Origin of the sequence: Kribbella koreensis (genome assembly GCF_039525325.1) — a bacterium.
In the GTDB taxonomy this organism is placed as follows: Bacteria; Actinomycetota; Actinomycetes; order Propionibacteriales; family Kribbellaceae; genus Kribbella; species Kribbella koreensis.
In genome coordinates, this window is the sequence record NZ_BAAAHK010000007.1 from 199044 (window position 1) to 254758 (window position 55715).

The 55715-nt window shown below is 68.1% G+C and carries 55 protein-coding genes and 1 riboswitch (1 of these 56 only partly in view); of the genes, 34 read left to right on the top strand and 21 right to left on the bottom strand.

Annotated elements, in window-relative coordinates; genetic code table 11:
* Positions 1–26 precede the first annotated feature (26 nt).
* The 4 genes from ABD116_RS14790 to icmB form a co-directional block, all read right to left on the bottom strand.
* The gene (locus ABD116_RS14790; protein WP_343970957.1) at positions 27–773 is read right to left on the bottom strand and encodes a carbohydrate ABC transporter permease; all 747 of its coding nucleotides are present in this window, start codon (positions 771–773) and stop codon (positions 27–29) included.
* A gap of 128 nt (positions 774–901) precedes the next feature.
* On the bottom strand, positions 902–1957 hold the full coding sequence (locus ABD116_RS14795; protein WP_343969141.1) for a carbohydrate ABC transporter permease: 1056 nt from the start codon (positions 1955–1957) through the stop codon (positions 902–904).
* Positions 1958–2051: 94 nt separating this feature from the next.
* On the bottom strand, positions 2052–3371 hold the full coding sequence (locus ABD116_RS14800) for an ABC transporter substrate-binding protein (RefSeq protein ID WP_343969143.1): 1320 nt from the start codon (positions 3369–3371) through the stop codon (positions 2052–2054).
* 266 nt (positions 3372–3637) lie between these two features.
* Complete coding sequence (gene icmB / locus ABD116_RS14805) at positions 3638–4054, bottom strand: coenzyme B12-dependent isobutyryl CoA mutase small subunit (RefSeq protein ID WP_343969145.1); 417 nt, start codon at positions 4052–4054, stop codon at positions 3638–3640.
* Positions 4055–4182: 128 nt separating this feature from the next.
* On the opposite strand from icmB, the gene ABD116_RS14810 reads away from it, so the two are divergent.
* From ABD116_RS14810 to ABD116_RS14825, 4 genes are all read left to right on the top strand, one after another.
* Positions 4183–5031 carry an esterase/lipase family protein gene (locus tag ABD116_RS14810; RefSeq protein WP_343969147.1) on the top strand — a complete coding sequence of 283 codons (849 nt, stop codon included), beginning with the start codon at positions 4183–4185 and terminating at the stop codon, positions 5029–5031.
* A 214-nt stretch (positions 5032–5245) separates the two neighbouring features.
* Positions 5246–6145: a M23 family metallopeptidase gene (locus ABD116_RS14815; RefSeq protein ID WP_343969149.1), complete on the top strand. Its 900-nt coding sequence runs from the start codon at positions 5246–5248 to the stop codon at positions 6143–6145.
* Positions 6146–6192: 47 nt separating this feature from the next.
* Complete coding sequence (locus ABD116_RS14820) at positions 6193–6714, top strand: DUF6886 family protein (protein WP_343969151.1); 522 nt, start codon at positions 6193–6195, stop codon at positions 6712–6714.
* Positions 6714–8093 (top strand): lanthionine synthetase LanC family protein, encoded by a 1380-nt coding sequence (locus ABD116_RS14825; RefSeq protein ID WP_343969153.1) that lies wholly within the window; start codon positions 6714–6716, stop codon positions 8091–8093. The genes ABD116_RS14820 and ABD116_RS14825 overlap by 1 nt, the downstream gene beginning before the upstream one ends.
* Here ABD116_RS14825 and ABD116_RS14830 read toward each other — a convergent pair.
* Both ABD116_RS14830 and pcrA read right to left on the bottom strand, forming a co-directional pair.
* Positions 8034–8597 (bottom strand): hypothetical protein, encoded by a 564-nt coding sequence (locus tag ABD116_RS14830; RefSeq protein ID WP_328334211.1) that lies wholly within the window; start codon positions 8595–8597, stop codon positions 8034–8036. The genes ABD116_RS14825 and ABD116_RS14830 overlap by 60 nt on opposite strands.
* 77 nt (positions 8598–8674) lie before the next feature.
* Positions 8675–11002 carry a DNA helicase PcrA gene (gene pcrA / locus ABD116_RS14835; protein WP_343969155.1) on the bottom strand — a complete coding sequence of 776 codons (2328 nt, stop codon included), beginning with the start codon at positions 11000–11002 and terminating at the stop codon, positions 8675–8677.
* A 119-nt stretch (positions 11003–11121) separates the two neighbouring features.
* Between pcrA and ABD116_RS14840 the strand changes: the two genes are divergently transcribed.
* The 5 genes from ABD116_RS14840 to ABD116_RS14860 all read left to right on the top strand — a co-directional run bounded on the left by ABD116_RS14840 (position 11122) and on the right by ABD116_RS14860 (position 14911).
* Entirely contained in the window at positions 11122–12096 is a 975-nt protein-coding gene (locus ABD116_RS14840) for a phage baseplate protein (protein WP_343969157.1), read from the top strand.
* A gap of 71 nt (positions 12097–12167) precedes the next feature.
* On the top strand, positions 12168–12767 hold the full coding sequence (locus ABD116_RS14845; RefSeq protein WP_343969159.1) for a ClpP family protease: 600 nt from the start codon (positions 12168–12170) through the stop codon (positions 12765–12767).
* Positions 12764–13399, top strand: coding sequence for a ClpP family protease (locus ABD116_RS14850; RefSeq protein ID WP_343969161.1), 636 nt, complete (start codon positions 12764–12766; stop codon positions 13397–13399). Before ABD116_RS14845 ends, ABD116_RS14850 begins: the two co-directional genes overlap by 4 nt.
* Positions 13396–14124 carry a PIG-L deacetylase family protein gene (locus ABD116_RS14855; RefSeq protein WP_343969163.1) on the top strand — a complete coding sequence of 243 codons (729 nt, stop codon included), beginning with the start codon at positions 13396–13398 and terminating at the stop codon, positions 14122–14124. Before ABD116_RS14850 ends, ABD116_RS14855 begins: the two co-directional genes overlap by 4 nt.
* Before the next feature lie 55 nt (positions 14125–14179).
* Positions 14180–14911: an alpha/beta fold hydrolase gene (locus ABD116_RS14860; RefSeq protein ID WP_343969165.1), complete on the top strand. Its 732-nt coding sequence runs from the start codon at positions 14180–14182 to the stop codon at positions 14909–14911.
* 58 nt (positions 14912–14969) lie between these two features.
* On the opposite strand, the gene ABD116_RS14865 is transcribed toward ABD116_RS14860, so the two are convergent.
* Positions 14970–16292, bottom strand: a complete 1323-nt coding sequence (locus ABD116_RS14865) for a C1 family peptidase (protein WP_343969167.1) — start codon at positions 16290–16292, stop codon at positions 14970–14972.
* A 123-nt stretch (positions 16293–16415) separates the two neighbouring features.
* On the opposite strand from ABD116_RS14865, the gene rpsR reads away from it, so the two are divergent.
* Positions 16416–16655 (top strand): 30S ribosomal protein S18, encoded by a 240-nt coding sequence (rpsR, locus tag ABD116_RS14870; RefSeq protein WP_343969169.1) that lies wholly within the window; start codon positions 16416–16418, stop codon positions 16653–16655.
* An 11-nt stretch (positions 16656–16666) separates the two neighbouring features.
* Here the strand turns inward: rpsR and ABD116_RS14875 are convergent, their stop codons facing one another.
* Together ABD116_RS14875 and ABD116_RS14880 are read right to left on the bottom strand one after the other, a co-directional pair.
* On the bottom strand, positions 16667–17308 hold the full coding sequence (locus ABD116_RS14875; RefSeq protein ID WP_343969171.1) for a response regulator: 642 nt from the start codon (positions 17306–17308) through the stop codon (positions 16667–16669).
* Entirely contained in the window at positions 17305–18693 is a 1389-nt protein-coding gene (locus ABD116_RS14880; RefSeq protein ID WP_343969173.1) for a PspC domain-containing protein, read from the bottom strand. Before ABD116_RS14880 ends, ABD116_RS14875 begins: the two co-directional genes overlap by 4 nt.
* A gap of 193 nt (positions 18694–18886) precedes the next feature.
* On the opposite strand from ABD116_RS14880, the gene ABD116_RS14885 reads away from it, so the two are divergent.
* The 9 genes from ABD116_RS14885 to ABD116_RS14925 all read left to right on the top strand — a co-directional run bounded on the left by ABD116_RS14885 (position 18887) and on the right by ABD116_RS14925 (position 27913).
* The gene (locus ABD116_RS14885; protein ID WP_343969175.1) at positions 18887–20296 is read left to right on the top strand and encodes a PspC domain-containing protein; all 1410 of its coding nucleotides are present in this window, start codon (positions 18887–18889) and stop codon (positions 20294–20296) included.
* Positions 20296–20475, top strand: coding sequence for a hypothetical protein (locus ABD116_RS14890; RefSeq protein WP_343969177.1), 180 nt, complete (start codon positions 20296–20298; stop codon positions 20473–20475). Before ABD116_RS14885 ends, ABD116_RS14890 begins: the two co-directional genes overlap by 1 nt.
* A 142-nt stretch (positions 20476–20617) precedes the next feature.
* A complete protein-coding gene (locus tag ABD116_RS14895; protein ID WP_343969179.1) occupies positions 20618–20818 on the top strand; it encodes a cold-shock protein in 201 nt (66 codons plus the stop codon).
* Positions 20819–20920: 102 nt separating this feature from the next.
* Positions 20921–22072 carry an L-histidine N(alpha)-methyltransferase gene (locus tag ABD116_RS14900; protein WP_343969181.1) on the top strand — a complete coding sequence of 384 codons (1152 nt, stop codon included), beginning with the start codon at positions 20921–20923 and terminating at the stop codon, positions 22070–22072.
* Positions 22069–22833, top strand: coding sequence for a hypothetical protein (locus tag ABD116_RS14905; RefSeq protein WP_343969183.1), 765 nt, complete (start codon positions 22069–22071; stop codon positions 22831–22833). Before ABD116_RS14900 ends, ABD116_RS14905 begins: the two co-directional genes overlap by 4 nt.
* 56 nt (positions 22834–22889) lie before the next feature.
* On the top strand, positions 22890–24893 hold the full coding sequence (locus ABD116_RS14910; protein WP_343969185.1) for an outer membrane protein assembly factor BamB family protein: 2004 nt from the start codon (positions 22890–22892) through the stop codon (positions 24891–24893).
* 55 nt (positions 24894–24948) lie between these two features.
* Positions 24949–26208, top strand: coding sequence for an ABC transporter substrate-binding protein (locus tag ABD116_RS14915; protein WP_343969187.1), 1260 nt, complete (start codon positions 24949–24951; stop codon positions 26206–26208).
* Positions 26209–26288: 80 nt separating this feature from the next.
* Positions 26289–27104: a carbohydrate ABC transporter permease gene (locus ABD116_RS14920; RefSeq protein ID WP_343970959.1), complete on the top strand. Its 816-nt coding sequence runs from the start codon at positions 26289–26291 to the stop codon at positions 27102–27104.
* Positions 27104–27913: a carbohydrate ABC transporter permease gene (locus ABD116_RS14925; protein WP_343969189.1), complete on the top strand. Its 810-nt coding sequence runs from the start codon at positions 27104–27106 to the stop codon at positions 27911–27913. The genes ABD116_RS14920 and ABD116_RS14925 overlap by 1 nt, the downstream gene beginning before the upstream one ends.
* Here the strand turns inward: ABD116_RS14925 and ABD116_RS14930 are convergent.
* The gene (locus ABD116_RS14930) at positions 27910–28872 is read right to left on the bottom strand and encodes an LLM class flavin-dependent oxidoreductase (RefSeq protein WP_343969191.1); all 963 of its coding nucleotides are present in this window, start codon (positions 28870–28872) and stop codon (positions 27910–27912) included. The two genes, ABD116_RS14925 and ABD116_RS14930, sit on opposite strands and share 4 nt — an antisense overlap.
* Positions 28873–28970: 98 nt before the next feature.
* Between ABD116_RS14930 and ABD116_RS14935 the strand changes: the two genes are divergently transcribed.
* Both ABD116_RS14935 and ABD116_RS14940 read left to right on the top strand, forming a co-directional pair.
* Entirely contained in the window at positions 28971–30089 is a 1119-nt protein-coding gene (locus ABD116_RS14935; RefSeq protein ID WP_343969193.1) for a mandelate racemase/muconate lactonizing enzyme family protein, read from the top strand.
* Complete coding sequence (locus tag ABD116_RS14940) at positions 30089–31033, top strand: dihydrodipicolinate synthase family protein (protein WP_343969195.1); 945 nt, start codon at positions 30089–30091, stop codon at positions 31031–31033. The genes ABD116_RS14935 and ABD116_RS14940 overlap by 1 nt, the downstream gene beginning before the upstream one ends.
* On the opposite strand, the gene ABD116_RS14945 is transcribed toward ABD116_RS14940, so the two are convergent.
* From ABD116_RS14945 to ABD116_RS14955, 3 genes are read right to left on the bottom strand one after another with little or no spacing between them, the layout of a single operon-like run.
* Positions 31008–31751, bottom strand: coding sequence for an amidohydrolase family protein (locus tag ABD116_RS14945; RefSeq protein WP_343969198.1), 744 nt, complete (start codon positions 31749–31751; stop codon positions 31008–31010). The two genes, ABD116_RS14940 and ABD116_RS14945, sit on opposite strands and share 26 nt — an antisense overlap.
* Positions 31751–32599: an amidohydrolase family protein gene (locus ABD116_RS14950; protein WP_343969201.1), complete on the bottom strand. Its 849-nt coding sequence runs from the start codon at positions 32597–32599 to the stop codon at positions 31751–31753. Before ABD116_RS14950 ends, ABD116_RS14945 begins: the two co-directional genes overlap by 1 nt.
* On the bottom strand, positions 32592–33818 hold the full coding sequence (locus ABD116_RS14955; RefSeq protein WP_343969205.1) for a DegT/DnrJ/EryC1/StrS family aminotransferase: 1227 nt from the start codon (positions 33816–33818) through the stop codon (positions 32592–32594). Before ABD116_RS14955 ends, ABD116_RS14950 begins: the two co-directional genes overlap by 8 nt.
* Positions 33819–33978: 160 nt before the next feature.
* Between ABD116_RS14955 and ABD116_RS14960 the strand changes: the two genes are divergently transcribed.
* A complete protein-coding gene (locus ABD116_RS14960) occupies positions 33979–35208 on the top strand; it encodes a helix-turn-helix domain-containing protein (RefSeq protein WP_343969208.1) in 1230 nt (409 codons plus the stop codon).
* Positions 35209–35569: 361 nt separating this feature from the next.
* On the opposite strand, the gene ABD116_RS14965 is transcribed toward ABD116_RS14960, so the two are convergent.
* Complete coding sequence (locus ABD116_RS14965) at positions 35570–36592, bottom strand: zinc-dependent alcohol dehydrogenase family protein (RefSeq protein ID WP_343969211.1); 1023 nt, start codon at positions 36590–36592, stop codon at positions 35570–35572.
* A gap of 59 nt (positions 36593–36651) precedes the next feature.
* Between ABD116_RS14965 and argG the strand changes: the two genes are divergently transcribed.
* Positions 36652–38106 (top strand): argininosuccinate synthase, encoded by a 1455-nt coding sequence (gene argG / locus ABD116_RS14970; protein WP_343969214.1) that lies wholly within the window; start codon positions 36652–36654, stop codon positions 38104–38106.
* Between the two features lie 154 nt (positions 38107–38260).
* Here argG and ABD116_RS14975 read toward each other — a convergent pair whose 3' ends face one another.
* Together ABD116_RS14975 and thrC are read right to left on the bottom strand one after the other, a co-directional pair.
* Positions 38261–38536 (bottom strand): ubiquitin-like small modifier protein 1, encoded by a 276-nt coding sequence (locus tag ABD116_RS14975; RefSeq protein WP_343969217.1) that lies wholly within the window; start codon positions 38534–38536, stop codon positions 38261–38263.
* Positions 38533–39801, bottom strand: coding sequence for a threonine synthase (gene thrC / locus ABD116_RS14980; protein ID WP_343969220.1), 1269 nt, complete (start codon positions 39799–39801; stop codon positions 38533–38535). Before thrC ends, ABD116_RS14975 begins: the two co-directional genes overlap by 4 nt.
* 14 nt (positions 39802–39815) lie before the next feature.
* Positions 39816–39956, bottom strand: a riboswitch (SAM riboswitch).
* Between the two features lie 137 nt (positions 39957–40093).
* Between thrC and ABD116_RS14985 the strand changes: the two genes are divergently transcribed.
* On the top strand, positions 40094–40951 hold the full coding sequence (locus ABD116_RS14985) for a glycoside hydrolase family 16 protein (RefSeq protein WP_343969223.1): 858 nt from the start codon (positions 40094–40096) through the stop codon (positions 40949–40951).
* A gap of 13 nt (positions 40952–40964) precedes the next feature.
* The gene (locus tag ABD116_RS14990; RefSeq protein ID WP_343969226.1) at positions 40965–41762 is read left to right on the top strand and encodes a GntR family transcriptional regulator; all 798 of its coding nucleotides are present in this window, start codon (positions 40965–40967) and stop codon (positions 41760–41762) included.
* Here ABD116_RS14990 and ABD116_RS14995 read toward each other — a convergent pair.
* On the bottom strand, positions 41685–42932 hold the full coding sequence (locus ABD116_RS14995) for a cation:proton antiporter (RefSeq protein WP_343969228.1): 1248 nt from the start codon (positions 42930–42932) through the stop codon (positions 41685–41687). The genes ABD116_RS14990 and ABD116_RS14995 overlap by 78 nt on opposite strands.
* Before the next feature lie 201 nt (positions 42933–43133).
* Positions 43134–44087 (bottom strand): DNA-3-methyladenine glycosylase family protein, encoded by a 954-nt coding sequence (locus ABD116_RS15000; protein ID WP_343969231.1) that lies wholly within the window; start codon positions 44085–44087, stop codon positions 43134–43136.
* A gap of 45 nt (positions 44088–44132) precedes the next feature.
* Between ABD116_RS15000 and ABD116_RS15005 the strand changes: the two genes are divergently transcribed.
* The gene (locus tag ABD116_RS15005; RefSeq protein WP_343969234.1) at positions 44133–44588 is read left to right on the top strand and encodes a hypothetical protein; all 456 of its coding nucleotides are present in this window, start codon (positions 44133–44135) and stop codon (positions 44586–44588) included.
* A gap of 127 nt (positions 44589–44715) precedes the next feature.
* Positions 44716–45213: an FxLYD domain-containing protein gene (locus ABD116_RS15010; RefSeq protein WP_343969237.1), complete on the top strand. Its 498-nt coding sequence runs from the start codon at positions 44716–44718 to the stop codon at positions 45211–45213.
* A gap of 46 nt (positions 45214–45259) precedes the next feature.
* Here ABD116_RS15010 and otsB read toward each other — a convergent pair whose 3' ends face one another.
* The 3 genes from otsB to ABD116_RS15025 are packed head-to-tail and all read right to left on the bottom strand — an operon-like array spanning position 45260 to position 47012.
* Positions 45260–46093, bottom strand: a complete 834-nt coding sequence (gene otsB, locus ABD116_RS15015; protein WP_343969239.1) for a trehalose-phosphatase — start codon at positions 46091–46093, stop codon at positions 45260–45262.
* Positions 46090–46701, bottom strand: coding sequence for a LytR C-terminal domain-containing protein (locus ABD116_RS15020; RefSeq protein ID WP_343969241.1), 612 nt, complete (start codon positions 46699–46701; stop codon positions 46090–46092). The genes otsB and ABD116_RS15020 overlap by 4 nt, the downstream gene beginning before the upstream one ends.
* Before the next feature lie 2 nt (positions 46702–46703).
* Entirely contained in the window at positions 46704–47012 is a 309-nt protein-coding gene (locus ABD116_RS15025) for a DUF3263 domain-containing protein (RefSeq protein WP_343969244.1), read from the bottom strand.
* A 193-nt stretch (positions 47013–47205) separates the two neighbouring features.
* Between ABD116_RS15025 and ABD116_RS15030 the strand changes: the two genes are divergently transcribed.
* The 7 genes from ABD116_RS15030 to ABD116_RS15060 form a co-directional block, all read left to right on the top strand.
* Positions 47206–48642 carry an amidase gene (locus tag ABD116_RS15030; protein ID WP_343969247.1) on the top strand — a complete coding sequence of 479 codons (1437 nt, stop codon included), beginning with the start codon at positions 47206–47208 and terminating at the stop codon, positions 48640–48642.
* Positions 48633–49634: a Gfo/Idh/MocA family protein gene (locus ABD116_RS15035; protein ID WP_343969250.1), complete on the top strand. Its 1002-nt coding sequence runs from the start codon at positions 48633–48635 to the stop codon at positions 49632–49634. Before ABD116_RS15030 ends, ABD116_RS15035 begins: the two co-directional genes overlap by 10 nt.
* Before the next feature lie 6 nt (positions 49635–49640).
* The gene (locus ABD116_RS15040) at positions 49641–51038 is read left to right on the top strand and encodes an alpha,alpha-trehalose-phosphate synthase (UDP-forming) (RefSeq protein WP_343969253.1); all 1398 of its coding nucleotides are present in this window, start codon (positions 49641–49643) and stop codon (positions 51036–51038) included.
* Entirely contained in the window at positions 51025–52479 is a 1455-nt protein-coding gene (locus tag ABD116_RS15045; protein WP_343969256.1) for an FGGY family carbohydrate kinase, read from the top strand. Before ABD116_RS15040 ends, ABD116_RS15045 begins: the two co-directional genes overlap by 14 nt.
* Positions 52476–52838 carry a hypothetical protein gene (locus tag ABD116_RS15050; protein ID WP_343969258.1) on the top strand — a complete coding sequence of 121 codons (363 nt, stop codon included), beginning with the start codon at positions 52476–52478 and terminating at the stop codon, positions 52836–52838. The genes ABD116_RS15045 and ABD116_RS15050 overlap by 4 nt, the downstream gene beginning before the upstream one ends.
* 101 nt (positions 52839–52939) lie before the next feature.
* Positions 52940–54529 carry an alpha/beta hydrolase gene (locus tag ABD116_RS15055; protein WP_343969260.1) on the top strand — a complete coding sequence of 530 codons (1590 nt, stop codon included), beginning with the start codon at positions 52940–52942 and terminating at the stop codon, positions 54527–54529.
* 84 nt (positions 54530–54613) lie between these two features.
* Positions 54614–55715 carry the 5' portion of a sensor histidine kinase gene (locus tag ABD116_RS15060; protein WP_343969263.1) on the top strand. The gene runs 188 nt beyond the window's last position, so only the first 1102 of its 1290 coding nucleotides appear in the window; it begins with the start codon at positions 54614–54616; its stop codon lies beyond the right edge, outside the window.

Here is a 55715-nt window from a genome sequence, read left to right on the forward strand (position 1 = left end):
ACTCCGGCCGCTGTCGGCTGCCGAATTTACTTCACGCCGCCGGCGGTGAGGCCTGCGACGATGCGGCGCTGGAAGATCAGGACGGCGATCACCAGCGGGATGGTGACGACCACGCCGGCCGCCATCTGGCTGCCGAACGGCTGGTCCCGGCCGGACGCGCCGGTGAACTGCGAGATCACCACGTTGGCGGTCTTCCGTTCCTGTGCGGTCACCATGCTCAGGGCGATCAGGAACTCGTTCCAGGCCGCGATGAAGGTGATGATCGCGGTGGTGAACACACCCGGCGCTGCCAGCGGGATGATCACCTTGCGGAACGCCTGGGCCGGCGTACAGCCGTCGACCATCGCCGCCTGTTCCAGTTCCCTGGGCATCTGCCGGAAGAACGTGGTCAGGTTCCACACCGCCAGTGGCAGCGCGAACGAGAGGCTGGGCACGATCATCGCCTGGTAGGTGCTGATCCAGTGGATGTCGACGAACAGCTTCTTCAGCGGGATCACCAGCGAGATGCCGGGGAACATCGAGGTGGTGATGATGATCGCCAGCACGAAGTTCTTGAACCTGAAGTCCAGCCGCGCCAGCGTATAGGCCGCGACCATCCCGATGAGCAGGGTCAGGATCGTCACCGTGCCGGCCACGATCAGGCTGTTCAGCAGACCCCGGCCGAAGCCGGTGCCCGGCTTGAAGACGTCCTTGATGTTCTGCACCGACCAGGTGGTCGGGATGATCGAGTTGCTGAACTGGTCGGACGGCCGGCGCAGCGCCGACACCACCATCCAGTAGAACGGCGCCAGGCAGTAGATCACGATCAGCGCGACGCCCAGCAGCGGCGCCCACCGGCGCAACGGGCTCGCCTCGGCCGCCCTGACGTCGATCTTGGCGGGAGCTTTCTCAGCGACAGCCATCACGCACCTCCTCCTGCGAGGCCACCCAGGCCCGCCGCACCGACGCCGGGCGGCGCATCGAGCCGGTCCTTGCTCTTGCCGTTCTTCTTTTTCTTCTTCTGCACCGCGTCACCGAGGACGTCGGCGCCGAGCAGCTTGACGAACACGAACGCCGTCACCGCGACGTAGATGAACAGCAGCGTCGCGTACGCCGCGGCCGGTCCGTACCGGTTCTGGTTCGACTCCAGGTAGGCCAGGATCGACAACGTCTCCACCGAGGACTTGTTCGCCCCGACCAGCACGAACGGCAGGTCGAAGATCCGCAGCGTGTCGAGGATCCGGAACAGGACGGCGACCAGCAGCGCGGGCTTGACCAGCGGCAGCGTGATCCGGATGAAGGTGTTGAACGGGCTCGCACCGTCCACCTTGGCGGCTTCGTAGACCTCGTCCGGAATCGTCTGCAGGCCCGCCAGCACCAGCAGCCCGATGAACGGAGCCGTCTTCCAGGTGTCGGCCACGATCACCGACAGGACCGACTGCCAGCCTTCGGTCGACCAGAGGATCTGCTGGCCGATCAGCGCGTTCGCCGCGCCGTCGGCCTGGAAGATCCACTTCCACAACAGGGCCGAGACGACGGTCGGGATCGCCCACGGCACCAGGATCGCGGCCCGGACGACACTGCGTCCTTTGAACGCCTTGTGCATCACCAGGGCCATCGCGACCCCCAGTACGGTCTCCAGGACCACACAGGTGACGGTGAAGAACGTGGTGTTGTAGAAGGCGTTCCAGAACCGGTCGCCGACCTCGCCGCTGAAGATCGCGGAGTAGTTGTCCAGGCCGACGAACTGCGATCCCTGGATGATGAAGCCGTCGGCGTCGACGCGGTCGCCGCTGGTGTAGAGCGATTCGCGCAGCGCCGAGATGATCGGATAGACGACGACCAGGACCAAGACGATCAGGGTCGGTGACAGCAGCGTGGCTGCGAGCCGGCCGGTGCCCTCGTTGAACGAGGTGCGACGGCCACCCTTGGTGGTTTCCTCGCTCGGTCGCTGGGCGACCGGGGCGGATGCACTCACCTTTGCCTCCTTCTCTCCACCCGGCAGCGCCGGGCAGGGACAGGCCGGGGCCGGTACGTCGACAGTTCGTCGCGCACCGGCCCCGCCGTTTCGATCATTGGGTGATGAGTGTGCTCAGCTTGGCCTGAAGACCGGAGAGCGCATCCTTGGGCGGTGTCGTGCCGGTCAGGGCGCCGTACGCGGCTTCCTGGATGGCAGTGGTGACATCGCCGTACTTGACCACCTTGGGCCGCGACTTGGCGGACCCGATCGAGGCCTTCAGCGGTGCGAGGTACGGGAACGTCTTGTTCAGCGCGGGGTCGTCGTACAGCGAGGCCCAGGTCGGCGCCTGGGACGTCTTCTCGATGTTGGCGCGCTGCCGCTCCTCGCTGGCCATGAAGTTGATGAAGGCGACCGCGGTGCCCTTGTTCTTGGCGTACTCGTTGATCGCGTAGTTGTGACCGCCCAGGGTCGAGACGCCGGCGGCGTCCTTGCCCGGCAGCGGCGCGACCGCGAACTTGCCCGCGACCTTCGACGAACCGTCGGTCTTGTTGGCGAGCGCGTACATGTACGGCCAGTTGCGCAGGAAGACCAGGTTGCCCTCCTGGAACGCACGGCGTCCCGGCTCCTCCTGGTAGGTGATGGCCGCCTTCGGGATCTCGCCCGACTTGAAGCCGTCGACCAGGAACTGCAGACCGGCCAGCGCCTCCGGGGTGTCCACGTTCGGTTTGCCGTCGTCACCGACGACCACACCGCCCGCACCGTTGACGGCCTCGGAGAAGTTCACCGTCAGGCCCTCGTACTTCTCGAACTGACCCGCGTAGCAACCGATCGTCTTGCCCTCGGGCAACGTCTTGATCTTGTCGCAGGCGGCCTTCATCTCAGCCCAGGTCGTCGGCGGCTTCACGCCCGCCTTGTCGAGCAGGTCCTTGCGGTAGTAGAGAAGTCCGCCGTCGGACGTGACCGGTACGCCGTACAGCTTGTCCCGGTACTTCGCCGTGTCGACCGTTGACGGCAGCAACTTGCCGAGGTCGGGGAACTTGTCCTCGGGCAGCTGCGTGATCCACCGGTTGGCCGCGAACTCGGCGGTCCAGACGACGTCCAGGTTGAGCACGGTGAAGGCGTCGGACTTCGCCTGCGCGTTCTGGATCATCTGGCTGCGCTGTGAGTCGGCCGACTCCGGCAGCTCCGAGACGGTCACCTTCTGGTCCGGGTGCTGCGAGTTCCAGGCGTTCACCTGGTTCGTCAGGTTGCCGGACGTGTCCTTGCCGGTGGCAAACGTAATCGGCCCCGTACCGTCGAGCGCCGCCGCTCCGCCCCCACTGGTGTCGCTCTTGCTTCCGTCGTCACCGCCACACGCCGACGCCAGCAGCGCCAGGCTGCCGGCCACGGCCAGAGCGACCGCCTTGCGCGTGTGTGATCGTTCAAACCTCATCGTGTACCTGCCCTCTCCCGATGGGATATCACCTGGTCCTGCGTCGGTCGTCCGCAGACCCCCACCACGCTGCGAGCCGCCCTATCCGGACAGTAACCGAGATCGGGGCCGATGTGTCCTGAGCCACACATCTTGTCGATCCCAGCGCCATGAACGAACAAACGCATGGCTGTATGCGACCGCGATTCCACACCGTGCACAACCAGGTGTTTCTTAACGATTAGGTATTACCGATCAGTAACAAGCCAATCGGCAGCGCACCGTGTTCAGGCGGTCGCTGAGGCGTCGCCGACGTGCGCGCGGACCCAGTCGACGATCTCGGTGGTGGTGGCGCCCGGGGTGAAGATCTTGTGCACGCCCAGCTCGGCCAGCGGCTGCATGTCGGCCTCGGGGATGATCCCGCCGCCGAACACCACGATGTCGTCGGCGTCCCGCTCGGTGAGCAGCTCGCGGACCTTCTTGAACAGGGTCATGTGGGCGCCGGACAGCACCGACAGGCCGATCGCGTCGGCGTCCTCGGCGATCGCCGTCTCGACGATCTGCTCGGGGGTCTGGTGCAGGCCGGTGTAGATGACCTCCATACCGGCGTCCCGCAGCGCGCGGGCGACCACCTTCGCGCCGCGGTCGTGGCCGTCCAGTCCTGGCTTGGCGACAACTACTCGCAGAGGGCTCGTGGCAGACATATGCAGAAGCTACCTCACGGATCAGACACGGAGCCGTGTGTTCCCGGCCACGCGAACTGGGAACCGGTTACCGTTGAAAGTGATCGGACCAGTTGCACGGGGGGTCTGATTGGGAGTGAGGAGACGCGATGAGCGCCGAAGACATCCGGGGAGCTCTCGAAGGACTCAAGTACGGCGCCCGCTCGGTGCTGTCGCCGCGCGTGCTGCAGGGTGCCGCCGTCGAGCTCGGCTGGATCACCACCCACCTCGCGATGTACCCGCTCGGCCTGGTCGGCGCCTCCGGCAACCGCGCCGAGCGCCTCACCCTGAGCGGCCTGACCCCGGCCCAGCGCAGCCTCCTGGTCGGCGACGTCCGGGCGGCCGGTACGCCGATCCTGCTCGCCCACGGCATCATCGACAACCACACCGTCTTCGCCCTGATGCGCCGCCAGCTCCTCCGCCGCGGCTTCACCCGGATCCAGACCTTCTCGTACTCCCCGCTGACCCTGGACGTCCGGAGTACCGCCGAGCGGATGGGCGCCGAGATCGAGCGGCTGTGCGAGGAATCCGGATCGGACCAGATCCACATCGTCGGGCACAGCCTCGGCGGCCTGATCGCGCGGTACTACGTCCAGCGCCTCGGCGGCTCCGAGCGAGTCCACACCTGCGTCACGCTCGGGACGCCCCACCAGGGCACCGTCGCGGCGCGACTGCTCCCGTGGCCACTCGTGAAGCAGCTCCGGCCGGACAGCGACCTGATGACCGAGCTCGCCGAGCCGGCGCCGGACTGCCAGACCCGTTTCGTCGCGTTCTACAGCGACGTCGACCAGCTGATCGTGCCGCAGCGGCGGGCCCGGATCCGGCACCCCGACCTGGTCGCCCGCAACGTCCGGGTCGACGGAGTGGGCCACCTGTCGCTGCCGTTCCACGGCGACGTGGTGCACCAGATCACCGGAATGTTGTCGCATCTCGACGACGAACAGCACACAGTCGCGTGAAAGTTCTTCCTGACATAGCAGCCTTCTGAGCGCTCAGGCCGATGCACGTGCAGCCGCGCATGCAAAAGTTTCGTGAAGGTGGGGCCGAAAAGGGGGTGGCGGGGTTTGTCGGTTCGTTGCGGTTCCGTTATGGTGCATGAGCCCCCGGAGAGGAATAAAAGCCTCACCGAGGGTGAACGGACAGCCCCCTCCCCTGTGACCGAAAGGCCACGTTGTGTCCCAGCATCGTGCCGCGGCCAGCCGCGTCACGCCAGGCAAAGCTGCCAGTGCTGCGCGCAAGACCGGCGCAGGTCGTCACAGTGGCAAGCATCGCGTCGCCAGGCGTAACACCCCCAGCAGTACTCAGGTAGTAGGACTGACCGCGGCTCTGGCCGCAGCAGCCGGCGCAGTCGGCTTCAGTCACAGCGCGCTCGCCAACCCGACGTCGGCGAACTCGGCCGTCAACATCGCCGCGCTGAGCATCGGCGACGGCCAGATGAACGCGCTGACCACCGCGCGGATCGAGCGCCGCCAGCTGGCCACCCGTGACTCCTCCCGGGTCGAGCTGGCCGGCACCGAGACGAACAAGAAGCAGGCCGCGGCCGACCGGATCTCGAGGGCCCGCGCCGCCAAGCTCGACGCCACCCGCGCGCTGACCACCAAGCGCGCCACCGCGCTGGCCGCCGCGAAGGCCAAGGCCGAGCTGGCCGAGAAGACCGCCCGCGAGTCGGCCACCCGCTGCGAGATGATGATCTCCGGCTACCACATCACCGCCGGGTTCGGTCAGGCCGGCGGCCGCTGGGCCCGCAACCACACCGGCACCGACTTCGCCGCCCCGATCGGCACCCCGATCCGCAGCGTGATGAAGGGCGTCGTGGTCAGCGCCGAGTTCGCCGGCCCGTACGGCCGCCAGGTCCGCGTCCGGCACGAGGACGGTACCGAGACCTGGTACAACCACATGTCGAAGTTCAGCGTCTCCGTCGGCGAGACCGTGTACGCCGGTGACCAGGTCGGCGCCGTCGGCGTCACCGGCAACACCACCGGCCCGCACCTGCACTTCGAGGTCCGCCCGAATGGTGGCGACCCGATCGACCCGATGCCGTGGCTGCGCAACCACTGCGGTCTCAACCCCTGACCCAAAGGTTTGGCTCACCGCGGATCAGCGGTACTAGGCTGCCGCGCATGCGCCCGCGGCCTGGTGAGGTACTCCATTTCTCCGAGGATCCGACGATCCGGACCTTCCGCCCCCACGTCGCCGCGACGTCGTCGAAGACCGGCGAGTACGTCTGGGCCGTCGGCCACGATCGCGCCCCGGACTACTGGTTCCCCCGGCAGTGCCCCCGCGCGATGGCGTGGGTGGGCCCCGGGACGTCGCCGGAGGACCGCGCCCGGATCATCGGCGACGGGAGCGGCACGCGAGTACACGCGATCGAGTACGGCTGGCTGGAGGCGATCCGTACGGTCGAGCTGTACGCGTACCGGCTGCCCGCCGAGCCCTTCCGGCCGGCCGAGGCGGCCTTTGTAGCGACGACCGAGGTGACGCCACTCGGACCGCCGGAGCGAGTGGGCGACCTCTTCGAGTTGCATGCCGAGGCCGGGATTCAGCTGCGCGTACTACCCCGGCTGCACGAGTTCTGGGACGCGGTGGTCGCCAGCACGCTCGAGTTCAGCGGGATCCGGCTGCGCAACGCGATCGCCCGCTGATGGCCCGTTCCGCAGACTCCTATCGTGCGGTGGCCGAAGCCGCCTGGCGGTGGGTGCTCGACCAGGTGCGGTGGGACGCCGGGGCATGGATCCCCGAGTCGGTGGGTGGGCCGGAGCCGGTGGCGGTACCGGAGTACCGGGACAACGGGATGCACAGCGGGCTTGGTGGGCTGGCGCATGTACTGGCCGAGATCAAGCTCAGCCGGCCGTGGACTGCTGAGGAGCAGACGCTCGCTGACGCGATCGCCGAGCAGATCCGGGCGGCGATCGCAGAGGAGGAGAACTACACCTTCTTCGACGGGCTGGTCAGCCACATCGGCGTACTGACCTCGCTGGGTGTTCCAGGCTCGGATGCTGCCGTCGAGCGGCTGCTGGAGCTGGCTGAGCCCGACGGGTGGCCGTCGAGCTTCGCAGACCCGGACCGGTACCTGCCTGGCGCGCGGATCAACGACATGACGCTCGGTACCGCCGGGGTTCTTCTGGGTGCTCTGTGGGCCCGCAGGAGCGGCGTGGAGGGCTCTACCCGGCTGGCAGAGCAGGCAGTGACCGTACTGCGCGCTGAAGCCGTCTCGCGGCCCACCGGGCTGGACTGGCCGTTCATCCCCGAGCGCTACCTGATCGAGCCGAGGGCCTCGATGCCGAACCTCTCCCACGGCCTTGCGGGGATCGCTGCCACGCTGGCGATCGCCGGTGTCGAGCTCGGCCGGCCAGAGCTGCTCGCTGCTGCCCTGAGTGGAGCAGAGCATCTGGTCACTCTCACCGTCAGCGACAGCGAGGGCCTGCTCGTCCCTCGGCTGGTACCGATCCGAGAGGACTCGGATCTCGACCCCGTCACCTACAACTGGTGCCATGGCCCGGCCGGTACGTCGCTGCTCTTCGCGGCGCTGCAGCACGCCGATGTCAACGATGTAGCCGGTGAGTCGCCGGTGACGTGGCGGAGGCGCTGCAACCACAGTGTTCGGATGTCTGGGCTGCCGGAGCGGCTCTACCCGGGCTTCTGGGACAACGACGGCCGCTGCTGCGGTACTACGGGAGTCGCCGACGTACTGCTCGACTCGTGGCAGTCGACGGGCGACCAGGTCGACTTGGACTTCGCACTGTCGCTGGCTGACACGTTGGTCGAGCGAGCGGTCCGCGACGGGCAGTACGCCTACTGGCAGTTCATCGAGCACCGCGACGAGGTCCCGCTGCTGCCACCTGGGGTCGGCTGGATGCAGGGGGCCGCTGGGATCGCGGCGTACCTGTTCCGCGCCGCCCGGGTGGTCGAAGACGGACGTACGGCAGCAACTGCTCTCCGGATGGAGAACTGGTGGGCCGCTCTATCGGCGCCAGACCTCGGCGGTGGTGAGGAAGGCCGAGGAGCCCGGGCGGTCGGCTGAGCCGTCGACCTGGACGAAGCCCGGTACGGACGCGCCGCCGATCGAGACCGTGGCGGAGCGGACCGGGGCGATCACCAGGCTGAGGCTGTGGGCGCCCTCGGCGAGCTGGAAGTTGTCGGTGGCGAACAGGCGCCGGTCGAGCACGCCGCCCATCTCGATCTGGATGTCGGCGGCCTTGGCGCTCAGCCCGTCGGCGAGGTTCATCGAGACCTGGACCAGGTCGCGCTCGACGGCCGGCTCGTGCCACGGCAGCCCCTGCACCTCGAGGAACGAGCGGACGAAGTACCGCTCCAGCCAGGACGCCAGGTCGACGTCCTCGGAGACCACCCGGACGATCCCGTCGAACCAGAGTACGACCGCCGTACCGGCCCCGCAGATCGACCAGTCGACCATCCAGATCGAGGCGAACGCGGTGACCTTGCCGTCCTTGTCGAACAGCCGCAGCCCAGGGTTCGCTCCCGCCAGGATGATCCGGCGGTTGCTCGCGTCTGGTGCCTTGGGCATGGGGCTGGACCTTCGTCCGGGAGGGGCCGAAACACCAATTGTCGCAGCCAGCCTGCTTTTCGGCACGTCGTGGTCTGTTAAATCTTTTCCACAGGGGCATAGCGGAGCAAGAGGCGCTTGACTCCTTCGGAGCCGAAGTCGATGTCCGCCTGGGCCTGTTGGCCCTCGCCGCGGACCACCACGACGGTGCCCATGCCGAAGCTGTCGTGCACCACCCGATCGCCCGGACTGAGGCTGACGATCGGCTTGTCGGAGGCAGTACGCCGGGCCGGCTCCCACCGCGATTGGACCCCACTGGCCCCGCCGGACGACGTACCGGTACCGGACCAGCGGGTGATCGCGGACTCGTCGCGGCGCCAGTCGAGCAGCTCGGCCGGGATCTCCTCGAGGAACCGCGACGGCGGGTTGTGCTGCGGTGCGCCGTACGCACTCCGGACGGCGGCCCGCGAGATCGCCAGCCGTTGCCGGGCGCGGGTGATACCGACGTACGCGAGCCGGCGCTCCTCCTCCAGCTCCTTCATGTCGTTCAGTGACCGGGAGTGCGGGAAGACGCCGTCCTCCATCCCGGTCAGGAACACCACCGGGAACTCCAGCCCCTTCGCGGTGTGCAGCGTCATCAGCGTGACCACGCCACCGTCGTTGGCGGCGTCGGGGATCTGGTCCGCGTCGGCGACCAGCGCGACCCGCTCCAGGAACGCCTGCAGGTCGGACGGTTCGGCGGCCGCGGTGCGCTCCTCGACGAACTCCCGAGCGACCGAGATGAACTCGTCCAGGTTCTCCAGCCGGGTCTCGTCCTGCGGGTCGGGCGACTTCTGCAGCTCCTCGTAGTACCCGGAGCGGTGCAGGGCGACGTCCAGGATGTCGTCCGGCGGGGCGCCGGAGTCGACCATCGCGGTCAGCTCGTCGAGGATGTCGATGAAGCCCTGTACTGCGTTGGCGCTCCGGCTAGCCATCGCCGGCGCATCGTGAGCCCGCCGCAGGGCCGCCGAGAAGGTGATCCGGTCGCGCAGAGCCAGTGCCTCGATGGCTGCCTCGGCGCGCTCGCCGATGCCGCGCTTGGGCACGTTGAGGATCCGGCGCAGCGAGACGGTGTCCTCGGGGTTGGTCAGCACCCGCAGGTACGCGAGCGCGTCGCGGACCTCCTTGCGCTCGTAGAACCGGACGCCGCCGACCACCTTGTACGGATGGCCGGTCCGGATGAAGACCTCTTCGAACACCCGGGACTGCGCGTTGGTCCGGTAGAACACGGCCACGTCGGACGGCTTGACCCCGTCCGCGTCGGTCAGCCGGTCGATCTCGTCGGCGACGAACTGCGCCTCGTCGTGCTCGTTGTCGGCGACGTAGACGGCGATCTGCTCGCCCTGCCCCTGATCGGACCAGAGGTTCTTCGCCATCCGGCCCTCGTTGCGGCTGATCACCGAGTTGGCCGCGGTCAGGATGGTCTGGGTGGAGCGGTAGTTCTGCTCCAGCAGGATCGTCTCGGCGCCGGCGAAGTCCTCCTCGAAGGCGAGGATGTTGCGGATCGTCGCGCCGCGGAAGGCGTAGATCGACTGGTCGGAGTCGCCGACCACCATCAGCTCGGCCGGCGGGCTGACCGGGCCGTCGTTCGGGCCTGGCTCCAGCTCGGCGCAGAGCTCGCGGATCAGCGTGTACTGCGCGTGGTTGGTGTCCTGGTACTCGTCGACCAGCACGTGGCGGAACCGGCGCCGGTAGTACTCCCGGACCTCGGGGAAGGCCTGCAGCAGGTTGACCGTGGTCATCAGCAGGTCGTCGAAGTCCAGCGCGTTGGCCTGGGCCAGCCGCTCCTGGTAGATCCGGTAGCACTCGGCGTACGTCTCCTCCAGGTGGTTGGAGGTCTTCGACGCGGCCGTCTCGTGGTCGATCAGCTCGTTCTTCTGGGTGCTGATCCAGTTCAGGATCGCGCGCGGGTTGTACCGCTTGACGTCCAGGTCGAGCTCGCGGCAGACCAGCGTCATCAGCCGGCGCGAGTCGGTGTCGTCGTAGATCGAGAACGTCGAGCTGATCCCGAACCGCTTGATGTCGCGGCGCAGGATCCGCACGCAGGAGGAGTGGAAGGTGGAGACCCACATCAGCTTGGCCCGCGGCCCGACCAGCTCGACGACGCGCTCGCGCATCTCAGCGGCCGCCTTGTTGGTGAAGGTGATCGCCAGGATCGACCCCGGGTGGGCGTCCCGGGCCGCCAGCAGATACGCGATCCGCCGGGTCAGCACCCGCGTCTTGCCCGACCCCGCGCCGGCCACCACCAGCAACGGCTTGCCCGCATGCACCACAGCAGCCCGCTGCTGCGGGTTCAGCCCCTCGAGCAGCGCAGCCGGATCCGCCCGATGCTTCTTGGGCTCCTCGAGCGGCACCGGCAGTTCATCTGGAGAAAAGAGCGTCGTCATCGCCCACCACCTTAGACACCCCAGCCGACAAACCTCGTACGGACTGGGAACCGTTCGGCGACTCGGGTGGTCGGAGGTGCGTACTACCTTCAGTAGTCCGCCCATCCGAAGGAGTAGTCATGGAACCGCTGGACCAGATTCGTTTGAGCCGCCGAGGTGTTTTCCGGGCCGGCGCCGCCGTGGGAGCGGGAGCCCTCGGCAGCGGTCTGCTCGCCACCGGCACGGCGAACGCTGTGTTGCCGCCGTCGCCGGAGTTCGATCTCGGGGCCACTCCGCATCACCTGTTCGGGCCGAAGATCCTGCACGAGACGCATCACTCGATGCAGGGGTTCACCTTCGACGACGTGAACCGGCGGCTGTTCGTCGTGCAGGCCGAGAACGGTGGGTCCGGCGCCGACCTGGTCGTCAACCAGGTGTCGGCCAGCGGGGCCGTGCTCGGGTCGATGACGGTGAAGCGGGCCGGGCACGGCGTCTCGATCGCCGCGGAGCCGGTCGGCGACATCACCTACATCTGGATCGAGTGCGACGCCGACCAGAACAACGGCGACGGCCGGGGCACCGCGCTGGCCCGGGTGCAGTTCAAGAACATCGTCCGGGAGTCGATCGCCACCGAGGCGAAGTTCTTCCGGGGCAGCGACACGATCACCGCCACGGTCGACCCGGTCAACAAGCGGCTGATGGTGCGCAGGAAGGAGAACGGCAGCTTCTACTTCAGCGTCTGGCCGCTCAGCAAGGCTCGCGAGGGCCTTGCCGCGGATCGCCTGGTCCACGTGAAGCAGCCCAGCTACAGCCGGACGTTCCAGGGCTACACGTTCTACGGGCAGTACGCCTACCTCTGGTACGGCGACGGGCAGACCAACCCGGACAACATCAACTCCACCATCCGGACCGTCGACCTGAACACGGGTGAGTTCACCCGCGATCCCGCCGTCACCAGGGCCGGGGAATCGCTGATCTACCGCGAGCCCGAGGGGATGGCGATCCACCGGATGGACTCCGGCGACCTGGGCCTGTTCTTCGGCTTCGCGTCCAGGCCCAGCGGTGGCGGCGACAACCGCTACGCCAACCTGTACTACAAGCTGCTGGCCGGTTAGTCGGCTGAGAGCAGACCTGCTGCCAGCAGAAAAGCTGGGGTGAGGGGCGGCCGGGTGGCCATGGTGGGTACATGGCGGATGACCAGAAGACTCCCATGTTCAACGAGCAGACCCGGCAATCGTTGTACCGGCAGCGGATCGTCGTCCTCGACGGCCAGCTGACCGACGACAACGGGACCCTGCTCGCCACCCAGTTCCTCACCCTCGCGGCCGAGGACCCGTCGACCGACATCTCGCTGTGGATCCACTCGGTCGGCGGGTCCGTGCCGTCGATGCTGGCGATCCGGGACGTGATGCGGCTGGTGCCGTGTGATGTGTCGACGGTGGCACTCGGGCTGGCCTGTAGTGCGGGGCAGTTCCTGTTGTCGGCCGGTACGCCGGGCAAGCGCTTCGCGCTCCGGCATGCGCGGGTGCTCATGCACCAGGGGTCGGCCGGGATCGGTGGCTCGGCGGTGGAGATCGAGATCCAGGCGAACGACCTGCGGCACATCCGCGACACCGTGCTCGGCCTGGTCGCGGCCGATACCGGGCAGTCGATCGAGACGGTCTTCGACGACTCGCTGCACGACCGGTGGTACACGGCCGAGGAGGCCCGGACGTACGGGTTCATCGACCATATCGTCGAGACGTTCGACCAAGTGATGCCTGTCCAGGTAGGAGCGAGCGCATGAGCTACATGATTCCCAACGTGATCAGCCCGCACCCGCGCGGCGAACGCATCATGGACGTCTACTCGCACCTGCTGACCGAGCGAATCATCTACCTCGGTACTGCGATCGACGCCGGCGTCGCCAACGCGCTGATCGCCCAGTTGCTGCACCTCGAGGCGGACAAGCCGGAGAGCCCGATCAACCTCTACATCAACTGCGAGGGCGGTGACATGACGGCCATGCTCGCGATCTACGACACCATGCAGGTCATCAGCGCACCCGTCGCGACGTTCTGCGTCGGCCAGGCGATCGCGGCCGGCGCAGTACTGCTCGCCGCCGGAGCACCTGGCGAGCGGGCGATCCTGCCGCACGCGCGCGTCGTACTGCACCAGCCCGGCGCAAGCGGTCGAGGCACCATCCCCGACCTGATCCTGCAGGCCGACGAGCTGGTCCGCGTCCGCAGCCAGCAGGAGGCGATCCTGGCGGCCCATACCGGGCAGTCGATCGAGCGCCTGCGCCACGACACCGACCGCGACCACGTCCTCACCGCCCAGGAAGCCTGCGACTACGGCATCGCCGACGAGGTGATCCAGCACCGCAACCTCAAGCGCACTCCTGCTCTGACGGCGACAGGAGTTAAGGTCACCGCGTGACCGTGCCGACTGCGAATCCCCGTCCTGACAGTGAAATCGAGCGCGTGCTGGTGGTGTCCGCGCACCCCGACGACGTCGACTTCGGCGCCGCGGGCACGGTCGCGCTGTGGACCAAGGCGGGGATCGAGGTCAGCTACTGCGTGGTGACGGACGGCCAGGCCGGTGGGTTCGAGACCGACCGCGACCGCGCCGAGATGCCGCTCGTACGGAGGGCAGAGCAGACCGCCGCGGCCGCCCAGGTAGGGGTCCACGACCTGCATTTCCTCGGCTACCAGGACGGCTACCTCGAGCCCACCCAGGACGTGATCCGCGACATCACCCGGGTGATCCGCCAGGTCCGCCCGCAGCGGCTGCTCTGCCAGTCGCCCGAGCGGAACTGGTCCCGGCTGCCCGCCTCGCACCCCGACCACCTGGCGGCCGGCGAGGCCACCGTCCGCGCGTTCTTCCCCGCCGCCGGCAACCCGTTCGCCTACCCCGAGCTGACCGAGGAGGCGTGGACGGTCGGCGAGCTGTGGCTGATCGCGCATCCCGAGTTCAACCACTACGTCGACATCACCGACACCGTCGAGCAGAAACTCGCCGCCGTGATGGCCCACACCAGCCAGCACGCCGACCCCGGCACCCTGATCCCCCGGGTCCGCACCATGCTCAACCACAATGCCGAGCGGGCAGGCTTCCCCGAGTCCCACTACGCCGAGGCCTTCACCGTCATCCGTCTCGGCTGATCGCCTGTGGATAAAGGATTTGCGGTGGGAGGGGGTGGGGCGGGAGGCTCCGGGGGTGATTTCTCATCGGGTGGTTGGGGACGGGCCGGCTGTGCTGTTGGTGCACGCCGGGGTTTGTGATGCGCGGATGTGGGAGCGGCAGATCGAGGATCTGCGGGTCGACCATCGGGTGATCACGGTGGATCTGCGCGGGTACGGCGAGACGCCGCTCGAGGGTGGGGCGAAGTACGCCGATGCCGCGGACGTGCTCGAAGTCCTCGATGAGCTGGGGGTGTCCGTCACGAAGGCCGTCGGGTCTTCCTATGGCGCGTACGTCGTGCTGCAGGCGGCCAGTCGGGCGCCGGAGCGGTTCGAGCGGCTGGTGCTGATGTCACCGCCGGCCGACAACGTGGTGCCGACCGATGACTTCCGGGCGTTCGCGGCCGAGGAGAACGCGCTGCTCGAAGCCGGGGATGTCGACGGGGCGACGGAGCTCAACGTGCGGACGTCGGTGGGGCCGGAGGCGGACGACGCGGCGCGCGAGCTGGTGCGGGTGATGCAGCGGCATGCGTTCGAGGTGCAGTTGGCGGCAGGCGAGGTGGACGCCGACGAATGGGAGGTCGGTGGGATCACGGCGCCGATCAGGCTTTTCACTGGTGCGCATGAGCTGAAGTTCTTCGGCGCTTGCGCGGAGTACCTGACCGAACTGCTGCCGAACGTCGAGCACACCGAGCTCGCGTGGGCCGGGCATCTGCCGTCGCTGGAGCGGCCGGAGGAGATGACGGCGCTGATCCGCGCGTCGCTCTAGCGCCGAAACGGCGAACGGCCGGCGCATCGATGCGCCGGCCGTTCGGAAGTACAGGTGATCAGTCGGCGAGGGCGCCCATCGGGTCCCAGGCCGGGAGGACGATCGGGGCCTCGTCGAAGCGGGCCTGCAGGTCGGCCGGCAGGGACGACTTGCGGACGGCGATCTCGAAGACGTGCTCGGCGTACCAGGAGTCGTTCATCGTCCAGAAGCCGTTGTCGGCCTTCTCGTCGCCCCAGCTGTTCTCGACCCGCCAGCGGCGCGGCTTGCCGTCGACCAGGTCGACCCCGGTGAACAGCATCGCGTGCGTCATCAGCGTCTCGTGGTGCAGCAGCCGCTCGGCCTTGTCGAGCGAGAACTCGGTGTCGTAGACGGCGCCGAAGTCGTACAGCGCGGCGTCCCAGTAGCCGAGGTCGGCCGACATCTGCTTGCCGACATCGCACCCGAACCAGACCGGCTCACCGGCCACGATCGCGTCCTGGGTGAGCTGCTTCATCAGGTCGATCTCGACGTTCAGGTAGACCACCGGCGGCGCGTCGATGACGTTGCCGAGGTAGTCGACGGTGAAGGTCTTGCCGACCGGGCTGGACTCGCGCGGGTCGTGCACGATGCAGACGTAATCGTCGACCGGCAGGGTCACGTACGCCGCGGCGAACTCGGCGGGCGTCGTCCAGCCGTCGCGGTGGAAGCCCTTGTCGCTGTCCTTCCACTGCCACAGGAACTTCTGCGGCGGCGTGCCCAGGTGGATGCTCAGCACCCGGTGGATCGTGGTCAGCAGCTCCTGCTTGTGCGCCCGCTGTGCCTCGGCGCCCTCGATCTTGCGCAGGTCGCGCGCGCCCTGCCGGAGCAGCTTGCGGAGCGAGTCGTTCATCTGCGCGGTGGCCGACGAGCTCTCGGTCTCCGGCATCGCGGTCTTCGGCACCAGGCCGTGCTTGCGGACCAGCGCGACGAACATGTTCCACTGGCCGCCGTCACCGATCGGGTCGGACAGCAGGTGCGCCACGGTCCGGTCGTCGACATCGCGATCGGCGGTGTCGATCATCGCCTCGAGGAAGAAGTTGGCCCGCTCGAACTTGTCCCAGAACAGCAGGTAGTTCTGGGAGAACTCGAAGTCCTTCACGCCGAGCTTGGCGGCGGTCCCGGCCCGGAGCAGGTTCAGGCCGGCGAACAGCCAGCACCGGCCGCTCTTCTTCTGGTTCGTCACCTTCCAGTCGTCCAGCAGGTTCGACACGGAATGGTCGATCGAGGTGACGATCTGGCGATCCAGGGCGATCTTGGCGATCGGTGTCTCCGTGACGGCGTTCTGCATCACCCGGTACTGCGGGTTCGACGCGAACTCCTTCTCGAAGAGCGCGAGCTGTTCGGCTGTGAGATTCCGCTCCATGAGAGTCGACGGTATAACAGTCCCAAAGCCCGCTGCGCCCCTGTCGGGGTGGCGAATCTGTGCCCTGGCCACAACTCGCCACGCTATTTGAAAACGATTGTCAATAGTATGTAAGGTGTGACGATGGCACAACGTGGCAAGCCCGCCGGTCCCCGCAAGCCCAAGCAGAACCCGCTGCACAAGGTCGAGTTCGTCGACTACAAGGACACGGCCCTGCTCCGCAAGTTCATCTCCGACCGCGGCAAGATCCGCAGCCGCCGGGTCACCGGGCTCACCGTCCAGCAACAGAAGCAGGTTGCCCGGGCGATCAAGAACGCCCGGGAGATGGCCCTGCTCCCCTATGCCTCCACCGGCGGCCGCTGACCGTCAGACCTTCAGACCAGCCGGCGGTCGGTGGCCCAGCGGGTCAGTTCGTGCCGGTTGGACAGCTGGAGCTTGCGCAGTACCGACGAGACGTGGGTCTCGACCGTCTTCACCGAGATGAACAGCTCCCGGGCCACTTCCTTGTAGGCATAGCCGCGAGCGATCAGCCGGAGCACTTCGCGTTCGCGCTGGGACAGCCGGTCGAGGTCCTCGTCGACCGAGGCGATGTCGATGGCGCCGGAGAACGCGTCCAGGACGAAGCCGGCCAGCCGCGGTGAGAAGACCGCGTCGCCGTCGGCGACCCGGCCGATCGCGTCGACCAGCTCGGTGCCGCTGATGTTCTTGGTGACGTAGCCGCGGGCGCCGGCCCGGATCACGCCGATCACGTCCTCGGCCGCGTCGGAGACCGACAGCGCGAGGAACTTGATCTCCGGGTGCCGCTGGTGCACCTGCTTCATCACCTCGGTACCACCGCCGCCGGGCAGGTGCACGTCGAGCAGCACCACGTCCGGCTCGGTCCCGACGATCGCCTTGACCGCGGACTCCACGTCGGCGCCCTCGCCGACGATCTCCACCGAGGCGCCGATCTCGCTGCGCACGCCGGCCCGGAACATGTCGTGGTCGTCGATGACCACCACTCGCCTCTGTGTCATCTGTCCATCTCCAGTCGCACTTCGGTGCCTGTCTCCGGGTTCGACCGCACCGTTGCGCGGCCGCCGTGCCGTTCCATCCTGCCCATCACGCTGTGCCGCAGCCCGAGCCGGTCCTCCGGCACCCCGTCGGTGTCGAAGCCCCTGCCGCGGTCCCGGACGAACATCTCGGCCCGGTCCCCGTCCACCTCGACGAACACGTCGATCTTGTCAGCTCCGGAGTGCTTGGCGGCGTTGACCATCGATTCGCGCGCCGCCCGGACCATCGCCGACAGCCCCTCGGTCAGGTCGCAGTCGCCCACGGTCACCACCTCGACCGGTACGCCGTGGGAGTCCTCCACCTCGGCAGCGGCCCGCTTCGCCGCTCCGGCCAGGGTCTGGTCGGTGTTGTCGTCCTCGTCGTACAGCCAGGACCGCAGATCGCGCTCCTGCGACCGAGCCAGCCGTACTACGGCCCGCGGGTCGTTCGCCTGCTTCTGGATCAGGGCCAGCGTCTGCAGCACCGAGTCATGCAGGTGCGCGGCCATGTCGGCCCGCTCCTGCGACCGCACGCGCTCAGCACGCTCGTTGTTGAGGTCACGGCTGAGCCGGTGCACCCACGGCCCCGCGATGACGCCGATACCGACCACTGCGAGCAGCAGGGCGACCAGTACGTCGCCGACCATTGACAGCCGGCCGTTCTGCACCAGGAAGACGGTGACTGCGGTCCCGATCAGGATCAGGCCGACAGCGACCCGGATGACCGACTTCCAGCCACCCTTGCCGAACAACGTGTTGAGCGTCGGGGCCTTGCCGACCCACGCGTTGCGCTGCCCCTCGTCCGCCTGCCGCCAGATCAGCGCCAGACCGGTACCGGCGAACACCAGCGGCCAGAACATCTTGCCCGCGACGCCGAACCCGGCCACGTTGAGCAGCAGCAGCACGCCGATGCCGACGACGACCAGCGCGGTCAGCTGGCCGCGACTCTTCTCCTTGCGCCGCTCCTTGCTCGGTGACGCGATCGGAGGCACTGGGGTCTCCGGGCGCATCCCATTGCGAGTGGCAGCGGCCAGACCGGGTGCGTTGGGGCCGGTCGACACTTCGAGCGGCATGAGGAACCAGAGCGCGGCGTAGATGAGTACGCCGAATCCGCCGAAGACTGTGGCGCCGATGAAGACCAGGCGGACTACGGTGTCGGACACGTTGAGGTGATCGGCGATGCCGCCGGCCACGCCACTCAATACGCGGCCTTCGGCTCGCCGATAGGCGCGGCGTACCGGTGGGGGCTCGTTGCCAGGTGGCGGCTGCTGCTGCGCTCCAGGGGGGCTGTACGGCGGCCCCGGGGCATACGAACCGCCGACCGGGCCCGAGGACCCGCCCGGAGGCGCGGTTGCAGCTGGTTGTGTCATCCCCACGATCGTCACATGCCAGCAGGCCGCGCACCAGCAGGCTTCTCCCCGGTTGACTCCTCAACGGTCACTCGCTGCGCTCAGGGTCGGCCCGGGGTGAACCCCTAGCCGACTGTTGCCGACCGGCGACCCGGGGTCGGCAAAGGGGGATCCCCGATGTTGCCGCAGGCCCGGAGGGGACACTATCGATGGCATGGAGCAGAACTCGAGCGGGGGATTCGACCGCGACCAGCTGAAGGATGTGCAGAGCTGGCGCCGTAGTCGGTCGGACCGGATGCTCGCCGGAGTCTGCGGCGGCATGGGCCGCGCACTGAACGTCGACCCCGTGCTGATCCGGGTAGTGATGGCAGTACTGATCCTCAGCGGCCCGGGCATCATCTTCTACATCGCGGCCTGGGTGCTGATGCCGGACGAGGGCAGCGACCGCTCGGCCGCGCAGGGGGTGCTCGGTGACCGGGTACGTCCCGACCACCCGTGGCTGTGGCCGGTGGTGATCGGTGTCTGCGTGTTCTCCGCCATCGCGCTCATGTCGTCCTTCAACTTCGGCAAGCTGGTTCCCGGGCCACTGGTGGTGCTCGGGCTGCTCTGGCTGTTCGTGTTCCGCCGCAAGGGCCGCAGCCACTGGGGGCACCGCAATGCCGCTTGGGGCGAGCGCAGCGCCGAGCGGGCCCAGCGCACCGTCGAGCGCGTCCAGCGCCACGCCGAACGGCACATCGAGCGAGCACAGCGGCACGGCCACCACGGCACTCAGTGGGCCCAGCAAGCCGCCCAATGGAGCGCAGCCAACCGCCCGCCGACCGGTGCAGCCGGAGCAGGCGCGCCTAGCGCGGCCAGCGCAGACGGCCCGCAGGATGCCTCCGCGGACCAGCGAGCCTCGGCCGCACAGCGACCCCAGGACCGAGTGACCGAGCCGGTACAGCCTGTCTGGACCGAGGACGACCCGCTGGGCCTGTACGTCGACGAGGCACCCACCACAGCTGCGGCCACCTGGCCGCCCGCTGCTCCCCCGGTCAAGGGGTACCGCGGCATCAAGCCAGTAGTCGTCCTGCTGTCCGCCGCCGCGATCGCCATCGCCTGGCTGTCGGGCGCACCGACCACCACGATGCTGGTGATCGGGCTGGCCACCCTCGGTGCCGGCATGCTGATCGGTGGCTTCCTGGGCAAGACCATCGGCCTGCTGCCGCTCGGAATCCTGCTCGCGTTCGGCATCGCGGCCAGCACCGTCTTCCCGCACGTCCCCCGCGACTTCGCCGACGTGAAGTTCGTCGCCACCCCGGCGGACTCGATCGACGCCGCCAGTACGACGTACCGGTTCGACGCCGGGTCGGTGAAGCTGGACCTGACCAAGGCGGTCTTCAAGCCCGGCGCCAAGGTGTTCGTCGACGGCGGGGCCGGCGAGGTCGTCGTCAAGCTTCCGCCGAACGTCGACGTCACCGGCACCGTGAAGGCCGACACCGGCCAGGTCGATGCTTTCGGCAAGGTCAAGGGTGGGCACACTGCTGACATGGCGGTGAGCGATCTGGGCGTCGACGGCAAGGTGAGCCAGCAGAGCGTGGTGCTCGACCTGCACGTCAAGCTGGGCAGCATCAAGGTGGAGCGCTGATGAGGAAGATCAAGCCGGACGTACCGGGCATCATCGCCGGCACCGTGCTGACCGGCGGCGCCTCGATCTGGATCCTCAACGACAACGGCGTGGTCCAGACCGACGACGTCGGCCTCACGGCCGCCCTGCTGCTGGTCGCCGCGGGCATCATCGGCCTCGCCGCCTCCCACCGAGGCTGATCGGTCCACCGCGGCTGATCCTCACACGGCTCCACCACGGACTGGGTTAGTCTTGTTGACCGCTCGATCAACCGGTTCACCGGTGGCCGGGCACCCGAGGAGCCCGGTCAGCGGGTTCCGTTGAAGGTCTACAGGAGTTGTGATGGTGCGCGGCACCGTGAAGTGGTTCAACGCCGACAAGGGCTACGGCTTTCTCGCCGTGGACGGCCAGGACGACGTGTTCGTCCACTGGAGCAAGATCGTCACCGACGGGTACAAGACGCTCGAGGACGGCCAGCAGGTCGAGTTCGAGGTGGTCGACGGACCCAAGGGCCGCGAGGCCGACGCGGTCCAGACCCTCTGAGACAGGCGCTCCGGTCCGGGGCGGCGCGACAGCCCTTTTCCACACCTGCGCGGAGCGTGGGCAACCGGTAACCTGACCTCTCACTGTGGGAGGGGAAGCGAAGTGACCGACGAGCCGGTGCACGTGATCCGGAAGCTCGAGCAGGCGTTGCGCGACGACGACTTCGCCTGGTCGCTGATGCTGGTCGGCGAGGACCAGACCGACAAGCTCGCGACGCTGACCGGCGACCTGCGCGGACCGCACTCGGAGACCGGTGACGGCAAGCAGATCACCTCCGGCTTCTCCTACTGGGGGATCGGCCCGACGATCGCCTGGTCGAACGCGACCAACGACCCGTTCTACCTGGTGATGAAGGCCGGCGCCGAGTCGTTCCTGCGGCACTGGCGCAAGGTCCGGCCGCACACCGACAGGACCGGTTTCCACTTCGTCAGCCTGGGCGTCGGTACCGGCGTGAAGGACCGGACGATCCTGGCCGACATGTACCGGAAGAACCGGGACATGTTCTACATCCCGGTCGACATGAGCTCGGAGATGCTCCGGATGGGAACGCTGGAGCCGGTCCGCGGGCTCGGCTTCCCGATGGCGCAGGTGCTGCCGGTCCAGCTCGACTTCTCGATCGCGGACAACATGAGCGAGCTCGGCCAGATGCTGGCCCGGCTGGTCGGCGACGAGCCGATCCTGTTCACGCTGACCGGCAACACGCTGGCCAACTTCGAGAGCGATCTGGAGCTGCTCGGCACGATCACCCGGATCCTGCGCCCGCAGGACCGGCTGCTGCTCGAGGTCGCCAGCACGAGCAGTCTCGACCAGACGGCGGCGGATGCGGCCGCCGATGAGTACCAGCAGACTCGTGCTTTCGCCGAGTTCGTCACCAGTGCGCTGCGGTACAACACGGATCTGCGGATCGAGGACGGGCTGATCGACTACCGCGGCGAGGTGGAGACCGACGACGCGCTGCTGGTCAAGATCGTCTGGCAGAACAACACCTCCGAGTCGATGACGATGGGGTTGCCCGACCACACCGAGGTCACCCTCAAGCCCAACGACACGATCCTGCTCTACACCACCCGCAAGTTCTCCACCGAGCGGCTGAAGAAGATCACCTCCGAGTGCGGCCTGACCGCGATCGAACACGCCCACTCCGGCTTCCGCTACGCCCGCCGCCCCAGCCCCTTCGGCCTGGACCTGTTGCTCCTGGCCCCCGAAGGCGCCGAAATCCCCAACCTCCTCGCTGAAGACATCTGGTCCCAGTGACCGAGGGTCCCGCCGGTACTCCGAACCGCGCCGAGGGCGCGGTTGGCGAAGGTGATGCCGACGGGGTGGATGCGGAGCCGGCGGCCGGTGATGCGATCGCCGATGCGCCGGTTCGGCGGGCGCGATGGCGGGTGCTCGCCCGGCTGCGGCTGCTTGCCGGGGCGTTGCGCGTCTCCAGCAGTGATGCGCGGTGGGCCGGGTACCGGCGGGTGATCGTCACCTGGGTCAGCTATGGGTTGCTGGCACTGGCGTTCGTGTTGGGGGTGATCTGGTTCTTCTGGCCGGACAACAGCCGGTGGGAGCCGGCGGTCAACTCGCTGACCCTGGTCGCCGGACTGACCGGCATCTTTGTCGAGCGGCTCAGTGCGGAGGCGGAGCGGCGTACCGGCGTACTGCGTGCCGTGGCCGACGAGCTGCAGGAGAACACCCGCCTCCTGTCCGACGAGCGCTTCTCCCCCAAAACCCCCACCCAACGCCAGGTCTACCCACGGCTCGTCGTCTCCGCCGTCGACCTCGCGCTCGTCTCCGGCGCCCTTGGCCGGCACCGCGACGCCGAGCTCGTCACCCTCCTGCACCGCTGGCGCGACACCGTCCACCTGTTCAACCGCCGCCTCGACCTGACCGAGATCAGCACCTTCTCCAACACCATCTCCGCCGCCGAGCTGGCCGCCTTCCACCGCGCCCTGACCCGCGAGAACAGCTACTTCGCCGCTACCCGCGAAATGCTCGAAACCCTGCTGAGCCGCCTCCCGACCCCCTGAGCCTCTACGCTTTCGGACAGGACCGTTATTGCCCCCGCCCCACGGGAGGTCACCCCATGCGAGCACTCCTGACTGCTGCCCTCGCCACCCTGCTAATGGTGCCCCTCGCGACCGCGCAGGCAAGCGAGCCACCACCACCGACCCCCGTCTCCCTGGGCATCCCCCTCTCCGACGTACTCCTGATCGGCGGCACCGTCGCCCCCGGCCCGGTCCCCGGCAAGGCAGCCATCTGGAACGTCTCCACTGGCAAGCCCGGCTACCTGAACGCCATGGACCCGGCCACCGGCGCCAGCCTCGTCTCTGCCCCGCTGGAAGGCGCCGATTCCGGCTACGCCGTCACCGCCACCCCCGACGGCTCCATCTACGCCGGCACCTACAGCAACGGCCACCTCTACCGCTGGCGCCCCGGCATGGGCGACACCGTCGAGGACCTGGGCCGGCCAGTCGCCAGTGAGAACTACATCTGGAGCCTGACCTCCGACGAGCAAGGCAACATCTACGGCGGCACCTTCCCCGGTGGCAAGCTCTTCCGGTACGACGCCGCGACCGGCGCGGTCCGCGACTACGGCCAGGCCGTCCACGGTCAGACGTACGTCCGCAGCATCGCCTACGCGAACGGCAAGGTCTACGCCGGCACCAACCCCGACGCCCACCTCGTCGAGCTCGACCCGGCCACCGGCACAGTGTCCGAAGTCCCTTCCCCACCAGGGATTCCGGACATCAGGAACCTCGCCATCTACGACCTCGCCGCCCGCGCCGGCAAGCTCTACGCGCGCTTCAGTACGGCGTACCCGGCCCCGCTCTGCGTCTTCGACCTCGCCACCCGCACCTGGACCGACCAGATCCCCGCCGCCCACGGCCTGAACATCTCACCGGTCGGCGACCAGGGCGAGATCTACCTGATCCAGCAGGGCGAGCTCAAACGCTACGACCCGGCAACGAAAGCCCTGACCGGAACCGGCCTGACCTTCACCGGCCGGATCCAGAACGCCCGCGCGATCGGCTGGGCCGAGCTCGGCCTGCCCGACTACCCGGGCAAGAGCATCGTCGGCACGCTGTGGCGCGGAGAGCTCTTCCGCTACAACCCGCAGACCGGCAAGTCCGACATCATCCAGTCCGCCGTACGCCGGGAGCCGATCGAGATCCTCTCGGTTGCCGGTGGCAAGCAATCGGCCTACGTCGGCGGCTTCCTCAACGGCGGCGTCTCGGTCGTCGACCCGCAAACCGGCGCGGCCACCTTCAACCGCTTCTCCCAGACCGAGGCCGTGATGGAGGCCTCCGACGGCCGCGTCTGGATCGGCAACTACCCCGAGGCCCGCGTCTACTCCTACGACCCACGCCAGCCGTGGAGCAGCCCGGAGTACTCGCCCGGACCACCCGGCACGCCGGACAACCCAAGACTCGAAGTCAACATGAAGGCCGACCAGCAGATGCGCGCCCGGGCCTTCGCCGAGGTGGACGGCAAGATCGCCATCGGCACCGTCCCCGAGGGCGACCGGCTCGGTGGTGCACTCGCCATCCACGACCCGAAGACCGGTACCACCCGGACCTTCCGCAACGTCGTCCAGGACGAGAGCATCTTCGGCCTCACCGCCGACCACGGCATCGTGTACGGCGGAACGTCGATCACCGGCGGCCTCACCACGACTCCCCCGACCCGGGCCGAGGGCACCGTCTTCGCCTGGGACGTCCGCAACTCCCGCAAGCTCTGGGAGACCCCGATCGCGGGCGCCGGCACGGTCAACTCGGTCGCGATCGGCCCCGACGGCCTGCTCTGGGGCGTGGCCGGCAAGACGATCTTCGCCGTCGACACGCTGCGCGGCCGGCTCAAGCGCCGCTTCGACGTCGGCACCACCACGGCCGGCGGCGACATCGTCGCGACCCGGGACGCCCTGTACGCCGGGATCGACGGCACCAAGCTCTACAGGCTCACCCCGTGGCAGCGCACTCCACCCGCTGTCTGGCTGACGCAGGCCAACCGGCGGATCGCAGTACGCGGTGACAGCCAGTTACTGGTCACAACCGGAGCACAGCTTTTCAAGATCGACCTTAATCGTTGACAGCCGAAATTCCTTCCCAGTAGTTTCGGCCTGGACCGTTATTAGAGGGGGTCCGATGAGAACCAGCGTCAACCGCATCCTGGCACCGCTCGCCGTGCTGGCGGTGGCGGCCTCGATCACGTCCTGCGGCGGCTCCGACGAGCCGTCGTCGTCAAGCACCGTCACCGTCTGGATGTATCCGGTGATCGGCGACCAGTTGGCCGGCGACGCCTACTGGTCGCAGGTCGAGAAGGATTTCGAGGCGGCCAACTCCGGTACCGACCTGAAGATCGAGCAGCAGCCCTGGGCCGAGCGCGACCAGAAGCTCGCCACCGCGTTCTCCGGCGGCAAGGGCCCGGACGTCGTGGTGCTGAACCCAGACCAGATCCCGCAGTACGTCGCGAACGGCTCGCTGTCGCCGGTCGACAAGGTGATCGATCCGGCCAAGAGCAACTTCCTGCCGGGCGCTCTCAACGCACTGACCGTCGACGGCAAGATCTACGCCGCGCCGATCTACCACACGGTCACGACGACGATCTACAACAAGAAACTGCTCGACAAGGCCGGGATCACCACTCCGCCGCAGACCTGGGACGAGATCAAGGCGGCCGCGCCGAAGCTCAAGGCGGCCGGCGTCGCGACACTGGACTACTCGGCCTCGCCGAGCGCGACGATGAACCTCAACTTCTACCCGTTGCTGTGGCAGGCCGGCGGCTCGGTCTTCTCCGAGGACGGCAAGAAGGCGACCTTCAACGAGGCGCCCGGCGTCGAGGCGCTGACCTTCCTGACCAGCCTGTACAACGACGGCGCGATCCCGAAGGGCGCGCTGACCAACGCCAACCTGGTCGCCGACGCGCCACTGGGCAAGCAGCAGGTCGCGATGGGCTTCGCCAACACGCTCGCCGACGCCAAGACGGTGGAGACCACCTGGGGCGCGGGCAATGTGGTCATCGGCCTGCCGCTCAAGAACAAGAAGCAGGTCGGTTTCGGGCTGCCCGGCGGACTCGGCGTGAACGCGGCGTCGAAGAACGTCGCCGGCGCGGAGAAGTTCCTGTCCTTCATGATCGATCCCAAGCAGGTGGTCAGCCTCGGCACGGCGTCCGGCTTCCTGTCCCCGCGGACCGATGCGAAGGTGCCGGCCAAGGATGCCGAGGCGGCCAAGTTCGCCGACGCCTTGCAGTACGCCTTCCCCGGCCAGCCGAATCAGGCCGCCCGGCAGGTGAACGCCCTGCTCGCGGTCGAACTGCAGGCCGCGCTGACCGGTAAGAAGACTCCTCAACAGGCTCTGGACGACGCAGCGAAGCAGGCGAACGACCTGCTGTCGCGACAACGGTGAACTCGCGGGGAGGGCGCGCGGCAAAGACGGAGGGAGGCCGCGCGACCTCCCCGCTGGCCGGGCTGTTGTTCGTGGCGCCGATGCTGGTGCTGTTCGTGGTCTTCCGGTTCGTACCGGTGGTCGGCGCGTTCCTGCTGTCGCTGACCGACTACCGGCTCAACGGCCAGTGGTCTTTCATTGCCTTTGACAACTACTCGCGACTGTTCGGCGACCAGCTGTTCCGCGACAGCCTGCTGGTCACCCTCACGTACGCGCTGATCTTCGTGCCGTTGACCGTCCTGCTCTCCCTCGCTACCGCGCTGCTGCTGCACCAGGTGGTCTGGAGCCGCGGCTTCTTCCGGGGCGTCTTCTTCCTCCCGTACGTGACCAGCATCGTGCTCGCGGCCGTGCTCTGGAAATGGATCTACAACGTCGAGGACGGCCTGTTCAACGGCGTCCTCGGACTCGTCTCCCTCGGCCCGTACGACTTCCTCGGCAACTCCTCGTCGGTGCTGCCGTCCATCGCGGTCACCTCGGCCTGGAAGGGATTCGGCTACTCGATGCTGATCCTGCTGGCCGGGCTGCAGGCGGTGCCGCAGTCCTACCTGGAGGCGGCGACGATCGACGGCGCCGGCCGCTGGCAGCGGTTCCGGTACATCACGCTGCCGCAGTTGCGGCCGATCCTGTTCTTCGTGCTGGTGATCGAGACGATCGGCGCGTTCCAGGTCTTCGACGCGATGTACGTGATGACGGCCGGCGGCCCGGTCCGGTCGAGCTACTCGCTCGTGTACTTCCTGTACGACTCGGGCTTCAAGTTCTTCGACTTCGGCTACGCGAGCGCGATCGGGCTGGTGCTGTTCCTGATCGTGCTGGTCGTCTCGCTGGTCCAGCGTCGCTTCGTGGGGAGGGACGACTGATGCGTCCCGCCCGGCTAACTATGCCGACCCTGCTCGCGCTGACCGCGATCGTGACGATCGTGCCGTTCGCCGCGATGGTGCTGGTCGCCTTCGCGCCACCGAGCGGCCAGACCTTCCCGGGTGCGCTCGATCCGTCGCGCTGGACCTGGCAGAACTTCTCCGACGTACTGTCCAGCTCGGACATCCCACGCTGGACGATCAACTCGCTGGTCTACTCGCTCGTCTCGGTGCTCTTCATCCTGCTGTTCGCGGCGATGGCCGGCTACGCCTTTGCGAAGAAGCGCTTCCCAGGACGGGAGCTGATGTTCTGGGCCTTCCTGGCGACGCTGATGGTGCCGTTCCAGGCGACCCTGATCCCGTCGTACATCCTGGTCGCGAAGCTCGGCTGGGTGGACGGGTACTGGGGTCTGATCGTGCCGACGCTGGCCAACTCGCAGGCCGTCTTCCTGATGCGGCAGTTCATCAGCCAACTGCCGGACGAGTTGTTCGAAGCTGCCGAGCTCGACGGAGCGTCGGAGTGGCGGACGTTCACCATGATCGTGCTGCCGCTGGTCCGGCCGGCGCTGGCGACGCTCGGCATCTTCGTCTTCCTCTGGCACTGGAACGACTTCCTCTGGCCGTTGGTGATCGGTCAGTCGGCGCAGATGCAGACCTTGACGGTCGGGTTGGCCAGCCTGCAGACCGAGGCCGTCCCGATCAACCAGGTGATGGCCGGCGCGACCATCACCGTCGTCCCGAGCCTGCTCGTCTTCGGGCTGCTGCAGCGGTACCTGACCGACAGCATCGCCATGACGGGCCTCAAGAGTTAGAGGTTTCCGAAGGCCTCGATCGCCTTCAGCGCATCGGCTTGCGGCATGCCCGGCGGCTGGATCCGGAGGATGATGCCGTCGGCACCCAGCTCCTCGTAGTGCTGGATCCGTTCGGCGCACCCGGCCGGTGAGCCGATGATGCTGCGGGCAGCGATGTCGTCCCAGCCCTGGGTGTAACGCGACGCGTCGGCCGACGTGCGCTTCCAGCCGGTGTAGGCGTCGTACAGATCCCGCAGCGGCTCCTCCAGCGCCTGCCGTGCTTCCTGCGAGGTCTTCGCCGCGAATCCTTCCCGGCAAACGATCACTTCAGCGCCGAGCGTGCCTTCGCCTCTTTCGTACGACCTGTACTCGGCGATCTTGCCGGGCAGGTCGGCGTCCAGCTCGTTGAACGAGGTCGTCCAGCCGTCGCACATCCGGGCGGTGCGCTCGAGCATCGCGGAGACGCGCCCGCCGTTCCAGATCCGCGGGCGTGGGTTCTGCACCGGCTTCGGCGACAGGAACGCCTCGTGGATGCTGGTGAACTTGCCGTCGTACGTCACCTCGTCCTCGGTCCACAGCCGGGTGATGATCTCCAGGCACTCCTCGAACCGCGCCACCCGCTCGGCCTGCGTCACGCCGTACAGGGCGAACTCCTCCGGCCGGTAGCCGAGCACGAACCCCGCGGTCAGCCGCCCGCCCGACAGCACGTCGAGATGCGCGAGCGCCTCGGCCAGTACGACGGGCTGGTACAACGGCGCGACGATGCCGGCGGTCGCGATGCCGATCCTGTCGGTCTTCGCGGCCAGCCAGGTCGCGGAGGTGAGGATCTCGTGATAGCCAGGACGGTACAGGTGGCGTTCACCGAGGACGACCCATTCGAAGCCGGCCTGCTCGGCCAGGCGAGCCTGCTCGACGCCGTCCTCCAGGGAGGGTCGATCCGCCTCGTCGCCGTACAAGTTCAGATAGAGGCCCAGCCGCATGGATGCCGCCTTTCGTCATTGACATCAACCGTGTCAGATACTTACGGTCTTGACCGTAAGTGCTTTTCCTACAGAGCGCGACTCCAGGGGGCGGACTCATGAGTGTTGCATCGCAGCCCATCGGTCTGCCGGCCGCCGCGGCCACCGGTGGTATCGCGCGGATCCGGACCCGGGTGGTGCGCGCAGCGTATCGACGGCCGTTCCGGATCAGCAGCGGGGTCAGCAACGAGCTGGTCAGCTTGGTGGTGGAGGTCGAGACGACCGACGGCGTCGTCGGCGTCGGGGAGACGTCGCCGATGACCGCATATACCGGCGAGACGCTGGCAGGCGTCCGTACTGCGATCGAGGACCACCTTGCGCCTGCCCTGGTCGGCCACGACCCACTCGACCGGGCCGGTGCTCATCTGCTGATGGATTCCGCGCTGCGCGGCCAGCATGTGGCCAAGTCGGGGCTGGACATCGCTCTGCATGACTTGGCGGGTGTTCTGAGCGGGTGGCCGGTGCATGTCCTGCTGGGTGGCAACATCCGCTCTCGGGTGGAGACTGCTTGGGTCGTCGGGCTGGGCACGCTCGACGAGATGGCGGCGGAGGCTGCGGAGTACGCCGAGCGTGGGTTTCGGCATCTGAAGGTCAAGGGCGGCGAGGACCCTTCGCGGGACCTCGAACTGGTCCGGGCCGTCCTTGCTGCGCTTCCACCGGGCGCAGAGCTGTGCCTGGATGCCAATGAGGGGTACGACGCGGGTACTGCGCTGCCGGTGCTCTCCAAGATGGCTGACGCGGGTCTGGCGCTGGTGGAGCAGCCGCTACCGCGGTGGGATCTGGCCGGGCTGGTGCGGCTCAGGGAGCGGCTTGACCTGCGGCTGATGGTCGACGAGAGCATGCAGTCGCTGCAGGACGCTCTGGAGATCGTGCGGCGGGGTGCTGCGGACGTACTGAACATCAAGATCCTCAAGGTGGGTGGGCTGCATCGTGCGCTGCAGATCGCTCATCTGGCCGAGGCGGCCGGGGTGGCGGTCAAGGTGGGGTCTATGCCGGAGCTAGGAGTGGCGACGCTGGCCGCAGTACACCTGGCGGCGGCGGTGCCGGGTGCTACCGTCCCGGCTGACCTGGTCGGACCGCTGCTGGTCCGTGAGGAGCCATTGGCTCCCAAGACCTTCAGCGACGTCAACGGCTGGGTGGAAGTGCCTACCCGGCCAGGACTGGGGCATGACCTCTGATGCACGCACTGGTTGAGCAACTCCGCGGCACGCTGCTCCCTGCTGTCGTCACACCGATGAGCGCTGATGGTGTGGTCGCTTTTGACGCTCTGGCTGCCTATGCGTCTGCCATCGCGGCAGGGCCGATCGGTGGAGTGGCGGTGTGGGCGCATACCGGGCGGGGGCTCTACCTGAGTGAGGCGGATCGCGGGAAGGTCCTGGCGACCTGGCGGGCAGCTACTACGGCTCCTCTGGTCGCGGGGGTCGGCGTGCCTCGTAGTACCGGGGTTGTGGGGTTGCGGGAGGCGGAGGACGCCACGGTGGCGATGGCTGTAGCGGCCGCGGGCTTCGGGGCCGATGCGGTGATGGTCTATCCGCTTGCTGCGTATGCGGAGTCGGCTGATGGCTCGGCTGCGGCGGTGCGGTTGCATCAGCGGGTTGCTGCCGAGAGTGGGCTGCCACTGGTGGGCTTCTACCTGCATGGGGAGGCTGGTGGGTACCCGTACCCGCCTTCGCTGATCAAGGAGTTGCTGTCGCTGCCGGAGATGCTCGGGGTGAAGACGGCGACGCTCGACCGGGCCGTCGAGTGTCAGGACGCGATCTGGGCGGGGCGTAGTACGGGGAAGTTGCTGATCACCGGCGAGGACCGGATGTACGGGCCGTCGATGATGTGGGGCGCCGATACCGCTCTGGTGGGCATCGCTGCTGCGCAGGTGGAGCTCTCGGCCGCAGTACTGCGTGCGTGGACCACTGGGGACTCGTCAGGCTTCTTGCTTGCGTCGGAGCGGCTTGACCGGTTCGCCGCCGCCACCTTCTACGCTCCGATCGAGGGCTACGTCCAGCGCATGCTGTGGGCCGCGGTCTGGGAAGGGCTCATCCCGGAGGAAGCCGCGCACGACCCCTACGGCCCCGCGCTGCCGGCCGCGGACCGCGACCTCGTCATCCATTGTCTGCAAGGCCTTTGAACAGTCGCAGCGCATTCTCCGACAGCACCTTTCTCAACTCCGGCTCGGTGAAGCCCGCATCCCGGATCACCCCGAGCGAAATACACGGGTCGATCAACGTCGAGTCCGTCCCGAACAGGAACTGCTCCATCGGCACGCCGATGCTGCGGGCGTAGGCAATCCGGCCCGCGTCCGTCACCGTCCGGCAATGCTCGAGATAGATCCGCTCGCACTCGGCCGCGGCCCGCGCCGCCTCTCGCCAAGCATCGCCTCCCGCATGCCCCGCGATCACCTTGAGATTTGGCCTGGTGGCCAGCATCCCCGGTAGCAAGGCGACATCCGCTCCCCAGGTGTGCAGCAACAACGGCACCCCGACCTCATCCAGCATGTCGAACGCGTCCGCCATCAACGGCGATCCGATCGCCACTCCTGGATAAGTCGTATGAATCTTCGCCCCCACGAACCGCCCCGTACTCAGGCAGTCCCTGAGATCCTGCGCACTTCGTTCCAGCCGATTCGCGTTCACCACCGCATACCCGTGAAGCCGCGGCTGCTGTTGAAGCACCTCGGCGAGCTTCGCATTCCCCGCCACCGCGTCGAACACGACCGCCTCGGCACCCGACACGATCTGCCGCTCGATCCCATACCGATCCATCAACTCGAGATTGAGCGCAACGTCCCCCACGTCCAGGTGGAACGGCCAGGGTCCCCAATGTCCATGCACGTCGATGATCCGCATCAGCCCATCAACCCCTGGATGTTGCCCCCAGCAATCAACGCCCGATCCTCAGCACCGATCCGCGCATACCGCAACCGCAACGTCTGCGGCGAGACATCCATGAACGGCGTCCGCGACCCGAACACCAGATGCCGAGCCCCCACACCGTCCACCACCCGCTCGATCCCATCCGGACTGGACAGCATCCGCGTGGTCGCCCTGAACCCGGGCTCCTGCTTCGCCATCAGCACGAAGTCGCCGAGCAGATAGACATGCAGATCCAGGAAGACCACATCCGCCCCACGCCCGGCAAGCACCGCCCCGAACTTCCGCGGATCCCCATCCTGCAAAATCACCATCCCCCGCGCGACCGCCTCCCCAACGACATGCCGGTACGCCGGAGTCTCCCCCTGCACCCCCTGCGCCCCGGTGAACAGCCGCAGAAACCGAACCCCGCTCCCCACCAGCCCATCCAGCTGCTCCGCCGCCCCCACCGCATCCCGGAGGTCAACCGTCCCCACAGGAACCAGCCCCACCTCCGAGCCACCACGACGCCCAGCATCTTCACCCATCCAGCCACCTTGCCCAGCAGCCCCACCCGGCCGCCCTTCACCGGACGGCGAGGTCGCCGAAGGCGACGGGTTGGGGGGTTGGCGGGTGGCGGCCAGCGTCTCCGCGTTGCCGGCTTGGTCGGAGAAGAGGGCGCCTCGGGTGGAGAGGGTCAGGGCGTTTTGGATGTGGTGGTGGGACAGGTGGGCCTTGAGGCCGGCCAGGTCCATGTCCGTGGGGTGGCTGGGCCAGGGGCCGAAGAGGACGTCTACGTCGTACTGGATGTGTTCCTCGGGTGACCGGATGAGCCAGTCAGCCATGGGGGTGCACCTTCCGGATCGCGCGGGCGATGTCGTCCACGTCAGTCTCGGTATACGCCTCGTTCCACGGCAGGACAACCAGCGTCCGGTCGATCAGACGCTCGGCGTTCGGGCACAGCCCGGCTGGGTACTCCCTGCCCTCCAACGGATAGCGGGAGGTTCCGTAGATCGGTCCGGTGAAGACTGGGTTCGCGTAGAGGGTACGGTCCAGGTAACCGGCTGAGGCAGGTACACCTTCGGCGGTCAGCGCCTCGGCCCACACATGGTTGTCACCAGCAACGATCAGTGGGAACAGCCAGAACGCGTGGCCCGCCAGCGAAGGCAACGCAACCCCAGCCAGCACTCCCTCGGCCGACACACCGGTGGGCCCGTGTCCGCTCAGACCAGCGGTCCCGCCGAGCGCCGCCACCAACTGCTCCGCCGACCGCCGTCGGCGCTTCACCACGTCGGCGACCTTCGCCAACTGCGCCCGCGCGACGGCGGCGACCAGCTCGGTCATTCGGTAGTTGAGGCCCAGTACCAGGTGCACTCGCCCGCCCGAGCGGTCCCAGCCCTTGTCCATGAAGAGGCGCATCCGGGTCGCCAGGTCAGCGTTGGCGGTGATCGCCAGCCCGCCGTCGCCGGCGGTGATGTGCTTGTACTGCTGCAAGCTGAAGCAGGCGATGTCCCCGAAGGTCCCGAGCAGCTCACCACCGGCAGTCGTCCCAAGCCACGCCTGGGCGCAGTCCTCGATCAGCACCAACCCATGCCGGTCAGCGATCGACCGCAGCCCCACCACGTCAGCAGCCCCACCGAACAGATGCACCACGATGATCGCGCGGGTCCGCGGCGTGATGGCCGCCTCGACCGCCACCGGGTCCAGGTTCCCCGTCATCGGGTCCACGTCGGCGAACACCGGTACGCCGTTCTGCGCAAGGATCGGCGCGACCGTCCCGAAATCGGAGATCGGCGTCGTGATCACCTCGTCGCCCGGGTCGAACCCCACGGCCGCGACGGCGAGGTGCAACGCCGCAGTACCGGAACTGCAGGCGACCGCATCCCGCCCGTACAGCTCGCCCATCTCCGCTTCGAGGGCCCGCGTCTCGCCGCCGAATGTGCTGCACAACACAGCCGAGTCGAGCACCCGCAGCACCGCCGCACGCTCCTGCGCGCCGATGGTCCGGCCGGCCGGTTCGAGCACTCCGGGCAGCGGCGTACGGCGTACTGGGTCACCGGTCATGTGCGCCTCTCCCAGTCCGCGATAATTTAGGCCCTGACCGAAAGGTAGGAGACGGCGTCAGATGGCGTCAAGTTTCCTCACATCGCGCAAGCAGTGCGCTATTGTGCCGATTTGAGGGCCGGACCTGAATCGAAATCGGCCTCCGGAGGAGCGCAGCGCAGTGATCAGCGTCGGGATCATCGGCCCGGAGGACCTGGTCCAGCGTGTCCTCGCAGTCGGTACTGCGAACCACCCGGCGACTCTCGTCCCGCTGCCCTACCGGCACGAGACGGAGGCCGTCCAGCTGGTCGAGCAGGTCCACGAGCGGGTCGACGCGATCCTCTTCACCGGCGTCGTGCCGTTCACGATCGCCACCGAGGCCGGTGTGATCGACCGGCCTGCGATGTACGTCTCGTACGACGGCGCCACCCTGCTGCGCGCGCTCGTCGAGCTGCTGCGGCTCGGCCACGACGTCACCCGGCTGTCGATCGACACCCTGCGCCGCAGTGAGGTGTTCGAGACGCTGATCGAGGCGAAGCTGCCGACGGACGACATCCAGGTACTTCCGTACCGGGCCGGACTCACGTCCGGCGACATCGTGGCCTTCCACCGCAATGCTCGCGAGCAGCACGAGACCAAGATCGCGATCAGCTGCCTCGGCTCGGCCTTCCACCTGCTGGAGAACGAGATGCCGTCGGTGCGGCTCGCGCCGTCGCGGTACTCGATCCAGTCGACCCTGCAGGCGCTCGTCCTCACCACTACCGGTCAGCACGTCGGAGACGCCCAGGTCGCCCTCGGCATCATCGAGCTGCCCGAGCCCGACGAGGCGCTCGCCCGTGACCTGATCACCCTGGGCGGCAGTCTCGCCGTACTACCCGACGGCCGGAACCTGGTAGTCACCACCCGCGGTCTCCTGGAACAGGCAACCGAGCAATTCAGCCGCATGCCGCTACTGGACGCTCTAGCCGCCCGCCACGCCACCGCCCGAGTCGGCTTCGGAGTAGGTCGCACCGCTGCCGAAGCCGAGGCACTAGCCCGCCGAGCCGTCTCCCGCGCAGCCTCCATGGGACCGGTGGCCGGGGTCGTCTCCATGTCCGACGACGTAGAAATAGTCATCGAACCGTCCAGCGACCAGGACCAGCCACTCCCCGACCGCGCCCCCGAGTCCCTCCCCCTGTTAGCCCGCCGAGTCGGCCTGAACACCCAGACCCTCTCCCGCATGCGAGAACTGGTCGCCACCCTCCCCGACGGCCTAACCACCCAAGACGTAGCCGAACACCTGGCAGTCCAACTCCGCACCGCCCGCCGAGTCCTCAAACGCCTGGAGCGAGCCGGCCTAGCCGACCCCATAGGCAGCCAACAACACGGCCGAACCGGCCGCCCCCCAACCGTCTACCTAATCCGCCTCTAGCCCCACCACCGCCCGCTCTGACCACCATCCGGCGAGCTTGAACACCATCCGGCGAGCTTGAACACCGTATTACTTGTCGACGCCCCCCATTTGGTGTTCAAGGTCGCCACTTGCACTCCAAGCCCACCAGTAGTGGGCTTGAACACCAACCGGTGGGGTTGAACACCGTATTACTTGTTCACGCCCACCATTTGGTGTTCAAGGTCGCCGTTTGGTGTCTTCGGATGCGTGGAGGCGCTTGGCCGGGTGGCGGGTTACCGGGCGGTGTGCCAGGGGATGGTTGCCAAGGCGGCGGTTGCCAAGGCGGTGGTTGCCCGGGGGGGTAGTTGCCGGGGGGGATGGTTGCCCCGGGGGGGTGAGGTCAGGGGGTGATGACTGTTACGCCGGCTGGGGTGCCGTTGGTTAGGGCGGCCAGGGCTGTTGGGGTTTCGTCGAGGGTGATTGTGCGGGTGATCAGCTTGTCGGGGGCGAGGTTGCCGGAGGCGACGAGGGCGAGCATCTCGGGGTAGGCGTGGGCGGGCATCCCGTGGCTGCCCAGCCATTCAAGCTCTTGACCGATGAGCCGACCCACATCCAGCTGTACGCCTCCCGGCAACAACCCGACCTGTATGTGCCGCCCTCGCGGCCGCAAGGCGGTCAATGCGGTCTGGACGATGGCAGCGGAGCCTAGGGCGTCCATCGTCACCTGCGCCCCACCGTCGGTCAGCTCCAGCAACTCGGGCACGACATTGGACGATGACAGCACCACCTCAGCGGCGCCGTACGAGCGGGCCAACTCCAGAGCCACAGGGTTGGTGTCGACAGCTATGACCCGGGCACCGAGAGCGGCGGCGATCATCACCGCGGACAGGCCGACCCCGCCGCAGCCGAAGATCACCACGTCCTCGTCTGCAGCAACCCGCCCGACCTGCCGCACAGCGCGGAAGGAGGTGGCGAAGCGGCAGCCGAGGCCAGCCGCAGTGCCGAAGTCCAATCCATCCGGCAGCCGCACCAAGTTGACCGCAGCGAACGGCAGGGCGACGTACTCGGCGAAGGAGCCCCAGTAGTGGAAGCCGGGCTGCAGTTGACGAAGGCAGACCTGTTGGTTGCCTGCCAGGCACTGCTCGCACGTACCGCAGGCGCAGATGAACGGTGACGTCACCCGATCCCCTACGGCCCACCCGGAAACACCGGCTCCAACAGCAGCAATCGTCCCCGCCAGTTCGTGACCCGGTACGTGCGGCAGCACGATGTCCGGGTCGTGGCCCTGCCACCCATGCCAGTCACTCCGGCACAGCCCCGTCGCCTCCACCTTCAGCACCACTCCACCCGGCTCAACCTCAGGGGCAGCGACTTCCTCGACCACGGGCAGTACGCCGTACCGGCGGATCACAACAGCGCGCATGCAGCGCATCCTATCCACCCGGTTTGCATGATCATGCAGACCAATGCATACTTATTCTCATGTCCAAGGTCATCACGTCTCTGCCCGTCGGCGAACGGGTCGGCATCGCCTTCTCCGGAGGGCTCGACACCTCGGTCGCGGTCGCGTGGATGCGCGACAAGGGCGCGGTCCCCTGCACGTACACCGCCGACATCGGGCAGTACGACGAGCCCGACATCGACTCCGTCCCCGGCCGCGCCGGCGAGTACGGCGCCGAGATCGCCCGGCTGGTCGACTGCCGCGCGGCGCTCGTCGAGGAGGGGCTGGCCGCGCTGACCTGCGGCGCGTTCCACATCCGCACCGGCGGCCGGGCGTACTTCAACACCACCCCGCTGGGCCGGGCCGTGACCGGCACGCTGCTGGTCCGGGCGATGCTCGAGGACGACGTCCAGATCTGGGGCGACGGCTCGACGTACAAGGGCAACGACATCGAGCGGTTCTACCGGTACGGTCTGCTGACCAACCCGAAGCTGCGGATCTACAAGCCGTGGCTGGACGCCGCCTTCGTCACCGAGCTCGGTGGCCGCAAGGAGATGAGCGAGTGGCTGGTCGCCCACGACCTGCCGTACCGGGACAGTACCGAGAAGGCGTACTCGACCGACGCGAACATCTGGGGCGCGACCCACGAGGCGAAGACGCTCGAGCACCTGGACACCGGGATCGAGACGGTCGAGCCGATCATGGGCGTCAAGTTCTGGGACCCCGAAGTGGAGATCGCCACCGAGGACGTCTCGATCGGCTTCGTCCAGGGCCGGCCGGTGACGATCAACGGCAAGGAGTTCGGCTCGGCCGTCGACCTGGTGCTGGAGGCCAACGCGATCGGGGGCCGGCACGGGCTCGGGATGTCCGACCAGATCGAGAACCGGATCATCGAGGCCAAGAGCCGGGGCATCTACGAGGCGCCGGGCATGGCGCTGCTGCACGCGGCGTACGAGCGGCTGGTGAACGCGATCCACAACGAGGACACCGTCGCGTCATACCACAACGAGGGCCGCAAGCTCGGCCGGCTGATGTACGAGGGCCGCTGGCTCGACCCGCAGGCGCTGATGATCCGGGAGTCGCTGCAGCGCTGGGTCGGCTCGGCGATCACCGGTGAGGTCACGCTGCGGCTGCGGCGGGGCGAGGACTACTCGATCATCGACACCACCGGCCCGGCGTTCAGCTACCACCCGGACAAGCTGTCGATGGAGCGGACCGAGGACTCGGCGTTCGGCCCGGTCGACCGGATCGGCCAGCTGACCATGCGGAACCTGGACATCGCCGACTCCCGCGCCAAGCTCGAGCAGTACGCCGGCCTGGGCCTGATCGGTACCGCCCACGCCCAGCTCCTGGGCGCCGAGACCAACCAGCTCGGCGAGACCACCCTGATCGGCGAGCTGACCGCCGGCGGCGCGGACGCCATCGCCTCCCGCGGCGAGACCAACCCGGCCGACGAACTGCTGGACAGCGCCGCGATGGAGTCCGGCACCGACTGACGAAGTACGAGCAAACCAGGAGCCCCCAGCCCGACTACCGGCTGGGGGCTCTCACATCTGCGGGGTCAACCCCCGAGGTGGTGGGTTGCCTGCGCAGATTCTCGCTAGGCAACCCACCACCTGAGGGGTTAACCCCTCAGATGGTGGGGCGGGGTCAGCCGCCGGCGACGGCGGGGATGATGGAGACCTGGCCGCCGTCCTTGATGGCCGTCTGGAGGCCCTCGGAGAAGCGGACGTCGTCGTTGTCGACGTAGATGTTGACGAACCGGCGCAGCTCACCGGACTCGTCGAGCACCCGGCCCTTGATCCCCGGGTACGACGTGTCGAGCGACTCCAGCACCTCGCTCAGCGTCGCCCCCTCGACGGAGACCTCGGAGGCGCCCTGGGTGTAGGGGCGCAGGATGGTCGGGACTCGGACGCTCACACTCACTGCAGACCAGCCTTCACGAAGGCGTCGTACGACGCGGGGATGGTGACCTTCGGGCCGACCCGGTCGGCCACGGCGTCGAGCGTCTTGAGCCCGTCGCCGGAGTTGATGATGACGGTCTCGGCGTCGGGGTCGAGCTGCCCCGTCTCGATCAGCTTCTTCAGCGTCGCGACGGTCACCCCGCCCGCGGTCTCGGTGAAGATGCCCTCGGTCCGGGCGAGCAGCTGGATGCCTTCGATGACCTCTTCGTCGCTGACGTCCTCGATCACCCCGCCGGTACGCCGGGCCACGTCGAGCACGTACGGTCCGTCGGCCGGGTTGCCGATCGCCAGCGACTTCGCGATCGTGTCCGGCTTGACCGGCTTCACCACGTCATGACCGTCGCGGAACGCCTGCGCGACGGGCGAGCACCCGGTCGCCTGGGCGCCGTAGATCTTGTAGTCGGTCGCGTCGACCAGGCCCAGCTTGCCGAGCTCGGTGAAGCCCTTGTCGATCTTGGTCAGCTGCGAACCGGACGCGACCGGGATCACCACCTGCTGCGGGATCCGCCAGCCGAGCTGCTCGGCGATCTCGAAGGCCAGCGTCTTGGAGCCCTCGGAGTAGTACGGGCGGACGTTGACGTTCACGAACGCCCAGCCCTCCTCCTCACCGGCGATCTCGGAGGCGAGCTTGTTCACGTCGTCGTAGTTGCCCTCGACGGCCACCAGCGTGCCGCCGTACACGGCCGTGGTGATGATCTTGGGGCGCTCGAGGTCCTGCGGGATGAACACGACCGAGCGGATGCCGGCCCGGGCAGCGGCCGCCGCGACGGCGTTGGCCAGGTTGCCGGTGGAGGGGCAGGCGAAGACCTTCATGCCCAGCTCACGGGTGGCGCTCAGGGCGGAGGCCACGACCCGGTCCTTGAACGAGTGCGTCGGGTTGCCCGAGTCGTCCTTCACCCAGAGCTTGCGCAGACCGAGCTCGCGGGCGAGGTTGCCGGCGTCGATCAGCCGGGTGTAGCCGGGCTCGGTGTTCGGGAAGCTGGCCACGTCGACCGGGACGGGCAGCAGCGGCTGGTACCGCCAGATGTTCTTGGGTCCGGCTTCGATCTGCTCACGCGTGATGGTCGGGAACTCGTACCCGACCTCCAGCGGACCGAAGCACTCCATACAGGCGTAGAACGGGCCGAGTTCGGATTTGGCGCCGCACGCGCGACAGCTCAGATGGGTTCCGTTGCCGAAGGCACCTTCACGGATGGTGTGGGTGGTGGCGGCGGTACTCAGGCTCATGACGGAGTTTTCCCTCCTCATCTTCCCTGCGCCGGATCTCGGTACAGGACGGATTTGGCACCGTTCCGCCGCCGGCGCCTCGGATCGAGTGCGCAGAACGGGGAGGGTTGCCGGGACTTCAACGGGCCGTTTCCCTCAGTCCCTCTGGATGAGCACTGCCGAGATTACCCAATCGGGTCCATATTGTGTCTTCCGTTCCCACCATGCGAGACAGCCGATCTCATCCCTATATTTGACCACTTCTTGACCAGTGTGGCATCGTGGCATGCCCGACCACACCCCAGGAGGTGTCATGAGACGAGCCCGCCCCACGGCCGCGTTGATCGCTGCCGTCGTCGCCTCGGCAACACTGACCAGCGCGTCCGCCGCGGCCCAGCAGAAGCCCGAGTACGTCCGCCCGCTGGCGATCAGCTGGCAGGACGAGTTCAACCAAGCAGCCGGTACGAAGCCGAGCGCCGCGCGCTGGAACTTCGAACTCGGCGGCGAGCCCAACTGGGGCAACGAGGAGTGGCAGTACTACACGAACCGCCGCGAGAACGCGTCCACCGACGGCGCCGGCAACCTCGTCATCAGCGCCCGCCGGGAGCGGCTGGCCGGGATGGAGAACTGCCAGTTCGGGCCGTGTGACATCACCTCCGCGCGGATCACCACCAAGGACAAGTTCGCCCAGGCGTACGGGCGGTTCGAGGCCCGGATCAAGACGCCGGCCGGGCAGGGCCTGTGGCCGGCGTTCTGGATGATGGGCAGCGACATCGACGAGGTCGACTGGCCGGGCAACGGCGAGATCGACATCATGGAGATCATCGGCAAGGAGCCCGGCACGCTCTACGGCACCGTGCACGGACCGGGGTACCACTCGGAGAACGGTCCGGGCGGCCAGACCTCGTTGCCTGCTGGGCAGAAGTGGTCCGACGCGTTCCACGTCTACAGCGTCGACTGGTCACCTGGTGAGGTCATCTGGAAGGTCGACGGACGGCAGTACCTGCGGATCACCCCCGCCAACCTCCCGCCCGGCAAGAAGTGGGTCTTCGACCACGAGTTCTACCTCCTGCTCAACCTGGCCGTCGGCGGGGTATGGCCAGGTCCGCCGGACTCCTCGACACCGTTCCCAGCGAAGATGCTGGTCGACTACGTCCGGGTCTACAGCTAGCGTTCGGAGTCTTGTGACTGCCAGCCTTCGGAAGCGCGATCGCGCTCGTGAATACCTGATCGGCCTGATCGAAGCGCGGGCCGTTGGTCAGGCGATCCCGTCGGAGCGTCAGTTGTCCACTGAGCTCGGGATCTCGCGCCCGACTCTTCGGGCGGTCGTCGACGACCTGATCCGGGATGGCTGGCTGGTTCGCGAACACGGGCGTGGCATGTTCGTCGGCAGTCCCAAGATCGTGCAGGAGATCGTGGGCGGCCCCACCTCGCGCGGGGCCGCCTATCCGTTGGCTCCGGGGACCTGGACGAGTCGGGTGCTCGACCATGTGGTCATCCCGGCCGGCATGACTCTCGGCAGCCGGTTGCGGGTTACGTCCGGTACGCCGGTACTGCGTATCTCCCGCCAGCGGTTCGTAGATGGCGAGGCGATCTCGGTGGAGACGATCCATGTGCTCGATTCCCTGGTCCCGGGGATCGACCTCGGCGCGCTGGAGAGTGGGTCGTTTTATGGGTTGCTGCGGGACCGGTACGGCGTAGTACCGACTGATGCCGAGCAGGTGCATGAGGCTGCGGCGGCTTCCGCTGCTGAGGCGGCGCTGCTCGGGGTGGCCGAGGGGGCGCCGGTGCTGGTGCTCGAGCGGGTGGCTCGGGATCAGTACGGGCGGGTTTTTGAGTTCACCCGGGCTGTGTATCGCAGTGATCGGTACCGGGTGACTACCCAGCTGTCGCTCAGCTCAGGCTCAGGTGGCTCGGTCGCGGCGGAGGTCGAGCATGCGCATGAGTGGGGTGGCGGCGACACCGTGGACCACGACGCTTAGTACGACGGTGAAGCCGACAGTGGCCCAGAGCCACGGTAGGTCGGTGCTGAAGTCCTTGCCGGCATAGGCCAGGTAGAACACCGACCCGACGCCTCGTACGCCGAACGCTGCCGCGACCCAGCGTTCGGACCGGCGCATCGGCGTACGGGCCAGGGACAGCCAGGCGGTGAGCGGCCGTAGTACCAGCACGAGGAGCAGGCCGATCGCTGCGCCGGCCCAGGTCAGTGGCTTGAGCAGGCCGCCGGTGATCGCTACGCCGAGCAGCAGGAGGATCCCCCAGGTGAGGATGTGTTCCAGCTGCTCGATGAACCCGTGCAGGTCCTCATGGAAGTCGTGGCTGCGCTCCGAGGCTCTGAGGGTCAGGGCCGCGATGAAGACGGCGATGAATCCGTAGCCGTGCAGTACCTGGGCGAGCCCGTAGACGCCGAGCGTCATCGCCAACGCCAGCACTGGTTCGCGCGAATCGGCCAGCCGGAACGTGCGCGACGGTGCCTCGAACGCCATCTTCCCGAGCAGCCAACCAGCCCCCGCGCCGACCGCCACACCGATCAAGGTCTTGCCGATCAGATCCCAGGCGAACCATTCCAGCGCCCAGCCCCCGACCGCTCCCTTCGTCGCCGCGAACACCGCGGCGTAGATGAACGGAAACGCCAGCCCATCATTGAGCCCAGCCTCCGAGGTAAGCGCAAACCGCACCTCGTCATCCTCCTCAGGCTCAGCCCCCTCCCCGGTCGAAGGCCCCTGCACCTGTACGTCCGACGCGAGCACCGGATCGGTAGGAGCCAGCACCGCCCCCAACAGCAAAGCCGTAGCCGGCGCCAACCCAACCAGCCACCCCACGCCGGCCACTGCGGCGATACAAGCCGGCATAGCAACCAGCAACAACCGCCAAGTCACCGCCCACCGCTTCCACCCAATCGGCCGATCAATAGCCAGCCCCACCCCCATCAAGGCGACCAGAATCGTCAACTCAGCCAGATGCTCAGTAATCCCCGACTCAGCAATCGGACTGACCCGCCCACGCTGGACGAACACCCCCAACAACAGCCCAGCCCCCACAAACGCAATCGGCGCCGAGATGGCATACCGCCGTAAGAGCCGCGGCAACACAGCCCCCACCAACAACGCCACACCCGCCACCAGGTACAGCCCATCCCCATCAATCTCCATATTGCGCACCCAGTGCCCAACCCAACCACTACGGAACCGCACCGCGCAGGCCGAGAGCCCAACGCGGTCGTGCCGCGCAGCACGGGGCGCGGCACAGCACGCAGGCCCCAGGGCGAGGCGGCACGGGTGGGGCGCCACCATCCAGGGGTGCCGAGGTGGCGCGCAGCGCCACGAGGTTGGGGATGTGGAGCGGTGGGTGGGTTAGCGGAGGCGGTGGGTGGCGCCGGGGGTGTGGGTGGGGAGGGATTTGCGGGGGCCGTAGCGGGGGTGGTGATGGCCGGCCAGGCTCAGGAGGGCTTGGACTCGGTAGCGGTGGCCTCGGTAGGGCTCGATTAGTTCGGCGCAGGCTTCGTCGTCCAGCTCCTCGCCGGTCAGGGCGTAGGAGACGTCTCGGGAGACGTGGTAGTCGGCGAAGGAGAAGGCGTCGGCGTCTCCGTGGGCGCGTTGGCGGACCTCGGCGGCTGTCCAGACACCGACGCCGGGCAACGAACGCAGGCGGCGCTCGATCTCGGCGCCGTCGGTCAGCTCCAGCGTCCGCTCCAGCGCGGCCGCTCGTGTCGCCGCGGTGATCACCACCCGCGACCGGCGGCCCTCGACGCCGGCGCGCAACCACTGCCAGGACGGGATCATCCGCCACTCCTCGGGCGACGGCGGCACCATCATCTTCCGCCCGTCCGGCGAGCCCGGACCGGGCGCGGGCTCCCCGTACTCCCGCAGCAACATCCGCCACCCGGCGAATGCCTCCTTGCCGGTCACCACCTGCTCGATCCCAGCCGCCGCCATCGCCTCGAACACAGCCCGAGTCCGCGGCACCCGGAAGTCCGCAAACCGCCGAGCCGCATCCACCAGCGCCGGATGCTCCGCCAACGGCTCGAACCCTTCCCAGCTATCGGCCTCCCCCAACAGCTCCGGCACCCCATCCAACGCCCACGCGGCCCCCGGCCCCCACGCCTCAGCCTCGACCTCTCCCACCCCGGAGTACGGCGTAAGTCTGATCAACACCGCCCCGTCCGGCGTCCGGGTGGCCCGCCAAACAGTCCGCCGCCCCGCCTCGAACACATAAGCAGGATCCCCCGGCCCCTTCCGCAACCCCCCAATCACCACATGCGGATCCACCACCCGCCCAGCCCGCCACCGCCGCACCACCGAAGTCACCCGCCAAGTCTTACCCACCCCACCGACACAACCGCATACTGAGTCATGGCACTGACCAAGTGGCAGGTCGTGAAGCTGGTGTGGAACACGGTCAATTTGTCGACGGTCGCGGGGGTGGTCGTCGGGCTGATCGGGCGGGCGAGGTTCAGTCGGGGGCCTCGGGGGTTGTTCTATGCGACTGGGTACAAGCTGAGGTTTCCGGTGGCCGGTGCGTTCACGATCGGGAACATGATTCTGACCAAGCATGATCGGGCGTACTTCGAGGCGCGGCCGGTTCTGGTCAGGCATGAGGAGCGGCATTCGTGGCAGTACTTCTGCCTCTTCGGCCTGCCGATGTTGCCGTTGTACGTGCTGGGGGTCGTCTGGTCGTTCCTGCGGACCGGGTGTCCGGCGTCGCGTAATCCGTTCGAACGGCTGGCCAGTCTCAAGGACGGCAACTACGACGAGAAGCCGGTCAGACCGCTCGGCCAGATCCTGAGCCAGACCTTCCGGCGGAGCTGATCCGGCGCGGAGGTAACGGATCGTAGATCAATGTGGGCCGATCAGGGGCCGAACATAGACGCACCGTGACATCGAGGGCCAGTGTTCGCGTCAGGTTCGACGCAACACATCCGCCCGAGGGGGGCACATGTCACAGCAGGTACCGCAGCAGCCGCATGTCCAGTATCAGCCGCAGATGCAGCCGCCGAAGAAGAAGCACACCGCCCGGAACGTCTTCATCGTCATCGGGGTTCTCTTCCTGCTGGGCGTCGGCGGCTGTTTCGCCATCGTCGGCTCGGTCGGCAACAGCGTGTCCAAGAGCATCGACGAGGACGCCTCGAAGAACGCGCCACGGCCGGTGACCGTCGGTACGGCGTTCACGCTGGGCAAGCACGAGACGCTGGCCGGCTGGACGGTCAAGAACGAGAGCGGGATGTTCACGGTGACCGGCAAGGTCAAGAACACCAGCAAGGCGACCTCGTCCGCGTTCCTTCATCTGAAGTTCCTCACCGCGACCGGTGAGGTGCTCGGCAACGTCGGCTGCAACTCGGCGGATCTGGAGCCGGGGCAGACCCAGGTGCTGAACTGCATCCCGGACGGCAAGTTCGGCAAGTACACGAAGATCACCGCCGAGGCGACGTTCTAGCTGACGGACGAGGCAGGAGGGCCCGTCACCCGGGCCTTCTTGCCGGTCAGCGAGTGGCGATCGCGTCCGATAGAGCGGTGAGGACGGTGACTACGCCGGAGGGGTCGTCCACGACGATGTCGGCGGCGTCGGTGAGGGCGGTGGCGCCGGAGGAGCGGGTGGCTACCAGTACGCAGTGGAGGCCGTCGCTGCGGAGGGTGTCGAGGGCTTCGAAGGCTGCTAGGTCGCCTAGGTCGTCGCCGGCGTAGAGGACCGAGCGGGCGTTGGTGGAGTCGATCAGTCGGCGCAGGGCCACGCCCTTGTCGATGCCGGGCGGCCGGAGCTCTAGTACCAGGTTGCCTGGCTCCAGGCGGAGGTCTACCGACTCGGCCAGGTCGGTCAGGGGCTGGCGTAGGACTTCCAGGGCGGGCAACGGGTCCGCTAGCCGGCGGGTGTGGACTGCTAGTGAGCTGCCCTTGTCTTCCACGAAGGCATCCGGGTAGCCGACGCTGGCCAAGAGCGCAGGGAGCTTCTCCCGCGCTATCTCGACACCAGGTGGCACCGGGTCGCTGGTGACGGCACCAGTGGACGCCTCCCACCGCTCAAGCCCGTAGTGGCCCAGTACTACGAGACGCCCCAACCCCGGATGCCCAGTAACCCCAGACAGCTCCGTAGCCACCAACGCCGGCCGCCCAGTCACGATGGCCACCTGCCCCACCGACCGAGCCAGCCGGGCCAGCGCGTCGAGTGCCCCATCGGCTGCCCGCGACATCGACGGGTCCTCCACCAACGGCGACAGAGTGCCGTCGAAGTCCGAGGCGATGACCGCCCCGGCCGGATCCGCGACGATCGCTTCCCAGCCCTCCCGCCCGGCTGCAGTCGCCAGTACGGGAGTACTCATCCTGCGTAGTCCGAGGTGAGGATGACCGTGAGTCGATCCTTCTTCATGTTGTCGAGGGCGTCCTTGGTCCGGCTGATGCCGAGGTCGCGGGCGAGCTGGCTCGCCTCGGCCTGCATACCGGCCGGGAAGTAGACCGTGCTGGCGACGATCTTGCCGTGCCAGTTGTCCTTGCCGGTGACGATCCAGCCGGTCTGCCGGGCCCGGACCGAGACGTCTTCGGCCAGCCCCTTGCGCGGGGTGTTGTTGTAGATCTCGACGGCCGGCCGCTCGGTCACTGGGATCGATGCCGGAGCGCTCGGCGGTACCGAGGCCGGCTGCGAAACCGGAGCCGACGTAGGCGCCGAGGACGGCGGTACCGACGGCGGCTCGGAGGAGACCGGCGCGGACGGCGGCACGGTCGGCTTCGACAAAGGCGCCGACGGCGCCGACGGCCTGGGGGTGGTCTTCGGGGAGGTCTTGTCCGCGGCCGGCTTCCCGGAGTCGGCGACGGAGTCGTTGCCCCGGGTGCCGAACAGCACCAGCAACCCACCGACGATCGCGACGACGGCGAGCACGGCGACCAGAGACGAGAGGACCTGGCCCTTGTCGTCGCGCTGACGGCGGTTCAAACTCAGACCTCGATACCCAGACGCCGGGCTGATCGGGCCCGTTGGCGAGCGGCCCGCAGCCGGCGCAGCCGCTTGACCAGCAGCGGGTCGTGCGCGAGGGCCTCGGGCCGGTCGATCAGGGCGTTCAGCACCTGGTAGTACCGGGTCGCCGACATCTGGAACTGGTCCCGGATCGCCTGCTCCTTGGCACCGGCGTACTTCCACCAGTGCCGCTCGAAGCCGAGGATGGCACCGTCCCGGTCGGACAACCCAGCGACGGCCGGCTGGCCCGCCTCGGCGGGGCCGGAGGTGCTGGCGTTGGCGCTGTCCATCTGCTGGTGACTCCCGTGCGGTCGGTGATCGTCCGTCCGCGCTCCACCCTACGCGGAGAACGACAGGCATGTCATTCACCGCGTCAACTACAGAGTGTGTGTCGCGGCAGCTTGTCGGGTATGTCGCGGCAGGTTGTCCAAGGCGCACCCAAGCGGACGGCCGGGCGGGGTCAACTCTGGCAGGATCGACGGTGTGAGCTCAACTCGACAGGGCCCCGGCGACGTGTCGCCCGGTCCGCGAACCGCCGTCGCGACGGTCGAGGAGCTGCAGTTGCGGTACTCCGAGCTGAACCCGCTCGTGAACGCCGTCTGCACCCCCAACCCAGCCGCCCTGACCGAAGCCGTCCGACTGGACACGGAGCGTGACGACGGCCGAGCCCGTGGCCCTCTCCACGGCCTGCCCGTCCTGGTCAAGGACAACATCGACACCGCCGACCTCCCCACCACGGCGGGCTCACTGGCGCTGGCCGACCAGCCACCTCCCCCGTACGACGCCCCGCTGGTCCGCCGCCTGCGCGAGGCCGGCTGCATCATCCTCGGCAAGACCAACCTGAGCGAGTGGGCCAACTTCCGCGGCGCCGCCTCCTCATCCGGCTGGAGCGCGTACGGCGGCCTGACCCGCAACCCGTATGCCCTGAACCGCTCGGCGGGCGGCTCCTCCAGCGGCTCCGGCGCAGCAGTCGCCGCCGGACTGGCCGACCTCGCGATCGGTACCGAGACCAACGGCTCGATCGTCTGCCCGGCAGCCCTGAACGGCATCGTCGGCCTCAAACCGACCGTCGGGCTGATCCCGCAGCAGGGCATCGTCCCGCTCAGCCACTCGCAGGACACGGCCGGCCCGATGACCAGGACGGTCCGCCAGGCGGCCGCGCTGCTGACCGTGATGAGCGGCGGCGGCATCGACTTCGAGGCCAGCTGCCAAGGCGACGATCTCACCGGCGTTCGCATCGGAGTACCGCGCGGGCCTTTGTGGGGGTACTCGAACAGCCTCGACCAGATCACCGAGCAGGCGCTGACCCTGTTGTCAGCGGCCGGCGCCACGATCATCGACCGGCTGTCGCTGCCGTCGCCGGGCAGTGAGGAGGACCAGCTCGCGATCCTCTCGTACGAGATGAAGGTCGACCTCGCCGCTTATCTCGCCACTCGTCACCCGGGCGGCCCGCGCACCCTCGCCGACATCATCGCCTTCAACAAGGCGAACGCGGACACGGAGCTGCGGTACTTCGGCCAGGAACTCTTCGAGCGTTCCGAACAGACCGACGGCCTCGACTCCGCCATCTACGTCGCCGCCCGGTTGTCCGGCCTCCGAGCCGGGCGTGACGGGATCGACAACCTGCTGCGCGACAACCAGCTCGACGCGATGGTCACCCCGTCGTACTCACCGGCCTGGGCGATCGACCTGATCAACGGCGACCACGTGCTCGGCAGCTCGTCCTCACATGCGGCCCTGGCGGGCTACCCGCTGCTGGCGGTGCCCTCCGGCCTGGTCGAAGGCCTGCCGGTCGGGATCACCTTCCACGGCACCGGCCGCAGTGACGCCACCCTCATTCGCTTGGCGCACGCGTTCGAAACCGCGAGAATCAAGGCTCACGGCCCGTTCCCGACCCCGGAGTTCAAACCATGGGTGTAGATCGTGTCCGCTGGGGAATCGTTGCTACTGGCAACATCTCCACCTCGTTCACCGAAGACCTCGCCGTTCTCGGCGACGAGGCGGTGGCGACGGCCGTCAGCTCCCGATCACTGGAGAGCGCGAACAAGTTCGCCGACGAGTTCGGCATCGAGCACCGCTACGACGACTGGCGCCGGCTGATCGACGACGGCCACGTGGACGTGCTCTACATCGGTACTCCGCACCCGCAGCACTACGCGATCGCCCGGGCCGCCCTGCAGGCAGAGATCGCCGTACTGTGCGAGAAGCCGGTCACCCTGACCGCGAAGCAGGCCCGCGATCTCGTTTCCGTCGCCCACGAGAACAACACCCTTTTCGCCGAAGCGATGTGGATGCGCACCAACCCCGTCATCCAGGCGTTCTTCGCCGACCTCGCCAAGGGCACCATCGGAGAGCCGACGGACGCGCTGGCCGACTTCGGTTTCCACAAGCCGCAACTGCCCGCCCGGCTGCTCGATCCCGCGCTCGGCGGCGGCTCGCTGATGGACGGCGGCATCTACCCGATGACCTTCGTCCACATGGCACTCGGCAACCCCGACGAGCTGAAGGCCGTCGGCTCGCTCAACGACGACGGCATCGACCTCAACGTCGCGATGTCGTGGCGCTACGACTCCGGCGCCGTCGCCGCGATCACCTGCGGGCTCCGGTCGCAGCACCCCTTCACCGCCTCGGTCAGCGGTCCCGAGGGCAGCTTGCTGCTCCCCAGCCGCTTCCACAATCCCCCGTACTACATCCGCAGTACAGCGGCCGGACAAGAGCGCGTCGACGTACCGGCGCATGGGCTTGGGTACCACTATGAAGCAGCCGAAGTGATGCGTGCGCTGCGCGCCGGGCAGATCGAGTGCCCGGCCCTTCCGCATGCCGCGACGATCGAGATCCTCGGGCTGCTGGACGAGACACGGAGACAGATCGGGGTCAGCTACCCCGGCGACGACGAATACCTGGGTGGATAACAACTGATGCCGAGCGGACGCAGTTCCTTCGTAGTGGTGGCCAACCGGCTCCCAGTCGACCGGATCGAGATGCCCGACGGTACGACGGCCTGGCGGCGCAGTCCCGGTGGACTGGTGACTGCCCTGGCCCCGGTGATGCAGCGCCACCACGGCGCCTGGATCGGCTGGACCGGGGGCGCGGACGAGAAGCTGGACCCGTTCGACGAGGGCGGCATGCACCTCGTCCCGGTGACGCTGTCGGCCGAGGACATCCAGCTGTACTACGAAGGCTTCTCCAACGCGACGCTCTGGCCGCTCTACCACGACGTGATCGTGCCGCCCGAGTTCCACCGGGAGTGGTGGGAGTCGTACGTCGCGGTCAACCGCCGGTTCGCCGAGGCGGCCGCGGAGGCAGCCGACGACAACGCGGTGGTCTGGGTGCACGACTACCAACTGCAGTTGGTACCGGCGATGCTGCGCCGGTTGCGTCCCGACGTACGGATCGGCTTCTTCCTGCACATCCCGTTCCCGCCGACCGAGTTGTTCGCGCAGATGCCGTGGCGGCGGCAGATCCTCGACGGGCTGATGGGCGCGGACCTGGTCGGCTTCCAGCGGCCGGGGGCGGCGTCGAACTTCGCCCGGCTGGCCCGCAACCGGATGGGGCTGCGCACGCGCGGCGACCGGATTCACCTGCCGGACGATCGCGTCGTCCGGGCGAAGGCGTTCCCGATCTCGATCGACGTCGGCGAGCTGGAGCAGCTGGCGCGGCAGCCGGAGACCGAGGCGCGGGCCGCGGAGATGCGCAAGGAGGTCGGCAACCCGGCGCACATCCTGCTCGGCGTCGACCGGCTCGACTACACGAAGGGCATCCGGCAGCGGCTGCGTGCCTTCGGTGAGCTGCTCGACGAGGGCCGGGTGTCGGTCGACGACGCGGTCTTCATCCAGGTGGCGACGCCGTCACGCGAGCGCGTCGAGCAGTACCGGGTACTACGCGACGAGATCGAACTGCTCGTCGGCCGGATCAACGGCGAGCACGGCCGGATCGGGACGCCGGCCATCAACTACCTGCACACGTCGTACTCGCGCACCGAGATGGCAGCCCTCTTCCGCGCCGCCGACGTCGCCGTCGTCACGCCGCTGCGCGACGGGATGAACCTGGTGGCCAAGGAGTACGTCGCCTGCCGCTACGACGACACGGGATCGCTCGTGCTGAGCGAGTTCGCCGGGGCCGCGGACGAGTTCCGCCAGGCGTTCCTGGTGAACCCGCACGACATCAACGGCATGAAGGACACCATCGTCGACGCCATGAACACCGACGACCGCCAGCTGGGCCGCCGGATGAAGGCGATGCGCAAACACCTGGCCGCCCACGACGTCAACGTCTGGGCCGCGTCGTTCCTCAAGGCCCTACATGCAGAGGACTGACGCCGACGCGGGTGGGAGTGGCGGCGGCCGGATTCTCGCCCTGGACCTCGGCACCTCGTCCGCCCGCGCTCTGGTGTTGTCGGCTGATGCTTCACCTGTGCCGGGAGCCCTTGCCCGGCACAAGATCGGCGCGCTCTACGGCGCCGCGGGCGAGGCAACGCTTGACCTGCACGACTACATCGAGGGGCTGCTCGGCTGTCTCGACGAGTTGCAGCAGAACGGGCATCTGGCCGACATCACCGCGATCGTGCTGTCCTCGCAGTGGCACTCGATCGTTGCCCTGGACAACAACGGCGCGGCGCTCACCCCGGTGATCCCCTGGGTCGACACACGGACCGTCGGCCTGGACCTGGGCAGTTCCTTCGACGAGCGCGCCTTCCATGCCCGCACCGGCGCGTGGCTGCACCGGCTCTACTGGACCCGCCGCATCCCGTGGCTCCGCTCGATCACCTCGCCGGCCGGCTTCGCCGGTCTCCCCGACCTCGTCCTGGAGCGCCTCACCGGCGAGCGCGTCACCTCGGTCTCGGTCGCCTCGGGCACCGGGACGCTCAACCTCGCCGACGGCGGGTACGACGACGAGGCGCTGGCCGTCGCGGGCGTGAAGGCCGAGCAGCTTCCGCCGATCGTCCCGACCGGGTGGACCGGGGCGCTTTCCAGTGTGTACGCGAGACGGTGGCCGGGGCTGGTCGGCGTACCGATTCACCCGCCGACCGGCGATGGCGCCGCCTCCAACGTCGGCAGCGGCGGCTACGACGCGTCCACAGCAGCAGTGACGGTCGGTACTTCGGCCGCGGTGCGGGTCGTGCACCCGATCGAGGACGCACCCGAGTTGCCGTGGGGACTGTGGCGATACCGCGTCGACGATCAGCGTGCGGTGACCGGGATGGCCTTCTCCGCCGCGGGAAACCTGCATGCCTGGCTCACCGGCGTACTGAACCTCGAATCCCCCGAACCCACCGGCGTGGAGATCGGCTCGTCGAACGTGATCGCGATCCCGTTCCACGCCGGCACCCGGCCGCCGGACACCGTCCCGGGCGGTTCCGGCGTGTACTTCGGACTGTCGTTCGACGACTCCGCCGCCGATCTGCTCGCCGCCTCCCTGCAGGGCGCCTCGCTGGAGATCGACCGTGGCCTGCGGATGCTCGATGACCTCTTCGGCCGCCCGCTCGAGGTCGTCCTGGGCGGTGGTGGCATCGACGCATCGGCATGGTGGCGGCGCTGCCTGACCGCGACCTTCGACCGTCCCACCGACGTCTGCGCCGAACCCGAGGTCGGCGCCCGCGGCGCGGCCGCGGTCGCCCTCGGCCTGACGCCCTCACCCGGTGGTGAACACCTGGAGCCGGTCGCCGCCGAGGTCGAGCGAGTCAGGGCCTTACGCCCCCGCTACGAGACCCTCCGCGCCCTTGCAGTCCAAGCCTCCACAGAGACGAGCAACTGGTGAGCCCCGACGGGAACGCCGAGTACTTCGCCACCCTCCAGGCCGAGATCGCCAAGATGCTCTCGACCGACGCCGTCGAACTCGCCGCGCGCAGCTTCGTGGTGATCTTCGCCGGTGCCCATCTCGGCCGGGAGATCGCCTCCGGCAAGATCACCAAGTGGCTCAAGCAGGAGTTCGGCAAACCGCGCTGGACCGAGGCCAACACCCACGCCTACGACGCGGTCTCGATCGAGCTCGAACTGATCTACGAGCGCGCCCGCGTCGCAGCCCGTCGCCACAGCGGCCCCCTGATCCTGCTACCCCGCGGCATCCAGCTACTAGCCGCCCCCGACCCGGTCACCGCCCTGCGCGAGTACCTCTGACCATTGCAGCTTCCTGCAATCGAACGACCACCCAGGGCGACCTCCTCGCGCGGTACGTTGCGAAACGCACCCCGTCCACTCCTCCTGGAGGTAGTTCGCCGATGCGTCTCCGCGTGGCCCTGGTCGCCACCGCCACCCTGGCCCTCGTCGCTCCCGCCGTGCCCTCCGTCGCCGCCGCCCCGGCGGTTGCCGAGGGCAAGCACCCGCAGGCCCTGGTCTTCGGCGCCTGCCCGGCCGAGATCTCGACGCGGTACCCGGCCCTCACCTGTGCCACCCTCCCGGTCCCCCTGGACTACACCCGTCCGCACGGCGCCACCCTTTCGGTGCTGGTCACCAGGCACGCGGCCGGCAACCCGGCGAAGCGGATCGGCTCCCTGGTCGTGAACCCGGGCGGCCCGGGCGGCAGCGGCGCGGCCCTCGCCGGGTCGCTGTCCAAACCGGACGCCACCGGCTTCACCCGGCTCGACGCCGCGGTCCTGGACAGCTACGACATCATCGGGTTCGATCCGCGCGGAGTCTGGCAGAGCTCGCCCGTCAGCTGCGCCGCTCCCGATCACTTCGGCGCACCCCAGCCGGACCCGGACGCCAAGGCGAGCCGGACCGAGTTGTGGAGGCTGTGGAGCAGCTATGCGAAGCAGTGCTACGCCAAGAACAAGACGGTCCTCCCGCACCTCGGCACGGTCGACGTCGCCCGGGACATGGACACGATCCGCGCGGCGCTCGGCGAGCAGAAGCTCAACTATCTGGGCTATTCGTACGGCACCTACCTCGGCGCCGTCTACGGGCAACTGTTCCCGCAGCGGGTCGGCCGGATGATCCTCGACGGCAACATCGACCCTGCCCCCAAGGACATGTGGTACCAGGCCGGGCTGACCCAGTCCGCGGCGCTGCAGAAGCGGTTCGACGAGAGCTACCTGCCCTGGGTGGCCAAGTACGACGACGTCTTCCATCTCGGCAAGGACGTCGCGACCGTCCGGGCCGCCTGGACCAAGACCCTCACCGACTTCCGCACCACCCCCCGCGGCTCCGTGGGCGGCAGCGAGCTGATCGGCACCGCGTACGGCGTCATGTTCTCCGAGTCGGGCTGGATCCCGTTCACCCAGGCGATCAGCGCATACGCCGTCGGCGGTGACGACAGCATGCTGGCCGACTTCGCCGCCCCCGACCTGAGCGCCGACAGCGAGCAGGCCAACGCGATCTTCAACTCGGTCATCTGCGTCGACTCCGAGTGGTCGCGGCGCCGATCGACGTACGAGCACGACGCCGCCAAGCTCGCCCGGACCAGCCAGTTCGCCTGGTACAACATCTGGACCAGCGGCAGCGCCTGCCAGAGCTGGGGCGTCGCCGGCCCCGGCCGGGTCAAGCTCACCGGCAAGCACCTGCCGGGCATCCTGCTCTTCAACACCATCGGCGATCCGGCGACGCCGTACGCGGGTGCGCTCAAGATGCACAAGGCCCTGCCGAGCTCCGTCCTGGTCACCGAGCAGGATTCCGGCAAGCACTGCGTCTTCAGCAACCCCCGCGCCGCGGTCAACCCGGCTGTGAACGCGATCGGCACGAAGTACCTGCTGACCGGTGAGCTGCCGAGCACGGACATCTCGGTCGCCGGGCACCCGCTGCCGGTGCCGACCCCGGCCGCCGTGGCAGCAGGTGTCGACGCCAGGCCGGACCTCCGCAGCGCGATTCAGTAGCTTTCCCGTACTGCGTACGCAGTACAGCGTGGATACGGCCGGTGGACGACGCGTCCGCCGGCCGTGCGCACGTAGAGTGAGGGAATGGCAGCAAGTCCGTGGCAGACCCGGTTCAAGGGTCATCCGGTGGCGTACGACCACGCCATCGTGCTGTTCCTGATCGCCATCAACCTGCTGCAACCGGGCACCCGCCACGAGGGCACCCAGATCCCCCTGACCGTCACCGGCACGATCCTGATCCTGATCGCCTGCCTGCCGCTGGCCTTCCGCCGGCGGTTTCCGCTGGTCGCGCTGACGATCAGCACGCTGGCGACGATCGGCTACGCGGCCTACGCCGAGGTGAAGAGCCCGATCGGTCTCGCGCTGGCCTGCGCGATCTACACCGTGGTGATCCAGAAGAGCCGGCGGACCCGGTCGATCGCGTGCATCACGGTCGTCGTGGTGATGGTCGCCACGGCCGGGCTGTTCACCGACGGCGACCTGCTGGCGAACCTCTCGGTCGCGATCTTCGTCCTGTTCGCCGCCGCGATCGGTGAGGCGGTGCGCTACCGCCGCGCCTATCTGGACGAGCTGGAAGACAGAGTCTTGCGGGCCGAACAGTCCCGCGAGGAGGAGGCCGAGCGCCGGGTGATCGAGGAGCGGTTGCGGATCGCGCACGAGTTGCACGACGTGATCGCCCACCACATCGCCTTGATGAACGTGCAGGCCGGCGTCGCCTCCCACCTGCTCCGCGAGCAACCGGAGGAGGCCGAGAAGGCCCTCGCTCTGGTCCGCGACGGGGGCCGGACGGTGCTGCAGGAGCTGACCGTGCTGCTCGGCGTACTGCGCCGCTCCGGCCTCGACTCGTTGCCGACCGCTCCCACCCCCTCCCTGCAGGAGCTGAGTGCGCTGATCGAGTCGTCCACCGCGGCCGGAATCACCATCGACTGGCAGCCGCCCGTGCCCGAATCGCTCCCGGACGTCCTCGAGCTGACCACCTATCGCATCCTGCAGGAGTCCCTCACCAACGTGGTCAAACATGCCCCTGGCGCCGTCGTCCGGGTCCGGTTCGAGCAACGGCGCGGCTCGCTGACGATCGAGGTCACCGACGACGGCGGCCGCCCCGGTACGCCGTACCAGGACGCCGGTGGCGCTGCCGGTCCGCCCGCATCCGGGCACGGCCTGCTGGGCATGCGAGAGCGCGTCA

What these genes read in the sequence shown, in the direction of transcription:
- ABD116_RS14915 (WP_343969187.1), top strand. Translation starts at nt 24,949, where the DNA reads ATGAGAACCAGCGTCAACCGCATCCTGGCACCGCTCGCCGTGCTGGCG.
- ABD116_RS14865 (WP_343969167.1), bottom strand. Translation starts at nt 16,292, where the DNA reads ATGGAGCGGAATCTCACAGCCGAACAGCTCGCGCTCTTCGAGAAGGAG.
- ABD116_RS14910 (WP_343969185.1), top strand. Translation starts at nt 22,890, where the DNA reads ATGCGAGCACTCCTGACTGCTGCCCTCGCCACCCTGCTAATGGTGCCC.
- ABD116_RS15025 (WP_343969244.1), bottom strand. Translation starts at nt 47,012, where the DNA reads ATGGACAGCGCCAACGCCAGCACCTCCGGCCCCGCCGAGGCGGGCCAG.
- ABD116_RS14955 (WP_343969205.1), bottom strand. Translation starts at nt 33,818, where the DNA reads ATGACCGGTGACCCAGTACGCCGTACGCCGCTGCCCGGAGTGCTCGAA.
- ABD116_RS14920 (WP_343970959.1), top strand. Translation starts at nt 26,289, where the DNA reads ATGCTGGTGCTGTTCGTGGTCTTCCGGTTCGTACCGGTGGTCGGCGCG.
- ABD116_RS15045 (WP_343969256.1), top strand. Translation starts at nt 51,025, where the DNA reads ATGCAGAGGACTGACGCCGACGCGGGTGGGAGTGGCGGCGGCCGGATT.
- ABD116_RS14895 (WP_343969179.1), top strand. Translation starts at nt 20,618, where the DNA reads ATGGTGCGCGGCACCGTGAAGTGGTTCAACGCCGACAAGGGCTACGGC.
- ABD116_RS14820 (WP_343969151.1), top strand. Translation starts at nt 6,193, where the DNA reads ATGCGCCCGCGGCCTGGTGAGGTACTCCATTTCTCCGAGGATCCGACG.
- pcrA (WP_343969155.1), bottom strand. Translation starts at nt 11,002, where the DNA reads ATGACGACGCTCTTTTCTCCAGATGAACTGCCGGTGCCGCTCGAGGAG.
- ABD116_RS14825 (WP_343969153.1), top strand. Translation starts at nt 6,714, where the DNA reads ATGGCCCGTTCCGCAGACTCCTATCGTGCGGTGGCCGAAGCCGCCTGG.
- argG (WP_343969214.1), top strand. Translation starts at nt 36,652, where the DNA reads ATGTCCAAGGTCATCACGTCTCTGCCCGTCGGCGAACGGGTCGGCATC.
- rpsR (WP_343969169.1), top strand. Translation starts at nt 16,416, where the DNA reads ATGGCACAACGTGGCAAGCCCGCCGGTCCCCGCAAGCCCAAGCAGAAC.
- otsB (WP_343969239.1), bottom strand. Translation starts at nt 46,093, where the DNA reads ATGAGTACTCCCGTACTGGCGACTGCAGCCGGGCGGGAGGGCTGGGAA.
- ABD116_RS14800 (WP_343969143.1), bottom strand. Translation starts at nt 3,371, where the DNA reads ATGAGGTTTGAACGATCACACACGCGCAAGGCGGTCGCTCTGGCCGTG.
- ABD116_RS14880 (WP_343969173.1), bottom strand. Translation starts at nt 18,693, where the DNA reads ATGACACAACCAGCTGCAACCGCGCCTCCGGGCGGGTCCTCGGGCCCG.
- ABD116_RS14995 (WP_343969228.1), bottom strand. Translation starts at nt 42,932, where the DNA reads ATGGAGATTGATGGGGATGGGCTGTACCTGGTGGCGGGTGTGGCGTTG.
- ABD116_RS14885 (WP_343969175.1), top strand. Translation starts at nt 18,887, where the DNA reads ATGGAGCAGAACTCGAGCGGGGGATTCGACCGCGACCAGCTGAAGGAT.
- ABD116_RS15040 (WP_343969253.1), top strand. Translation starts at nt 49,641, where the DNA reads ATGCCGAGCGGACGCAGTTCCTTCGTAGTGGTGGCCAACCGGCTCCCA.
- ABD116_RS14985 (WP_343969223.1), top strand. Translation starts at nt 40,094, where the DNA reads ATGAGACGAGCCCGCCCCACGGCCGCGTTGATCGCTGCCGTCGTCGCC.
- ABD116_RS14965 (WP_343969211.1), bottom strand. Translation starts at nt 36,592, where the DNA reads ATGCGCGCTGTTGTGATCCGCCGGTACGGCGTACTGCCCGTGGTCGAG.
- thrC (WP_343969220.1), bottom strand. Translation starts at nt 39,801, where the DNA reads ATGAGCCTGAGTACCGCCGCCACCACCCACACCATCCGTGAAGGTGCC.
- ABD116_RS14935 (WP_343969193.1), top strand. Translation starts at nt 28,971, where the DNA reads ATGAGTGTTGCATCGCAGCCCATCGGTCTGCCGGCCGCCGCGGCCACC.
- ABD116_RS14840 (WP_343969157.1), top strand. Translation starts at nt 11,122, where the DNA reads ATGGAACCGCTGGACCAGATTCGTTTGAGCCGCCGAGGTGTTTTCCGG.
- ABD116_RS14940 (WP_343969195.1), top strand. Translation starts at nt 30,089, where the DNA reads ATGCACGCACTGGTTGAGCAACTCCGCGGCACGCTGCTCCCTGCTGTC.
- ABD116_RS14875 (WP_343969171.1), bottom strand. Translation starts at nt 17,308, where the DNA reads ATGACACAGAGGCGAGTGGTGGTCATCGACGACCACGACATGTTCCGG.
- ABD116_RS14850 (WP_343969161.1), top strand. Translation starts at nt 12,764, where the DNA reads ATGAGCTACATGATTCCCAACGTGATCAGCCCGCACCCGCGCGGCGAA.
- ABD116_RS14945 (WP_343969198.1), bottom strand. Translation starts at nt 31,751, where the DNA reads ATGCGGATCATCGACGTGCATGGACATTGGGGACCCTGGCCGTTCCAC.
- ABD116_RS14930 (WP_343969191.1), bottom strand. Translation starts at nt 28,872, where the DNA reads ATGCGGCTGGGCCTCTATCTGAACTTGTACGGCGACGAGGCGGATCGA.
- icmB (WP_343969145.1), bottom strand. Translation starts at nt 4,054, where the DNA reads ATGTCTGCCACGAGCCCTCTGCGAGTAGTTGTCGCCAAGCCAGGACTG.
- ABD116_RS15055 (WP_343969260.1), top strand. Translation starts at nt 52,940, where the DNA reads ATGCGTCTCCGCGTGGCCCTGGTCGCCACCGCCACCCTGGCCCTCGTC.
- ABD116_RS14790 (WP_343970957.1), bottom strand. Translation starts at nt 773, where the DNA reads ATGGTGGTGTCGGCGCTGCGCCGGCCGTCCGACCAGTTCAGCAACTCG.
- ABD116_RS14890 (WP_343969177.1), top strand. Translation starts at nt 20,296, where the DNA reads ATGAGGAAGATCAAGCCGGACGTACCGGGCATCATCGCCGGCACCGTG.
- ABD116_RS14830 (WP_328334211.1), bottom strand. Translation starts at nt 8,597, where the DNA reads ATGCCCAAGGCACCAGACGCGAGCAACCGCCGGATCATCCTGGCGGGA.
- ABD116_RS15010 (WP_343969237.1), top strand. Translation starts at nt 44,716, where the DNA reads ATGTCACAGCAGGTACCGCAGCAGCCGCATGTCCAGTATCAGCCGCAG.
- ABD116_RS14925 (WP_343969189.1), top strand. Translation starts at nt 27,104, where the DNA reads ATGCGTCCCGCCCGGCTAACTATGCCGACCCTGCTCGCGCTGACCGCG.
- ABD116_RS14845 (WP_343969159.1), top strand. Translation starts at nt 12,168, where the DNA reads ATGGCGGATGACCAGAAGACTCCCATGTTCAACGAGCAGACCCGGCAA.
- ABD116_RS15005 (WP_343969234.1), top strand. Translation starts at nt 44,133, where the DNA reads ATGGCACTGACCAAGTGGCAGGTCGTGAAGCTGGTGTGGAACACGGTC.
- ABD116_RS14810 (WP_343969147.1), top strand. Translation starts at nt 4,183, where the DNA reads ATGAGCGCCGAAGACATCCGGGGAGCTCTCGAAGGACTCAAGTACGGC.
- ABD116_RS14950 (WP_343969201.1), bottom strand. Translation starts at nt 32,599, where the DNA reads ATGGCTGACTGGCTCATCCGGTCACCCGAGGAACACATCCAGTACGAC.
- ABD116_RS15035 (WP_343969250.1), top strand. Translation starts at nt 48,633, where the DNA reads ATGGGTGTAGATCGTGTCCGCTGGGGAATCGTTGCTACTGGCAACATC.